Origin of the sequence: Streptomyces xanthophaeus (assembly GCF_000725805.1) — a bacterium.
Classification (GTDB): domain Bacteria; phylum Actinomycetota; class Actinomycetes; order Streptomycetales; family Streptomycetaceae; genus Streptomyces; species Streptomyces xanthophaeus.
Map to the genome: position 1 here is coordinate 57,672 of NZ_JOFT01000012.1, position 55,570 is coordinate 113,241.

Here is a 55,570-nt window from a genome sequence, read left to right on the forward strand (position 1 = left end):
GGCGCCCTGACCCCGCGCGAACGGGAGGTGCTCGGGCTGGTCGGCGCCGGGCTCTCCAACGCCGACATCGCCCGGCGGCTCTTCCTCAGCGCGGCCACCGTCAAGACCCACGTGCACCGCTGCATGAGCAAGCTGGAGGTCTCCAGCCGGGCGCAGGCCGTGGTCGTGGCCCACGAGTTCGGTCTCGCCGCCCGGATGCCCTGACCGCAGGGCCCTGCGGATGCGGGCGGCGGCGGGCGGCGCCAGAGTGGGTGCCATGGGTATCGAAGACTACGGCGGCGGCGCAGGGGCCCACGAGAGCGGCGTGCTCGTCGTGACGACCAACGACGTCCCCGGCTACCGGGTCGAGCAGGTCATCGGCGAGGTCTTCGGACTCACCGTGCGCTCCCGCCACCTGGGCAGCCAGATCGGCGCGGGACTGAAGTCGATGATCGGCGGCGAGCTGAAGGGCCTCACCAAGACCCTGGTGCAGACCCGCAACCAGGCCATGGACCGGCTCGTCGAGCAGGCGAAGGCACGGGGCGCGAACGCCGTGCTGATGATGCGCTTCGACGTGACCGACGCCGCCGACGTCGGCACCGAGGTGTGCGCGTACGGCACGGCCGTCGTCCTCGTCCCCGCCTAGGCCGAAAGAGACGACCTGGGCGGTCTCGCCGTCCCATCCGCACCACCCGTGTACGTAAGTCCAGGACAGCGCTCCGCTTTGTCCATGGGCCTTCCCGGTACCCGGTCCGCAAGCTGTCAGGTCAGTGAGCGGACCGCCGGGCCTTCCTGCCGCGCGGTCCCGCGCCCAGGAAGCGCCGATTCCCGGAGGCCCGATGCGAACCCCCCTCTGGCCGGCCGCAGCCGCGGTGGCCGGTCTGGTCGCCACGCTGGTCGTGGCCGCGCCCGCCGGCCCCGCCGTGGCGGCCGCCCCCGTGACGATCACCTCGCCCGAACTGTCCGTGAGCGTGGACAGCGGCTTCCCCCGCGTCATCTCCTACACCCGGCGCGCCACCGGGGACGTACTGCACGGGAACGAGGACACCCTCGGCTCGATCCTCGTCAACGGGACCGTCCACACCCCCACCGTGACCTCCACCCCTTCCGCCTCCGGCGTGGACTACGCGCTCGCCTTCTCCGGGGTGACCATCAGGTCCCGCCTCTCGGTGACCGGCGCGGTCGTGGAGTTCAAGGTCACCGCGATCGAGGACACCGCGGCCCTGCGCGTCCGCAGCCTGGCGATACCCGACCACAACCTCGTCAGCGTCCGCAGCGACCAGCCCGGCGCCGCGCTGTCCACCGCGACCATGCACACCGCCACCACCGGCACCGGGGACGCCTTCACCCCCGTCACGGCGAACACGCCCGCCGATCCCGCCGCCACCACCGTGATGTACGGCCTCGTCAACACCGGCAAGCTGGCCGCCGCCATCGACTCCAACTCCCTCTACGACACCCCCTCCGGCGGCACCGCGCGCGAGAACGGCCGGATCAGCAAGCGCGTCACCGACCAGGGCGGCTACCGCCGGGCCGGACTGTGGAGCGGCGCCTGGCTCCACCGGGCCGCGGGCGCCGCCGACGGCGACACCGAGCCCCTCCCGTACGCCCGCGTCGCGATCACCGGCGACCGCAACGCCGACTCCGTCGTCGACTGGCAGGACGCCGCCGTCGCCCACCGCGACATCTGGACGGCGCCCACCGGCTGGCAGGACACCGCGGACCGGGTCGTGCAGCGGATCCCCTTCAACTTCGCCTCCCAGGCCACGCACCCCTTCGCGCAGACCCTCGACGAGACGAAACGGGTCAGCCTGGCCACCGACGGCCTCGGACAGTTCGTCCTCCTCAAGGGCTACGCCTCCGAGGGCCACGACTCCGCGCACATGGACTACAAGAACGTGGGCTCCAAACTCGGCGGAGCCGTCGACCTCAACACCCTCATCACCGCCGGCCACGCCTACAACGCCGACTTCGGCGTGCACGTCAACGCCACCGAGGAGTACCCGGTCTCGGCCACCTTCGACCCGGCCCGCCACAGCGGAGGACTCGGCTGGGACTGGCTCGACCAGTCGTACTACGTGGACACCCGCAAGGACGGCCAGTCCGGGCAGCGCCTGCGACGCCTCCAGGACCTCAAGGCCGCGGCACCCGGACTCGACTTCCTCTACGTGGACGTCTGGTACGGCGACGGGTACGTCTCGCGGCGGCTCCAGCGCGAGATCGGGGGCCTCGGCCTCCAGCTGACCACCGAGTTCCCCAACACCCTGACCGAACAGTCCCTCTGGCACCACTGGGCCACCGACGTCAACTACGGCGGCAGCGACCTGAAGGGCATCAACTCCACCATCGCCCGGTTCATCGCCAACCACGCCAAGGACGACTGGATCGCCCGCAACCCGCTGCTCGGCGGCGCCGAGATCACCGCCTACGAGGGCTGGCAGGGCAAGAAGGACTACGCCGCCTTCCTGAACACCACCTTCGCCGTCAACCTGCCGACCAAGTACCTCCAGCAGTCCCCGATCGTGAAGTGGACCGCCGACACGGTCACCCTCGCCGACGGCACCACCGTCACCGCCACCGGCAACAAGCGGCAGATCACCACCGGCGGCCGCACGGTCCTCTCCGGCGACGCCTACCTGCTGCCCCGCGACGGGAAGCTCTACCACTGGAACGACAAGGGCGGCTCCACCACATGGACCCTGCCCGCGGGCTGGAGCGCCCCCAAGCTCTACGCCCTCACCGACACCGGCCGCCGCCTCGTCGGCGACCTCCCCGTCGGCGCCGGCCGCCAGATCACCCTGGACGCCACCGCCCGCACCGCCTACGTGGTCACCGACGCCGCCGCACCCGCCCAGGCCGACCCCCGCTGGGGCGAGGGCACCCCGGTCAAGGACCCCTCCTTCTACGCGGGCGACCTCACGGCCTGGGACGTGAGCGGGACCGGCGCGGCCGTCACCCGCAACGCCCAGGGCCAGAGCGAGCTCACCTTCGCCCCCGGGTCCGCCCCGGCCGTCTCCCAGCAGCTCACCGGCCTCACCCCCGGCACCTACGCCGCCTCCGTCTGGGTCTCCACCCCCACGGGCCGGGCAGCCACCCTCACCGTCACCCCGGCCGGCGGCTCCGCCGCATCCGTGTACGCCGACTCCTCGCCCCTGACCAACAGCCTCGGCGGCAGCGAGAAGAACGGCACCAGGATGCAGCGCATGAAGGTGTTCTTCGACGTCCCGGCGGGCCGCTCCACCGCCGCCCTCAGCCTCTCCGCCGCCGCCGGACCCGGCACCGTCCAACTGGACGACGTACGCGTGGTCCGCTCCGCCCGCACCCCGCTCGGCAGCCACTGGTTCGCCGAGGACTTCGAGAACGTCGACGCGGGCTGGGGCCCCTTCGCCTTCGGCGGCGCGGGCGGCTCGGCCACCGACCCGCGCACCCACATCGCCCAGCGCAACGCCCCGTACACCCAGGCCGGCTGGAGTGGGAAGCTGGTCGACGACGTGATCTCCGGGCAGAACTCCCTCAAATCGCACGAGGAGCGGACCGGGCTGGTCTACCGGACCCTGCCGCAGACCCTGCGCCTGGTCCAGGGCCGCTCGTACCGGGTGACCTTCCGCTACGAGAGCGGATTCGGCGACGACTACCGGTTCGTCACCGGCTCCGGAGCCACCGAGTCCGCCACCGCCCTCGGCCAGGCCCGTACGCCCACCACCTTCACCAGGACCTTCACGGCCGGGGCCGACGCCTGGATCGGCGTCCGCAAGGTCACCCCCGAGAACTCCCACAACGAGGCGGACCTCGTCCTCGACGACCTGACGGTGGACGACCTCGGACCGGGCGGCGGCGGTGAACTCCTCGTACCGCAGGGCCAGATGACGGTGAAGGCCGTCGACAGCCAGGAGACCGCCGCGGAGAACGGCAGCGCCGCGAACGTCCTGGACGGCGACCCCTCCACCATCTGGCACACCGCGTGGTACACGAGCACCGCGCCCCTGCCGCACGAGATCACCCTGGACCTCGGCGCCCCGTACAACGTCTCGGCCCTGCACTACCTGCCCCGCCAGACCCAGAGCAACGGACGCATCGCCGGCTACCAGGTGTTCACCTCCGCCGACGGGACGGCCTGGACCACGGCGGCGGCCTCCGGCACCTTCACCGACACCACGGCCCAGCAGACCGCCTCCTTCCCCGCCCGCACCGCCCGTTACGTCAGACTCCGCGCCACGAGCGAGGTGACCGGCAACCCCTGGACCTCGGTGGCCGAACTCAACGTCGCCCACCGGCCGTAGAAGTCCCGTCCGGCCCGTCCCGCACGGGGCGTCCGGACGGCAGACTGGACGGCGTGACGACACTGGACAAGGGTGCGCATCTGCTGGTCGTGGCGAAACGGATCAGGGCCGTCCTCGGCTGGTCGGCCGGGGACGGGGTACCCGAGGTGGACGCGTCCGCGCTCCTGCTCACGGGAAGCGGACGCGTCCGCTCGGACGACGACTTCGTGTTCTACAACCAGCCGCGGCACGCCTCCGGAGCCGTCCGCCACCAGGGCAGGCGACCCGGTGCCGACACCGTCGAGGTCGATCTCGGCGCGCTGGAACCGGAGATCCAGCGCGTGGTGCTGTGCGCGTCCGCGGACGGCGGCACCTTCGGCCAGGTTCCCGGCCTGAACCTGCGCCTGCTCGACGCGGTGACCGGGATCGAACTGGCGCACTTCGCGATGGAGGCGGCCACCGAGACCGCGTACGTGAGCGGTGAGCTCTACCGGAGGTCCGGGGCCTGGAGGTTCAGGGCCGTGGGGCAGGGCTACGCCAGCGGACTGGCCGGCCTGGCCACGGACTTCGGCATCACCGTGGACGAGGACCCGTCCCCGACGGCCGCACCGCCCCCGCCCGCCCCGACGAGCCCGCCACCGCGGTCCGTCGAGGTGGCGGCCGGGCCCGGTGTCCGGACGGCCCGGGGCGAGGAACGGCTGCCCGCCGACATGCTGGCCCGGCTGTCCCTGCGCAAACAGCAGGTCGCCGTCAGCCTGCGCAAACACGGCGTCACCGCGCTGACCGCCCGCGTCGTCCTCGTCCTGGACGCCTCCGGCTCGATGACCGGCCACTACGCCCGCGGCACCGTCCACGGCGTCGCCGAGCGGATGGCGGCCGTCGCCGCCCAGCTCGACGACGACGGGCAGATGCAGGCGTGGACCTTCGCCTCCCACCCGGCCCGCCTCCCCGACCTGGTCACCGCCGAACTCCCCGAGTGGCTGCGCCTGCACGTACGGGTCGGCCAGTACGGCCTGTTCGGCCGCAGGAAGTCGGCGAAGGGACTGGAGCCTGGCCAGATCGACATGCGGACGGTCGGCATCGGGAACGAGGAGCAGAAGGTCATCGCACAGGTCCGCGCCTACGTACGCGCCCACCCCGTGCCGGATCCGACGCTCGTCCTGTTCTTCTCCGACGGCGGCGTGTACCGCAACGCCGAGATCGAGCGGGAGCTGCGCGCGGCCGTGGAAGAGCCGCTGTTCTGGCAGTTCATCGGCCTCGGCCGGGCCCAGTACGGGGTGCTGGAGCGCTTCGACACGCTGCCGGGGCGGCGCGTGGACAACGTGGGCTTCTTCGCGGTGGACGACATCGACACGCTCTCCGACGCCGAACTGTACGACCGGCTCCTGTCGGAGTTCCCGTCCTGGATACGGGCCGCCCGGCAGGCCGGGATCCTACGGTGAAGGGGGTCGCGCGGGGCCCCCTCAGCGGACCGGCCCGCGCACCGACTGGAGCGCGCGGAACCGGACGGGCGCCATGCCCACCCGGCGGCTGAACAGGCGGCTGAAATAGGCCGGGTCCTCGTAGCCGACCCTCCGGGCGACCCCGGCGACCGGCAGGTCGGTACGGGCCAGCAGCTCCTTCGCCCGGCTCAGCCGGATGCCCAGCAGGTACTCCTTCACCCCCTCCCCGGTGCTGCGCCGCACCGCGCGGCGCAGCTGCGGCAGCGGCATCCCCAGCCGGGCGGCGTGCCCGGCCACCGATATCGGCAGCAGGGCGTCCCGCGCCAGGGTGTCCATCACGGTCTCGCCCTGCCGGGAGACCTCGGCCCGGGCGTAGCGCAGGGCGACGAGCAGGGCGTGCACGGCCGCCGCGGCCTCCACCTCCAGCAGCGGGCCGCCGCGCCGGGCGGCCCGGACGATCCCGTCGACGACGTGCTCCACCCCGGCCGTCCCGCTCAGCGGCACGAGCGGGCGCTCCGGGGTGACGTAGCCGAGGTCGGTGTACGCCGCCGCGCTGGCGCCGGTGAAGTCCACGAAGCACTCGTCCCAGCCGGTCCGCGGATCGGGCCCGTAGTGGTGCTCCACACCGGGCACGAGCCACAGCAGCGCGGGCGCGGTCACCGGCTGGGCGGGGCGTCCGCCGTGACTGAACCAGCCACGGCCCCGCGTCACGACCACGGCGACGTGGTGGTCGAGGGCGCGGGGTCCCACGACCGGGAGCGCCCCGCGCTGCACGCCCACTCCGAGGCAGACCAGACCGAGTCTGCGGTGGTTGGCGGTGGGGGAGAAGTAGCGCATCCAGCTGCTGTAAGGGGGCGTCGCCATCTGCGGATTGTGATCCACGGGGCCCGGCGCCTCAAGGGGCCGTCGGCGTCCGGTCGTCACCCGGCTCCGGCGCGCTCCCGCCGGCGGCCGCGGCGGTACGGGCGGCCTCCGCAGGGCCGGCCGCGACGGCGCCGCCTCCGGCACCGCCCGTACCGGCACGCCTGCCGGTACCCGCATCGCCTGCACCGGCAGGGCGCGTACCGGCACCGCCCGCACCCGCACTGCCCGCACCCGCACTGCCCGCACCCGCACCGCCCGCACCCGCACTGCCCGCACCGGCAGGGCCCGTACCGCCCGCGCGTTGCGGGCGCAGGCCCGCCGCCAGGCCGGCGACCACCACGGCGAGGCCCAGCCACACCGCCGGGCCCGGCACGCCGCCGCCCGTCAGGACCCCCGCACCCGCCGCGGCCAGCGGCGCGACCCCGGTCAGCAGACCGGCCCGGCCCGCGCCCACGGCGGCCACCGTCCGGTACCAGAGCAGGAAGGCCACGGCCGTCACCATCACCGCGAGGTACCCGACGGCCGCCCACTGCTGCGGCCCCACCGAACCCAGCCGGGAAGGGCTCTCGAAGAGGACCGTCAGGACGGCCAGCATCACCGCCCCCATCCACACCGCGTGAACCGAGACGCCCCAGGGGCCGTGCCGGCGCAGCACCGGCACGGCGAGCAGCGTGAACCCGGCCTCGCAGCCCAGCGCCAGCGCGGCCCAGGCCACCCCCGCGGCGTCGGTCCGGCCCGTCCCCTCCACGAGCACGGCCCCGGCCACGACGACGGGCGCCGCGAGCAGCACCTGACGGCTCGGGCGCCGCCCCTCCAGGAACGGCCCGAGCACCCCGAGCAGCACCGGTACGGAGGCCACCGCGACGGCGATCACGGCCGGTTCGGCATGCGAGACCCCGCGCACGACGGCCACGTTGAACAGCACCAGCCCGGTCGCCGCGATCCCGGCCAGCCACAGCCACTCCCGGCCCCGGGGCCGCAGCAGCGGCACCCGGGCGGCCCGCGCCAGGGCGAACAGGAGCAGCGCGGCGACGGCGTACCGGACGGCCTGGGTGGCGAAGAGCGGGGCGTCGACGAGGGAACGGGAGACGGTGACGCTGCTGCCGACCAGAGCCATCCCGGCGATACCGGGCGCCAGGGCCCGCAAAGGAGAGGGAGGTGTGTTCATGAAGTCCAGGCTGGGCCCACAATGGTCCGGTGAGCAGGTCCAATGAAGGCGTGGTCCAGGGGTCCAAAGCTGATGCCCCTCGGAGCGGGGCCGACGCCGGGCGCGGCGGAGCGGGTACGTCCGGGGAGGCCGGGTCGGACTTCCTCCAGCTCGACATCGGACGGGTCCCGGCGGGCGGCCGTACCGAGTGGCTGGCGGGCCGGCTGCGCGCGGCCATCGCCGACGGGACCCTGCCGGCCGGCAGCAGGCTCCCGGCCAGCCGGGTGCTCGCCGCCGAACTCCAGGTCTCCCGCGGCCTGGTCACCGAGGCCTACCAGCGGCTGGCGGAGACCGGCCAGGTGTCGGGCCGCGGCCGGGCGGGCACGGTGGTCGTCGCGGTCCCGTCCCGTGCCGAGCCCCCGGCCCAGCCCCCGGCCGGTTCCCCGGACGGTTCCCCGGCCGGGGGACCGCGCGCGACGGGCGCCGGGGCCGGACCGGTGGACGCCCTGCGCGCCCTGCCCTGCCGGATCGACCTCTCGCCCGGAGTCCCGGACCTCGCCGCCTTCCCCCGGACCGCCTGGCTCCGGGCCGAGCGCCAGGTGCTCGCGGACCTCACCCCGGCCGACTTCGGCTACGGCAACCCGCAGGGCGCGCCCGCCCTGCGCGAGGCGGTCGCCGGCTGGCTGGCCCGGAACCGGGGGATCCGCGCCGACCCCGGCGAGGTGGTGATCGTGGCCGGGGTGGCTCAGGCCCTGGCCCTGCTGTCCCAGGTACTGCGCGAGGCCGGAGTGACGCGGCTCGCCGTCGAGGACCCCGGTTCGCTCGGGGCCAGGCAGCAGCTGGAGTACGGGCAGCTGGAGCCGGTCCCCGTGCCGGTCGACGGGGCAGGGCTGGACGTGGCCGCGCTCCGGGCGAGCGGGGCCCGGGCCGTCCTGCTCACCCCGGCGCACCAGTTCCCGACCGGGGTGGTGCTCGACGGGGACCGGCGCCGCGACCTGCTCGGCTGGGCCGCCGACGGAGGGCTGGTCATCGAGGACGACTACGACGCCGAGCACCGCTACGACCGCGCCCCCGTCCCCGCGCTGCGCGCCCTGCTGCCGGAAGCCGTCTGCTACGCCGGGAGCGTGTCCAAACTGCTGGCCCCGGCCCTGCGGCTGGGCTGGCTGCTCGTCCCCGCGCGCCACCGTGACGCCGTGCTCGCCGCCAAGCGGTACGCCGACCTGGGCAACCCGGTCCTCGCCCAGCTCGTCCTCGCCCGGCTGATGGACTCGGGCGAACTGGAGCGGCACCTGCGCTTCCTGCGCCGCCGTCACCGCCGCCGCCGGGACGCCATGCTGCGGGCGCTCCGGGACCGGCTGCCCGGCGCCCGGGTGCACGGCGCGGCGGCCGGACTCCACCTGACGGTCACCTTTGACGGGGACGCCTTCGAGGACACCGCCCTGGCGTCGGCCGCCCTGGACCTCGGCGTCAAATGCCACCCGCTGTCCTGGCACCGGTTCCGCCCGGGCCCCCCGGGCCTGATCCTCGGCTACGCGTCGGGGCCCGTCGCCGAGATCGAGGAGGGCATCGCCGTCCTGGCCGCCGCGCTGCGCCGGATCAGGCCCTGACCTCGGTGCAAGGGGCCGCGGGCCGTGCTGCGAGGATGCCCGGGTGCGAGAGCTGAGCGAACTGACCGACGTAGCGGATCCCGCCTGGCCGGAGCTGCGCGAGGAACTCGCGGGCGGCGCCGCCCGGCCCGAGCTGCTGGCCGTCGACGCGGACCGCGGCAGGGCCTGCCTCCTCCAGCTCCAGATCACCGCGAGGTCGTACCTGGGCGCCTTCGTCCTGCACTGCGGCGGCCTGCTCCTGGACGACGGATGGCTGCGCGTCTACGGCAGCCCCGCCCCCGGCAACGCCCGGGGACTGCCGGGCTTCGCCCGGGTCAACGGCTTTCCCGAGGACTTCGACCCCGACTGGCGGGCCGGGGCGGGGCTGGTGCTCGCCCACGACCTGCTCGGCGGTGTCTTCCTCCTCAACGGCCCGGACCCCGCCGGGGCGGGCCTGCCCGGAGCGCCCGGCGAGGTGGTCTACTTCGCCCCGGACTCCCTGAGCTGGGAGCCGCTGGGGGCGGGGCACGGGGCCTGGCTGTCCTGGACGCTCTCCGGGGCGCTCGAACAGTTCTACGCGGAGCTGCGCTGGCCCGGCTGGCGGGACGAGGCCAGGGAACTGGCCGGGGGACAGGGCCTGTCGTTCTATCCGCCGCTGTGGTCCGGCGAGGCCCGACAGGACCTGTCGGCGGCCGGCCGCCGCGCCGTCCCCCTCGCGGAGCTGACCGGAGCGAGCCGGGCCACGGCCGTCCAGCTGGACGGATCGGACCCCGGATTCCTCGGTCTGCCGTGATCCGCAAGGTGCTGTCCGCGGCCCGGGAAAAGTTTTTCGCGATCAGTGGCAACCTCGGGGAGGGTCGTGCGTCGTGCGGGGGTGAGGGGCGCGGTTCCGCGTCCTCGACCCGACCGTGGAGAACCACCGTGAAGAACCTGAAGCGCGCCCCCCAGCCCGTCCGCCGTGCGGTCGTCACCGCGGCCGCCACCGGGGTGTTCGTCGCTCTGGCCGGGCCCGCCTTCGCCGCGGGCGGGGCCTCGGCCACTCCCGCCCCGGCCACCAGCTCCGCGCCGGGCGCCCCCGCGCCGGCCGTCAGCACCCCGGCCAAGCCCGCCCCCGCCACCAGCACCCCGGCCAAGCCGGCCCCGGCGGCGAGCGCCAAGCCCACCCCGTCCGTGTCGACGCCCGCCACCGGTGCCAAGCCGTCCGCGACGCCCGCTCCCTCCGCTCCGTCCTCGGCCGCCCCCTCCGCGGCCCCCGCCGGGACCGAGCTCGCGGAGACCGGCTCCTCCGCGACCACCATGGCCCTGGGAGCCGGCGCCGCCGGCCTGATCCTCGTCGGCGCCGGCGCCCTGTACACGGTGCGGCGCCGCGCCAACGGCTGAGGAATCCTGTGCTCCAACTCGTACTGCCCGCCGGCCCCGCCGCGCCCGTCCCCGTACGCCTACGCGCGCACCCCCGGCCCCGGCCCGGCGTCCGGCCCCGCCGAACCGCAGCCGCCCACGGTGTCCGAGCTCTACCACGCGCACCGGCTGCGGATGGTCCGTCTCGCCGTGCTGCTCGTGGACGACCTGGCCACCGCCGAGGACGTGGTCCAGGACGCCTTCACGGCGATGTACCGACGCCACGGGGAACACATAGGCGAGGTCGACAACGCCCTGGGCTACCTGCGCACGGCGGTGGTCAACACCTCGCGTTCCGTCCTGCGCCGCAGGCGCACCGTCCGGGCCTGGACCCCGCCCCCGCCAGCCGACGTACCCTCCGCCGAGCAGCACGTGGTCCTGGACGAGGCCCACCGCGAGGTACTGGCCGCGCTCGGGCGGCTCAGCCCGCGCCGCCGCCAGGTCCTGGTCCTGCGCTACTGGGCCGACCTCAGCGAGGCGGAGATCGCGACGACCCTCGGGATCAGCCGAGGAGCGGTCAAATCGAACGCGAGCCGCGGCCTGGACGCGCTGGAACGGATCCTGGAGGGACGGATATGACGCGCGACGGCGAACGCCCCGTCGAGCACCGGCTGCGGCAGGCCCTGGACGCCCGCGCGGACGGGATCGACATCCGCCTGCTGCGCCCCGCGGATCCGCCGGGAGCGCACCTGCGACGGCTGCCCGCCGCGCGGCTGCGGCTGCGGCGTTTCACGCTGCCGCTCGCGGGCCTGGCGACGGCCGCCGCCGTGGGCGTCGGCTACCTGCTGCTGGCGCCCGACCCGGCTCCGGGTCCGACGCTTCCGGCCACCCCGCCCCACCTCACGGATCCCGGCCCGTCCCCGGAAACCCCGAGTCCGCGCCCGCCGCAGACCTCTCCGAAGCCGTCCTCGGGTGCGGAGCCGACCGCGAGCCCGGCTGCTCCGGGGCGGTCCACGACGCCCGGAACGGGGCCCTCGCGGACGCCGGGCGCACCGCCCTCGCGGACGCCGGGCTCCCAGCCGTCGATCTCCGCGCCGCCCCCGACGCCCTCGTCGGCGGCCTCGGCACTTCCGACCCCTGCGCCTTCGGCGACCCGGCCGGCGGCGGCAGGCGGCGCCGCGCCCTGAGGGACTGGCGTCCGGCACCCGGCCGTTCGCTAGGCGGGCGTCCGGGTGTTCTGCACGACCGCGACGAGCGGGGCCAGTTCGGGGTTGCGCGCCGCCTCGTCGAGCGCCTCGCGCAGCGCCGTGTCGTTCGTCGGACGAGCCGCGGCCAGCAGGGCCAGGCCGTCCTCGCTCACGTCCGTGTAGATTCCCCGCCGGTCCGTGTCGCAGATGTAGCGGCTGAGCAGCCCGCGGTCCTCCAGCCTGCTGACCAGGCGGGTGGTCGCGCTCTGGCTGAGGACCACAGAGTCGGCGACCTGGTGCATCCGCAGGTGCCCGCCCGGTCCGCTGTGCTGGCGGCTCAGCACGTCGAGCAGCGAGTACTCGCGGACGCTGAGGCCGTGCCCCGACTGGAGGGCCCGCTCGATGTGCGACTCGATCCGCCCGTGCAGGAGGGAGAGGGCGCACCAGCCCTGGGCGAGGGCGGTGAGCGCACTGTCCGTGGCCGTCATGGGCTGCTCCTTCTCTGCGTGCGGTGCCTCCAGGATAGAACACGACCGCAATAGCCCGCGCTTGCAATTATCCCGCGTCTGCAATTAATGTGGACGCACGTAAGCAGCGGCAGCAAACGAGGCCGCGCACCGGGCGGCCGGGTGCTACGGCTCATCCGCACCCGACCCGCACCCGTCCCCTTCCGCACCGCACCCTCCCCTGAAGGGCACCTCCCCCATGCCTCTCGCACTGCTCGCCCTCGCCATCGGGGCCTTCGGGATCGGCACCACCGAATTCGTGATCATGGGCCTGCTCCCCGAGGTCGCCGCCGGTTACGGCGTCTCGATCCCCACCGCGGGCTTCCTGGTCACCGGCTACGCCCTCGGCGTCGTCCTCGGCGCCCCGCTGATGACCGTCCTCGGCACCCGGGTCCCCCGCAAGCGCATGCTCATGCTGCTCATGGGCCTGTTCGTCGTGGGCAACGTCCTGTCCGCCCTCGCCCCCGCCTTCGGCGTCATGCTCGCCGGGCGCGTCGTGGCCTCCCTGGCCCACGGAGCCTTCTTCGGCATCGGCTCCGTCGTCGCCGCCGGCCTCGTCGCCCCCGAGAAGAAGGCCGGAGCCATCGCCATGATGTTCACCGGCCTGACCGTCGCCAACGTGGTCGGCGTGCCGCTGGGCACCCTCGTCGGGCAGACCCTCGGCTGGCGCGTCACCTTCCTGATCGTCGCCGCGCTCGGTGTCCTCGGCCTGCTCGGGATCGCCCGGCTGGTGCCCGAACTGCCCCGGCCCGAGGGCGTCCGGATCCGCCACGAGCTGGCCGCCTTCCGCAACGTCCAGGTCCTGCTCGCGATGGCGATGACCGTGCTCGGCTTCGGCGGGGTGTTCGCCGCGATCACCTACATCACCCCGATGATGACCCACGTCGCGGGCTTCGCCGACACCTCGGTCACCTGGCTCCTGGTCCTCTTCGGCCTCGGCATGGTCGTGGGCAACCTCGTCGGCGGCCGCTTCGCCGACCGCGCGCTGATGCCCATGCTGTACGTGTCCCTGGGCGCGCTCGCCGTCACCCTGGCGCTCTTCACGCTCACCGCCCACAGCAAGGCGGGCGCCGCCGTCACCGTCGTACTCATCGGCGCCCTCGGCTTCGCCACCGTGCCGCCGCTCCAGAAGCGGGTGCTCGACCAGGCCGCCGGTGCGCCCACCCTGGCCTCCGCCGTCAACATCGGCGCCTTCAACCTCGGCAACGCGCTCGCCGCCTGGCTCGGCGGGATCGTGATCACCGCCGGGCTCGGCTGGACGGCCCCGAACTGGGTCGGCGCCGCGCTGGCCGCCTCCGCGCTCGTCCGCCCCGGCGGGCGGGACCCCCCGGTCCCCCCGCCGCGGCCCCCCCCCGCCACTGACCACCCCGACCTTCCCCCCCGCACCCCCCTCCCAAGGAGAAACCCACATGTCCAGCGCCACCCGCACCGCCGTCGCCCCCCTGACCACCGAGGATGCCGAGCTCCTCGTCGCCGCCGTCGCCACCGCCGCCGAGGCGGCCGGGGTCACCGTCAGCGTCACCGTCCTCGACGCGGGCGGCCACCTGCTGGCCTTCCGCCGCGACGACCGGGCCGTGCTGATCTCGGGCGAGACCAGCACCCGCAAGGCCTACACCGCCCTCCAGCTGAACGCGCCGACCGCCGACCTCGTGGACGCCGTCCAGCCCGGCGCCCCCTTCCACACCCTGCCGACCGCCCTGGACCGGCCGCTGCTGTTCATCGCGGGCGGACTGCCGGTCCACCGCGACGGCCGCCTCATCGGTGCCGTCGGCGTCGGCGGCGGCGCCCCCGAGCAGGACCACGCCTTCGCCGCCGCCGCGCTCCAGGCCCTCTACGCGCGGATCTGAGCCTCCGGGTCGCGCGCCCGCGTCCCCCGTGCCAGGTTGGGTACGGGGGACAGGGGGTGCACGATGCGGAATCCGAGGTTTCACGTGAAAGGCCACGTCATAGCGACAGCAGCGGTCGCCGCGCTGGTCACCCTCGCCGTCCCGGGCTGTACGGCCGCCTCCGACGAGGCCCGGACCCCCGCCCCGAGCTCCGGTTCCGCCACCGCCGCCCTGCCGGCCTCCCCGACGGCCGCCGAAGAACCCAGCCCCTCGCCGAGCCCCACCTACGCCCTGTCCACCGCACCGCGCACCATCCCCGCCGTACGGGAGCACGTACCGGCCCGCGGCCCCGGCTGGAAGCCCGCTCCCGGCGCCCGCGTGGTCGTGGCGCAGGCCGACAAGGCCGCCCTCACCGACGAGGCCAAGCTCCTGGCCGGCGAACTGAGCCTCGGCTTCTCGGACTCGGAGCCCGCCCGCCGCGGTGACGTCGAACTGGCCCTGGCCGCCAAGGGATCCGGCCCGGCCGAGTCCTACGGCCTGACCGTCAAGGACGGCCAGGTCAAGATCACCGGCCCGGACGAGGCCGGGGTCTTCTACGGCACCCGCACCCTCAAACAAGCCGTACGGTCCGCCGGTTCGGCCCCCGAGGGCACCGTGCGCGACGCCCCCGCCAAACCCCAGCGCGGCCTCAACCTCGACATAGCGCGCAAGCACTTCACCCCCGACTGGATCGAGGACCGGCTGCGCGAGATGGGCGACCTGAAGCTCAACCAGCTCGGCCTGCACTTCTCCGACGACCAGGCCTTCCGGATCCAGTCCGACAGCCACCCCGAGATCGTCTCCACCCCCCACCTCACCAAGGCGGACGTACGCCGCATCACGGCCCTCGCCGCCAGCCTGCACATCACGGTCGTCCCGGAGATCGACTCGCCCGGACACCTCGGCGCGGTCCTGCGCGCCCACCCCGACCTGCAACTGCGCGACGTACAGGGCAGAGCCGTGAAGGGTGCGGTGGACATATCCAACCCGGCGGCGGCCAAGCTCGTCGACGACCTCCTGCGCGAGTACCTGCCGCTGTTCCCCGGCGGGGCCTGGCACCTGGGCGCCGACGAGTACCAGGCGCTCGTCGTCCGCGATCCGCAGGCCTCCTTCCCTCAGCTGGCCCGCGCGGCCCAGCAGCGGTACGGCGCCGGAGCGCGCGTCCAGGACCTGGCTACGGGCTGGCTCAACGACCGGGCGGCCGTGGTGCGCCCGTCGGGCAAGGCGCTCAAGGCCTGGAACGACGGCTTCTTCAGCGGCGGGGTGACCACCGCGGCCAAGGACATCCAGGTCGAGTACTGGACCGGCAAGGAGATCGGCGCCCGCCCGCCGCTGGAGTACCTGCGCGAGGGCCGCAAGGTCGTGAACCTCAACGACGAGTACCTCTACTACGTGCTGGGCCAGCCCAACCAGTTCACCTACCCCACCGGCAAGCGGATCTACGAGCAGTGGACCCCCCTGGTACTGCGCGGCACGACCCCCGTGCCCGCCCAGTACGCGGACCAGATCCTCGGCGCCCGCCTCGCCGTCTGGGCCGACCTGGCCGGCGCCCAGACCCAGGCCCAGGTCGCGGAGGGCATCCGGCTGCCCCTGGCGGCGCTCTCCCAGAAGGTCTGGGACTCCCGCCCGCCCCAGCAGCCCTGGACCGGCTTCAAGGCCCTCGCCGACCGCCTCTGAGCGGTCACGGAGGTCCGCGGTCTGCAACAGGCCGACACCGGACCGGTGACGAACGACATCCGGCCATCGCCATGGCCGAATTCCTCAGGCTACGTTGACGCCACGCTTCGACCGGCTATGAGGGAGACGACCATGCGCGTGGTACGCAGCGGCAGACGGAACCGCGGACGCACGGCCCTGCTGACCCTCGCGGTGTGCGGGGCCCTCGCGCTCACGGGCTGCCGGGCAGGGGACGAGGCGGGCGGTCCCGGTACGCAGTCGCCCGCCAAGCCCGGAGCGGGCCCCACCGGTTCCCCGGCCCCGGCTCCGGCCCCGGGCACGCCCTCCGCCACGGCGGCGGCCCCGAAGCCCACCGCGACCGCGAAGCCGGTGAAGAAGCCCACGACGCCGGCCGGCCCGTCGGCCAAGCCCTGCGACCACAAGATGCCCATCGCGCCGGACCTGATCGCCGTCTACCGGTACACCCCCGAGGGCGGCGCGCACCACCTGATCGTCCGGCACGGGAACTGGGGCTGCGGCACCTCCGGCGCGGACGGCGCCGCCTTCGAGCCGGTCGGCAAGGAGACCTTCTACCCCGTCGCGGACAAGGCCGCGATCACCGCCGGGCCCCCGGTCGTCGCGGGACCGGGGCCCGAGAAGATCGGCGTCCAGGAACTCGTCGACTGGGTGATCGCGCACCCCGACTCCGGACTCCCGTTCCGCTACCACCTCGGCGCCGACGGGGCGATCGACACCCTTGAGCAGGTCTATCTCCCGTAGCTCCGCCCCCGGTGCTGCCACCGCCGCCGGACCCACTGGCCGAACAAGGGCAGGGCCGTGACCACGGTCAGGATCCAGGCGGCGGCGAAGCACCAGATCAGGGGCGTCGAGACGGTCACCGAGGCCGCGACGAGCAGCACGACGGACACCGCACCGAGCAGACAGGCCACGGCGGTGCGGTGCCGCAGGTGTGCCGACATCAGGGCCCCGCGGAGGGAACGGTCACGTTTGAGCTGTGCCTCCAGCGCGGAGAGCGCGCGCTGCTCGTGATCGGAGAGTCCGGCTCCGTCCATGACGACGCACCTCCGTCGGCTGTGGCCGACGGGCGCGGAACACAGCCTCTGGCGTGCGAATACCCGGCCTGGGACGGCCCAACCCCCGGACGCGGCCGCGGGTGCCCCGGGACGGTCACCAGATGGAGTTGACCCACTCCGGGTGGTCGATGAAGGGGTTCCGGTTGTGCTGGTAGGTGTCGAAGATGACCTGGTTGCGACGCTGCTCGAAGGCGTCCGGCGGGTCCTGCTGGTTCCACTGCTTCAGCAGGCTGATCCGGCCGTGGGCGGGGGCCGAACCGTTGTTGACCTTGTCGTTCATCTCCAGGTTCGCGAAGCCGTCGCCACCCTCGTAGCGCACGGCCATGTAGAGCAGCATCCGCGCCACGTCGCCCTTGACCGCGTCGCGCGGTTCGAAGGAGTCGGAGTCGGTGAGGCTGCCGGGGGCCTCGCCCACCGGGCTGCCGCCCCTGTCGAAGTCCTTGTTGCCGCGCGTGCTGTTGACCGTGACGTCCTCGGGGCGCAGGTGGTGCAGGTCGGTGCCCGGGCCGGTGGCGGTGCCGAAGTCGCCGTGGCTCTTGGCCCAGACGTGCTCGCGGTTCCAGTCGTTGGCCCCTCCGCCGTTGGTGGACTTGGACTGGGAGCGGCCGGAGTAGAGCAGGATGACGTTGTTCGGGTTGGCCGGGTCCTGGTCGGTGACCTTCAGCGCGTTCCAGACACCGTCGTAGTTCACCTTGGACTGGGTCTTGATGATGCCGTGCAGGGCGGTCTTCAGCGCGGCCCCGGTCTTGCCCTCGGCCGGGGCGTAGTACGAGTCGACGTACGGATCGGCGTACGGGCCTGCCGTCACGGCCGCGGTGGCGTGGGGAGCCTCCGCAGACTGCTGGCCCGCCGATGCGGTGGCGGGTATCGCGATCAGAGCGGCCGCTGCGAGGCCGGCCGCCCAGGGAGTGGCGCGGGAGATTCTCATGCTGTGGGGGACCTCTCCAGGACACACCGGGCCCGCCAGGGGAATTGGCGGGATATCAGGTGGCGAAGCGAGGCTCACATTGTCATGTGCCCAACAGGTAAAAACCATGTGTCGGGGCCTTGAACTGCGGTGTTGGCGTCTGCTACCCGCGAACTGCCCGCGCGCCAGGAGGAAGGAGAGGTCCGCATTTCCCCGGGAAATGGCCGAATCCGGGACCGAGGGGACACGGTCGGAGCGCCGGGGCCGGGGGCCCGAAGGGGCTGATCCGGCGCCGTGCGCGGGGCAGTTGAAAGGGCCCCCGCGCGGCCGGAGCGGTGCTCCACGGCCGCGCACGGCGAGGACCGGCCGCGCCGACAGAGGGCGGGGCCGGTCCTGTGAGGTCAATGCCCGTTGCGGCGCCGCTCGGCCGTCACGGCCGAGCGGCGCCGACGGTCGTCAGCTGCCCGTTGCGATCGCGGGGGCCGGGTCGAACTTGTAGTTCGGGCCGAAGTTCTTGCGCACCGCGGCCTCCCAGGAGCCGTCCGCGACCATCTTCTTCAGCGCGGCGTTGATCTTGCCCTGGAGTTCCTTGTCGCCCTTCTTGAGGCCGATGCCGTAGTTCTCGTTGCTCAGGCTCTGGCCGGTCAGCTTGAACTTGCCCTCGTTGCCCTTCTGGGCGACGTACCCGGCCAGGATGGAGTTGTCCGTGGTCATCGCGTCGACCAGGTTGTCCTGGAGGGCGACCACGCACTCCGAGTAGCCCGGCAGCTCCAGCACGCTCGCCTTGGGGGCCAGGTTCTTCTTGACGTTCTCCGCCGAGGTGGAGCCGGTCACCGAGCAGAGCCGCTTGGAGTTGAGGTCCTCGGCCTTGGTGATCGTGGTGTCGTCGGCGCGGACGAGCAGGTCCTGGTGCGCGGTGAAGTACGGACCCGCGAAGTCCACCTTCTCCTTGCGCTTGTCGCTGATCGAGTAGCTGGCGGCGACGAACCTGACCTCGTTGTACTGGAGCAGGAGCTCCCGGTCGGAGCTGTCGACGCGCTTGAACTCGATCTGCTCCGGCTTGTAGCCGAGCTGCTTGGCGATGTACGTGGCCACGTCCACGTCGAATCCGGAGTACGTGCCGCCGGCCTCGCGCAGGCCGACGCCCGGCTGGTCGAACTTGATGCCGATGGCGAGGGTCCCCTTGTCCTCCTCGCCGCCGCACCCGGAGGTGGTGAGGGCGAGGGCGATCACTGCGGCGACCGCCGCACCGGTCTGGGGAACCTTCATGCTGCACTCTTTCCTCGGGGCCGCGGGGCGCGCTGCGGGCACCTTCCAGCGGTGGCTGGGCGAGGGATCTCCGCACCGCGTGGAACCGCGAGAACGTGGGGGGACGTCAATACACGTGTACGAGGAAGCTAGGAAGCGGACAGGCGCAGCGTCACTACATCTGAGCGAAACTTGAGGATAACGATCCGGTTCGGCCGAAGATTTTACGGCACAATCGGGCCGAATCGGGAGAAGGGGGCGTTCGATGGGCTCTGCTTCGGTACGGGTCGAGGGGAACGCGTTGCTGCTGGGCGAGGTGCAGGTCCGCTTCATCAGGACCCTGCGCCTGCCGGAGTCGGGCACCCACGCGCTGCCGCCGGGACTGGGGGAGTTCCCGCTGCGCCGGGTGGAGGACCACGCGGACACCGTCCCCCCTGAGTGGCTGGCGAAGGGCGGCGTCATGCTGCCCGTGCACCTGCGCGAGGCCATGTGGCTCAGCTTCGCCGGGACCCGCGAACCCGCCGCGCTCCAGGTCGGCGTCGGCAAGGTGTGCGCCGTCTCGGGCGGGCGGTGGACGGGCCGCCTGGACCGCGGCCCGCAGAACTATCTGGTCCTGCCGCGCCAGCCGTGGCTGGACGGGATCAACTCCGGGAGCGGGACGGTGCGTCAGTTCGTCGCCGTTCCCCTGGGACTCGGCGCCACGGTCGAAGGACAGGTCACCGGTGAGGAGACCACCGGTGGCGTGCAGCTCCAGGCCTTCCCGCTCGGCGCCCGGGAGCTGGCCGCCTGGCGGGAGACGGAGCGGGAGCGCACCCTCGGATCCGCCCCGCCCGCGCCCCCGCCGTGGTACGGGGGCCCTGGTGCCCCCTCGGGCTCCGGCGGGTACGGCGGACCGGTGCCGCCGCCGATGGCCGCGGCCCCGGGCGGCCCGCCCGTACCGCCCGCCCCGTCCGCTGCGGGAGCCGCCCGCGCCCGCAGCGCGGCGCCGCCGCCCGCCGCCCCCGCGATGGGACTCGGGGTCGGCGGCTCCATGCGCCAGGAGGTGTACCGCGACGACCGGCCGCTGTCGGCCTGGTCCCGGGAAGCGGCCGCACGGGTCTTCGTCCACCTCGTCACCCCGCCCGCGTGGCGACGTATCACCGGGGAGGAGGCGCCGCCCTCGCCCGTGGACCGGGCCGCCTACACCAAGGCCGGACTGCCCTGGTTCGACCACTACGACGACACCGCCGCCGACCTCGCCCCGGCCGAAGCCCTGGGCCGGGTCGAACCGGTGGGCCAGTGGCTCGGGGACGACCACACCCCCTGGGCGGAGCCGGGACCGGGGCAGGTCAAGCCGCTCGGGAACGCGCCGAGGCCGGGCAGGCCCGTACAGGACGGGGACTGGTGACGGAGCCGGAAGCGGAGCCGGTGACGGGGCCCTCGGCGGAGGCCGAGTGCCCCGTCGGCGGCCCGAGGGCGATGCGTATGATCTTCGGCAGCAAGGCCGTAGCGCAGAGGTCGTCGCGCCCACGCAGCAAGCTGGAGGACGCCGGTTCGAATCCGGCCGGTCTTGTGTCTTCTTGATCACGGGCAGCACGGACAGCACGGGCACCACGGGGGAACCAGTGAACACGCAGCCGACGGGCACCCGCGGCGTGCCGCGATGACGCCGCGCGCCGAACTCCCGGGCGGGTACGAGCCCGTTGACCTCATCACGTGGAGGCGCATCCGCCGCTACGCCGTGCCCGGCTGGATGATCGAGCACGCCACCGCCCACCGGCTGGCCGGGGACTGGCGGGCCGCCTGCGCGACCGCCGCCTTCGACGTCACCTTCGACCCGGCCGACGTCGCCTCCCGCTACGGGGCCTCCGTCGCCGAGGCGTTGGAGGACGACCTCCGCCACCTCGCCCCGGACCTGCTGCGCTGGCACCTGCCGCGAGTGCTGGGCGGCCACACCACCATCGCCCCCGGCCTGCGGATCGTGCTCGCCCACTACGGGCAGCGCCCCGGCTCCCCGCGCGACCCGGAAGCCCCCGTACTGTCCGTCACCACCTCACCGATGATCGGCGGGCCGCAACGCCTGCGCCTGCACTGCGCGCCGCTCGCCCGGCGCGAGCTGTACGCCCTGTTCGGCTTCCCCTTCACCGTGGAGGACTGGACCGCGGCCCGTTTCCTCTGGGACGCCCGGCGCAGCGACGGCCTGCGCGCACGGTTCGGCGGCGGCGGCGACGGCGGCCGGCTGCCCTTCTTCCGCGCGGACGGCTCCACGCTCGACCCGGCCGAGCTGCCCGTCGACGAACCCGACCCCGCCGACCGGGCCGCACGCGCGGAATGGGCCACCCTGCTGCAGCTCGCGGGCGGAGCCGCCGAGGCCTGCGCGGCCGTCGGCATCGAGCGCGACCTGAGCCTGCCTCCCCAGCACTACTACGAGCGGCCGTTCGACACCGGAGCCCTCCTGGGAGGGGGCCCCTTCGACCTCACCCGGCTGACCGACGAGGTCGGGCACCTCGGGGCGGCGGGCGCGGGCCACCGGTTCCGTTTCCCGCGCGACGGACGCACCGTCGAGCTGACGCAGGACGGCCTCGGCCCGCACGGCACGTTCCGGGCCCGGTTCATCGCGCGGGAGCAGGCGAAGGAGGTGCCCCTGCTCCCTCAGTACGCCTGGCGGCGCCTGCCCGACCTCGAACTGGTGCGGACCGGCCTCATCACGCCGCAGGAACTGCACCCGCTGGTCACCGCCTCCCTCTTCCCCGGCAGCGGACCCTTCGTCCCACCGCCCGGCCCCGCCCTGCCGGCCCCCGTCAGGGTGCGCTGCCGCGGCGAGTGGCACGAGGTCCGCTCGCGCGGCGGGGTACTGGAGCTGCCGCACACCCCCGAGGAGCAGCAACGGGAGCGCGCCCTGCGGGCGTTCGGCGGCGAGGTCGCCGGATGCTTCGCCGTGGAGCAGACCTGGACCACCGGCCACGGCCGGCTGCCGCGCGCCCTGCGGGCCGAACAGCAGGAGCTGTTCCTGCGCGCCCAGCACGGGGACACCCCGGCCGTCGTGGCGCTGCTCGACGCGGGCGTCGACCCCCGGATCCGTGACGGAGGCCGTCGCGGACTGCTCCACGTCCTGCACCAGCTCGACCACGAGGAACTGCTGCCCCGGCTGCTGGACGCGGGACTCGACCTGGAGGCGCGGGACAACGAACAGCGCACCCCCCTGTACGCGACGGCGGTCAACGGCGGCTCCGCGGACCTGGTGCGGGCCTTCCTGGCGGCCGGATCCCGCATCGACGTCATCGACCACCGGGGGATGTCGCTGTCCCACGTCGTACGCCGCTACCGCAGCACCGACCTGGACTTCCTGAGGCAGCGGGTGGACGAGGAACACCCCGGCATCGGCGCCGCGTGGTGGGACCGGTGGATCGGCGAGCGGGAAATGAAGGTCTGGCAGACATGAGCAGCCACCCCGGCGGCCACGCCGGCCCGCGTCCGGGCACCCGGCCCGTACCGGCGCCCCTCGCCGCCGCCGACGACCTGGGCGCCCGGCTCGGCAGGACCCGTACCGAATCCGGCACCGACCACCAACTGGAGGCACTGGCCCTGGCCGTGACGGCCAATCAGCCCGTGCTGCTGTGGGGCGAACCCGGCATCGGCAAGTCCGCGGGCATGCACAGGCTCGCCGCCTCGCTGGGGGTGGAGCTGGAGACGGTCATCGCCAGCGTCCACGAGCCCTCCGACTTCGCGGGCCTGCCCGTCGTCGGCGAGGACCCCGCCACCACCGGCGTGCCGATGGCCCCGCCGGACTGGGCGGTCCGCCTCGCCCGCACCGGACACGGGCTGCTGTTCTTCGACGAACTGTCCTCGGCCCCGCCCGCCGTGCAGGCGGCCCTGCTGCGCGTGGTCCTGGAGCGCCGGGTCGGCAGCCTCGAACTGCCCGCCGCCGTACGGATCGTCGCCGCAGCCAACCCGCCCGCCAGCGCGGCGGACGGCTGGCACCTCAGCCCGCCCCTGGCCAACCGCTTCGTCCACCTCGACTGGACCCACGACCCGCGCACCGTGGCCCGCGGCATGGCCGGGACCTGGCCCGAGGCGGCCGTCCCGGCCGTCGACCCGGCCCGGGTCCCGGGCTCCGTGGCCCGGGCCCGCGGTGCGGTCTCCGGCTTCCTCACCGCCCGGCCGGGCCTCGTCCACCAGATGCCGGCCGGGGCCGCGGACCGGGGGCGGGCCTGGCCCTCCCCGCGCACCTGGGAGATGGCCCTGCGGATGCTGGCCACCGGGTACGCGGCCGCCGTGGGCCGCGAGGCGCTGGCCGCCGCGCTCACCGGCGCGGTCGGCGAAGCCCCCGGGATCGAACTGCTCTCGTACCTCGAACACCTCGACCTGCCCGATCCGGACCGGGTACTGGCCGACCCGGAGGCCTTCGCCCTGCCGGAACGAGGCGACCGGCAGCTGGCCTTCCTCATCGCCGTGGTCGCGGCCGTGCAGGGCGAGCTCACCCGGGAGCGCTGGGAGGCAGCCTGGACGGTGCTGGCCAAGGCGGTCGAAGCGGGCGTGCCCGACGTGGCCGCGCGGGCCGCCGCCGACCTCGCCGCGATGCGCGACCTGGACTGGCCCGTACCGGCCGGCATCGACGCCTTCGTGGAACTGCTCCAGCTGTCCGGCGCACTGCCGGGCCGCGGCTGAACCCGCCGTGGACCTGCCCGCGCGCGAGCCGGGGCAAGAGCCCGGGGGAGAGCCCGCGGGCCTCGACCGGGTGAAGCTGCTCGCGGCCCGCTACCAGGCCGCCGAGGCCCGCCCCTACCTCGCCTGCGCCCTGTACGCCCTGACCGTGGTGCCCTGCACCGCCGTGCGCACCATGGGCGTCGACCGGTACTGGCGCTGCTACGTCTCGCCCGCCTTCGTCGAGGCCACGCCCGTCCCCGAACTCGCCGGGGTCTGGATCCACGAGGTGGCGCACCTGTTGCGCGACCACCACGGCCGGGCCGGGCGGCTGCCCGCCGCCGACCAGCGCGACCGGGTCCGCGTCAACACCGCCCAGGACTGCGAGATCAACGACGACCTGCTGGCCGACGGGCTCGCCCTGCCCGCGGGCCGGATGGAGCCCCGGCTCTTCGGCCTGCCCACGGGCGGCATGTTCGAGAGCTACCTGGCCGGCGTCCCGGCCACGCCCCCCGCCCTGGACTGCGGCTCCGGCGCCCACGGCACCCCGATGCCCTGGGAGCTCGGCGAGCGGGCTCCCGTCACCCGGATCGGCCCGGTGGAGGCGGAAGCGCTGCGCCGCCAGACCGCCCAGGCGGTGCGGGCCCACCGGCGCACCCGGGGCACACTGCCCCGGGGCTGGCACCGCTGGGCCGAGGAACTCCTGGAGCCCGCCGTCGACTGGCGCCGCGCGCTGTCCGGGGCGGTGCGCGAGGCCGCCGCCTGGGCGTCCGGCGCGGTGGACTACACGTACCGCCGCCCTTCGCGCAGGACCCCGGCGCTCGGCGGCAAGGTGGTGCTGCCCAGTCTGCGCAGGCCGCTGCCGCGCGTCGCGGTGGTCATCGACACCTCGGGGTCGATGGGCCCGGCGGAGCTCGGGGCCGCGCTCGCCGAAGTCACCGGGGTGCTGCGGGAGGTGGGGATACGGGGCGACCGGGTCGCGGTCCTGGCCTGCGACGCCGACGTGCAGGCCGTGTCCCGGGTGAACAGCGCCGGCCAGGTGGCCCTGGCCGGGGGCGGCGGCACCGACATGCGGGCCGGGATCGGCGCCGCGCTGGCCCTGCCCGACCGGCCCGACGTGATCGTCGTCCTGACCGACGGTTTCACGCCGTGGCCGCCGCAGAGCCCGGCCTGCCGGGTGATCGCCGCACTGCTCGGGGACACCGCACCGATGCCCCCGGCCTGGGTGGAGACCGTACGCGTCCCGCTGTGAGCGGAGCCGGACCGGCCCGCCCGCGGTGGCCGGGAACGTACGGTCGCCCGGCCCGGCCCGGTGTGCACGTGGGAGCATGACCGGGCAACACCCGGTGTCTGGAGGGGGAATCCGTTGACTGGAGTACGCAAGGGCCTGGCCAAGGTGGAGGTCGCGCTGAGGTGGGACCCCAGCAGCGCGGGCACGCCCGCGAACGACCTGGACATCGTCGCCGCGGTCTACGGGGCCGACGATCCGTACGGGGAGCCGGTCCACCTGGTGCACTTCGGCAGCCGCTCGCCCGACGGCACCATCACGCTGAACCGGGACAGCCACACCGGCCAGGGCTTCGGCTTCGACGAGGTGATGACCCTCGAACTGGACCGGATGGCCGAGCGGCTGTGCCGGGTGGTGGTGGGCGTGGTGATCCAGGACGCCGACGCCGGCGAGGGTGCCACGAAGACCTTCGCGGACATCACCGGTACGGGGGTGCGGATCCGTGAGGGGCACACGGACCTCGCCGAGAGCGGCTTCGAGTCCGTCCGGGGCGCCACCGCGGCCACGATCGCCGAGTTCACCCGCGAGGCCTCCGGCAGCTGGTCCCTCGACGCGCGGCTGCGCGGATTCGCCGTCGGCCCGGAGGAGTTCGCCCGCACCATGGGCGCCGCCCGGCCGTGAGCACGGGCCGTGAGCACGGGCCGTGAGCACGGGAGCGGCCCGGCGCGTCCCTGATCGGGACGGGCCGGGCCGCTCCGGGCGTCCTACTCGCAGGTGCCGCCGTCGGCGGGGACCGTGCCGTCGATCAGGAACGCGTCGACCGTCTTGGTCGCGCAGGAGTTGACCCCGTAGGTGCCGTGGCCCTCGCCCTTGACGGTGAGGCCCACGCCCACGCCCTTGCCCAGGGAGTCGGCCATCCGGCGGGCGCCCTCGACCGGGGTCGCGGGGTCACCGGTGTTGCCGATGACGAGGATCGGAGCCGCGCCCGGCGCGCTCACGTCGGGCTTGGCCCGTTCGCCCGGTACCGGCCAGTCCTGGCAGGTGGCCATCAGTTCCTCGGCCTTGACGTCACCGAAGACGGGGGAGGCCTTCTTGAACTCGGGCACCATCGCCGCGGCCTGCTCGGCCGTGACCCGGGTGCTGTCGTCGGCGCAGCTGATGGCTCCCCGTGCACCGAGGGAGTTGTCGTAGCGGCCCTTGTCGTCGCGGCCGCCCAGCAGGTCGGCGTAGGCGAGGAGGATCTCACCCGTGCCGTCCGCCTGGACCTCGCGGATGCCCAGCGCCAGGTGTTCCCAGGTCTCCTCGCTGTAGAGCGTGGCGATCATGCCGCTCTCGGCCTGTGCGGCGGTCAGCTTGCGGCCTTCGCCCGCGGGCACGGGCTTCTTCTCCAGCTTCGCCAGCATGGCGTTGATCCGCTCGGTGCCGGTCGTGGCGTTCGGACCGGTCGGGCAGTTCGCCCCGAACTTCTTCGCGCAGTACTGCATGGCGTGCTCCAGGGCGGTCTGGAAGCCCTTGATCTGGCCGAGGCCCTGCTGGAGCGAGTCCTGGGTGGGGTCGACCACGGCGTCGAAGACCGTACGGCCGACGTTCGCCGGGAACAGGTGGGCGTAGACCCCGCCCAGCTCGGTGCCGTAGGAGATGCCGAAGTAGTTGAGCTTCTGGTCGCCGAGGACCTGGCGCATGACGTCCAGGTCGCGGGCGGCATTGGTGGTGCCGACGTGCGGGAGGATCTTGGCGGAGTTCTGCTTGCAGCCCTCGGCGAACTTCTTGGTGCTCGCGACGGAGTCCGTGGAGGCGTTCAGCTCGTCCATCGTCTTGTCGTCGACGCACTTGACGCCCGCGCTGTCGCCGACGCCCCGCGGGTCGAAGCTCACCAGGTCGTAGACCGAGCCCAGCTTCTTGTAGTCCTTCGAGGCGAGGGAGGGGAGGGTGCTGACACCGGAGCCGCCGGGGCCGCCGAAGTTGTAGACCAGGGAGCCGATGCGCTTGCCCTGGTCGGTGGCCTTCTTGCGGATGAGGGCCAGGTCGATGGTCTCGCCCGCGGGCTTGGCGTAGTCGAGCGGCACCTTCATCGCGGCGCACTCCCACCCGGCGCCGGGGGCCTCACCGCCGCCCTGGGCCACGGAGGGGGCGGCGCAGCCCTGCCAGGCGAGCTGCTGGCCGGTGATCGAGGCCGGCAGCGCGACGGGCGTGGGGCTGGGGGAGGCCGGGGCGGCGCTCTGGGCGCCGTCCTTGGCGTCGGCCTTCTTGCCGCCGTCGTCACAGGCCGTCAGAGCGGAAACCGCCAGCAGGGCGGCAGCGGCGAGCACGGCGGACCGGGCCGGCCGTATGAGGGGGGACATGCGTGGTGCTCCTGATGACCGTGCGGACGTGATCGAGAAGGGCCCGCCGCAGCGAACACCCGGCGTCGGCCCACCGGAACCGTACAGGGGAGCGGGTGCCGGCCGGCACCCGGTATCCGGAGTAACGGGCTCCGCACAGATCGGGCGGCGGTCGTCCCTCGGAAGGGGTGACCGCCGCCCGGTCCGGGTGGCGCGCTGCCACCGTCCCCACGAGGCAGCGCGGGCAGGTCGCCGTCCGGTCATCGGGACGGCGGCCCACCGGTTCAGGGGGCCGCTGCGGCCGGGGTCACCGCGCTGGCCGCAGGCGCCAGGCCCAGGGAGGGGAGCAGGGCCGCGTCGACGAAGCGCACCAGGTAGTCGGCGTCCGCGTAACGGCCCTCCAGGACGGGCCGGATCCGGAGCACACCCATCAGCTGGGCCGGCAGGAACTCCACCGCCGGATGGTCCGCGGTGATCTCGCCCCGCGCCACGCCCCGCGCCACCATCGCGTCGAAGGCGGCCAGCTCCGGGTCCACCAGCGCTTCCCGCAGGGCGGCCTGGAGCTCCTCGTCGCTGAGCACGGCGTGCCCGAGGGCCTGCATGAGCCGGGTGTCGCGCCCCGAGGTGCAGGCCGCGATCCGCGCGGCCTCGCGCAGGTCGCCCGCGAGGGAGCCGGTGTCCACCGCGACGAGCGTGCCCCGGCGGCCCGCGCGCAGGGCGGCGGCGACCAGCTGCGGCTTGGTCCTCCACTGCCGGTAGAGCGTGGACTTGCCGCAACTGGCCCGGGCGGCGACGCCCTCCATGGTCAGGGCCTCGTACCCGTGCTCGCGCAGCTGGTCGAGCACGGCGTCGTAGAACTCCTGCTCGCGCTCCGGGGTGATCTTGGAGCGCCGCGGGCCGGTCGGCGTCGACGTCATGGTGCGGCTCTCCTTCACGGCTCCTGTGCGCCCTTTCGCTAGGAAAAGTGTACGGGAACGCAAGCGTATCGGTACACAAGCGTATCGATACGCGAATGTATCGATACACTGGCGTGTCGCTGTGTGCGCGGTTCCGACCAGCCGCTGAACAGATCCGAGCACGAGGAAAGTGAGACCGGGGGATGTCCCAGACCACACCTGCCGGACCGGCAGCCGGACGGAGGGCCGCGCGCCGCCGTCTCATACGCGAGCTGCTGCTGGTCGCAGGACTGTTCACCGTCTACAAGGCCGGCCGGCTGCTCTCCACGGACCGCACCGAGGAGGCCTTCCGCAACGCCGCCTGGGTCTGGGACGCCGAACGCGCCCTCCACCTGCCCGGGGAGGGCGCGGTGCAGAGGCTGCTGCTGCACGGCGACACCCTCGTCCACACCGCGAACACCTACTACGCGGCCGTCCACTTCCCCGCGACCGCGCTCTTCCTGATCTGGCTCTACCTCCGCCGCCCGGACCACTACCTGTGGGCGCGCCGCGCACTCGCCGTGCTGACCGGAGCCGCCCTGGTCCTGCACCTCTCGTTCCCCCTCGCGCCCCCGCGGATGTTCGGCGGAGCAGACATGATCGACACCGGGCAGGTCTACGGACCCACCGTGTACGGGGCCGCGCCGGCCTCCGACACCCTGGCCAACCAGTTCGCGGCGATGCCCTCCCTGCACTTCGGCTGGGCGCTGATGCTGGCCCTCGGCATGATCGCCGCCACCGGCCCGCAGACCCCGGCCGGGAAGCCCCGGCGGTGGCGCGCACTGTGGCTGCTGCACCCGCTGCTGACCCTCCTCGTGATCGTCGGCACCGCCAACCACTACTGGCTCGACGCGATCGTGGCGGCCGTACTGCTCGGCGCGGCGCTGCTGCTGATCCCGCGGCCCCGCCCGGCCGACGGCAGCGGCACGGACCCGTTGCCGGACACGGACACGGACAGGGACAGGGACAGGGACACGGACAGGGACGCGTCCGTTGAGGCGGACGCCGCCGTACGGAGCCTGGCGCGGCCGCGGACCGCCCCCGACCAGGTAGGGGCCCGGCGGTGAACGCCACCGCCCTCGCCGTGGTGCTCTGCCTGGCCTCCGCCGTGACCTACGCGGCCGCTGCCGTCGCCCAGGAGCGCCTCGCCCGCGCGGCCGTCGCCCGCACCGCCCGGGCCCTGCTCGGCTCCCACGCCTGGTGGTGGTCGGCCGGCCTGAACGCGGCCGCCGCCCTGCTGCACGCGGCGGCCCTGCGGTACGGCCCGCTCACCCTGGTCCAGCCGCTCGGCGCCCTCACCCTCGTGGCTGCCGTACCGCTGGGCGCCCGCGGGGCCGGGCGCCGGGTCGCGGCCACCGAGTGGCGGGGCACCCTCGCCACCGTCGCGGGACTCGGCCTGCTGCTGCTCCCCGCCTCCGGGCCCGCCCCCGACGACACCCTCACGCTGGCCGAGGCGCTGGCCGTCTCCGGAGCCACGGCCGCCGTGATCCTCATGCTCACCGCCGTCAAGGACCCGCGCTCGGGGCTGCGGCACGCGACGGCCTCCGGACTGGCCTCCGCGGCGGCCTCGGCCCTGACCCAGACCGTGGCCGTCGCCGCCGGCCGCGGCGGAGCCCTGCTCAGCCTGCGGGTGGCCGCGGTGGCGCTGCTCGTGGTGGTGTTCGCGGTCGGCGGGATGCTGCTGTCGCAGCGGGCCTACCGCGGCGGGCTCGGCGCCCCGCTGGCCGTGGTCAACCTGGCCAATCCGCTGGCCGCGGCGGCCATCGGCATGGTCCTGCTCGGCGAACGCCTCCAGGGCGGCGCGGCGGGGGTGCTGCTGGCGGTGGCGGGCGCCTTGGCGGCGGCACGCGGGGTGCTCCTGCTCACGCGCACCCCTCCAGCCGCGGGGCAGGCCCCCGGTACGCCGGAACCGGCCGCCCCCGTCGTGCCGGTGAGCCGCGTGGCGGCCTGAGCTGCCCTTCCGTAACCGGGCGGAGAACCGTTTCGGGCCGTTTCGCGTCCTCCCGGGAGAACGCCCGGGACACCGGACCACCGGACCACCGGTTCACCGGATCACGGGAACACCGAAACGGAGTGACTGGTATGGGGATCGTCAGCTGGATCGTCCTGGGTCTGCTGGCCGGAGCGATAGCCAAGGTCCTGCTGCCCGGCCGCGACCCCGGTGGCCTGATCGGCACCACCCTCATCGGCGTCGCCGGAGCCTTCATCGGCGGCTGGCTCTCGGCGAAGTTCCTGGACCGGCCGATCCAGACGGAGTTCTTCGACCTCGCCACCTGGGGCGCCGCCATCGGAGGCTCGCTCGTCCTCCTCATCGGCTATCGCCTCCTCTTCGGCAACTCGCGCGACTGACGGGGCGGGACATGGGCCGGCGCACCTACGTGGCACGGGGCGTGCCGGGCGGCTAGGCCGTCTCTTTCGGATCTGGCAGACCCGGGGCGGCTGCTGGTGGGGCGAGCTCTACGAACTCTGCCCCGACGGCCTCCTCGCCGAACTCAACGGCAAGAAGGACCCGGAGAAGATCACCGCCCTGCTCCGGCGGTACCGGGCCCTCAAGCGCTGACCGGCCGCGCCGTCCGTCCCGGCCGCGCCGTCCGTCCCGGCCGCGCCGTCCGTCCCGGCCACGACGGCCGCGCCGGACGTTCCCGCTGCGGGGCGGAATCCGCCGATTAGGCTGACCGGCGGGCCCGACACGACCGCAACGAGAGTCAAGGAACCGCCGCAGCCATGAGCGTCACTCCCGTCCCCACCACCGACCTGTACGACGAGCACGGCGAGTCGCTCGGGATCTGCACCGTCCAGTTCCGCCAGTACGGCGGCCACCGCCGGTTCGCGGGCCCGGTGCGGACCCTCTCCTGCCACGAGGACAACGCCCTGCTGCGCGAGCTGGTCAACACCCCCGGCGAGGGCGCCGTACTCGTCGTCGACGGTGGCGGATCCCTGCGCACCGCCCTCATCGGCGACCTGATCGGCGGAGCCGCCGAGCGCAACGGCTGGGCGGGACTGATCATCAGCGGCGCGGTCCGCGACAGCGTGGCCCTCGGCGGGCTCGGCCTCGGCATCAAGGCGCTGGGCACGGTCCCCCGCAAGAGCGGCAAGACCGGCGCGGGCACCGTGGACGGGCCCGTCACGATCGGCGAGGTCACCTTCCGCGCCGGTGACACCGTCCACGCGGACGACGACGGCGTCGTGGTGCTCGCCACCGCGAACTGACCCGCCGGGGACCGGATCCCGCCACGTCCGGGTCCCGGCCCTGGCGGGAGCCGGGGGCCCGGGGTTTCACTGCGGGTCCATGAGACGACACAGGTTCATGGGCCTGCTCGGCGCGCTGACCCTCGCCGCGGCCACCCTGGCCGGCACCGCACACGCCGCCGCCCCCGCCCCGCCTCCTGCCCCGGCCACCGCTACGGCACCGGGCGCGACACCGCCCGCCGAGTTCGGCACCGACTGGCACGACCCCCTCACCGCCGCCCCGCCCGTGAGCCGGCCGGCGACCCGGTCCTGCCGCATCACCCTCGCCGAGGCCCAGTTCCGCGACTTCACCCCGTACCGCGGGACGTACGCGCCGCCCACGGGCTGCGGCTCCGACGGCTGGGCCAAGGTGGTGCTGCGCCTCGAAGGCAAGGTCAAGGGCCGCCAGTACGACCGCCTCGGCCACCTCTCCCTCGGCGGGGTGGAGATCCTGCGCACCTCCACCCCGCAGCCCTCGCCCGACGGCATCACCTGGTCCGTGGAGAAGGACGTCACCCGCTACCGCGACACCCTCGCCCGCCCGCAGCCCGTCGAGATGCTCATCGGCAACGTGGTCGACGACACCTACACCGGCGTCATCGACGTCCGGGTCACCCTCACCTTCTACGCCGCCGAGGGCCGCACCGGCGCCGCCGCGGCCGCCGCGACCCCCGACCGGGTCCTCGCCCTCACCACCCCGGACGTCACCACCCCGCGCAACACCGAGCGGCTCCTCGCCGAGGTGTACGCCACCGGCTCCGGCGGCGGCTGCGAGGAGTACTGGTACATGACCACCCCGGACGCGGCCCCGTACTCCTGCAAGGCCGCCGACGGCCCCTACCGCGAGGTCCGGATCTCCGTGGACGGACGCCTCGCGGGCATCGCCGCACCCTTCCCCACCGTCTGGACCGGAGGCTGGTCCAACCCCTTCCTCTGGTACGTCACCCCCGGCCCCCGCGCCTTCGACGTCCAGCCGGTCCTCTACGACCTGACCCCCTTCGCCGCCCTGCTCAACGACGGCCGCCCGCACCGCATCGAGGTCTCCGTGGCGGGGGTGCCGGCCGGGCAGAGCGGCTGGAGCACCCCCACCAACCTGCTGCTGTGGCTCGACGAGGGCCGGCCGGTCGTGACCGGCGCGCTGACCCGGCACGAGCAGAGCGAGCCCGAGGGCTCCTCCCGCTGGACGCCCGGAGCCGAGCACCGGCTGGACACGGTGGGCGGACACGACCTGACGACTGCCGGATACCTGGACACCTCCCACGGACGCGTCGCCACCACCGTCACGCGCGCCGTCCGCAACACCTCCGTGCACCGCTGGACCGAGGGCGAGAACCGCGACGCCCTCACCGCCACCTGGACCGACGAGGAGAGCGTGACCCGGGGGCGGACCACCACCCGCACCGCGCGGACCTACACGATGGACGGCGAGACCACGCTGGGCGCCGGAGACCGGCTGCGCACCGTCCTCTCGCTGGGCGACCGCGCGGACACCGTCACGCTGCACGGCGGCCGCACCGTCGGCCGGGTGCGCCTCGACGACCGCTACACGGGCGACGCCACCTACACGGCGAACGTCCCGCGCGACCAGCGGCACGCGGTCGGCACCACCACGGCCCGCCACCAGGTGTACGGCTCGGAGGCCGGGGGCGGCTGTTACGACCGCACCGTGTCCACCGCGCAGGGCACCGTCACGGTGGACCGCCGACGCTGCTGATCCCGCAGGCGCCTACGATGTCCGGCCATGGACACGAGTGAGGCCGGCAGACGGCTGATCGGCGGGCGCTTCGAGCTCGTCGACCCCCTGGGCAGCGGCGGCATGGGCACGGTGTGGCGCGCCCGCGACATCGCACTGGACCGCGACGTCGCCCTCAAGGAGGTGCGCCCGCCGGACCCGGCGACCGCCGCGGCCCAGCCCGGCCTCGCCGTCCAGCTGCGGGAACGGGCCGTCCGGGAGGCCCGCGCCCTCGCCCGCCTCGCGCACCCGCACGTGGTGACGATCCACCACATCGTCGACCCGGCCGCCGAGGGCGGCGCGGACGCCGCGGACACGCATCCGTGGATCGTGATGGAGCTCGTCCGGGGCGGCTCCCTCCACGACCGGCTGGAGTCCGGCCCCCTGCCGGTGGACCAGGTGCTGCGGCTCGGCCTGGAGGTGCTCTCCGCGCTGCGCGCCGCACACGCCGAAGGGGTGCTGCACCGCGATGTGAAACCGGCCAACGTACTCCTGCGGCCCGACGGCGGGGCCGTGCTGACGGACTTCGGCATCGCGGCCCTGCACGGCTCGGCCGGGCTGACCTCCACGGGGGTGCTCATCGGCTCCCCGGAGTACATCGCGCCCGAACGGGTCCGCGGGGAGGAGGGGCTGGCGGCCTCGGACCTGTGGTCCCTGGGCATGCTGCTGTACGTGGCCGCCGAGGGTGTCCATCCGCTGCGCCGCGCCACCAGCCTGGCCACCGTGGTCGCCGTACTGGACGAACCCATCCCGGCTCCGGTGCGCTCCGGTCCGCTGGGCCCCGTCCTGGAGCAGCTGCTGGTACGGGACCCGGCCGCGCGGCCCGACGGAGCCCGGCTGGAAGAGCTGCTCCGGAACGCGAGCACTGCTCTGGGCGGCGGGCCCGCCGCTGGTGCACCGCCGACGGTCCTCGGCCGGTACGGGCCCGCGTCCCCGCTGCCGCATCCGGCCCCGGCCCCGTCGCCGTACCCGCCCGCGGGGCCCTACTCCGGGCAGCAGCCCTCGTACGCGGGGCCGTCCCCGTCCCCGTACTCGGTCACGGCGCCGGTCCGGACCGGCGCCGGGCGGCGCAGGCGCCCGGTGGTGCTCGCCTCGGCCGTCGCGGCGGTCCTGGCGGCCGCGGTGATCGGCATCGTCCAGTGGCTGCCCGGCGGCCAAGAGTCCGGCGACAGCGCGAAGGGCGGTGCGGGAGCCACCCCCGCCGCCTCCTCACCCGTCCCGGGGACCGCTGCACCGTCCGCCGTCACCCCGAAGGCGGCCGATTCCAAGGCCGCCTCGCCCGAGGCGAGCGCGCCCCAGGGCGGTCTGCTCACCCCGGCGGGCGTCCGGGCGGCACTGGAGGCACTGAAGAAGCAGACCGGCACGACCACCTTCGTGGACATGCGGATCTACGAGGAGTACGTGATCGCCTCGGTGCCCACCGCCCCCGGGGCCAAGACGGTCGACTCCTGGCAGTACCGGGGCGGCGGCGTCACCCGGACCGGACCCGCGGGCACCGTCAAGGACCGGGCGCCGCTCATCGACATGGCCGGGATCGACTGGGACGTCCTGCCCGGCCTCCTCGAACAGGCCCAGCGGGACCTGGGAGTGGAGAAGCCCACCTCGCGCTACGTCATCGTCGACCCCTGGATGATGGACCAGACCCCGTCGATGCGCTCCTACCTCAGCGACGAGTACGGCCAGGGCGGTTACGTACTGGCCGGGACCAACGGCAAGGTGAGGAAGGTCTACCGCTCCTGAGCGGCCCACCGGTTCCGGCTTCTCAGACCCAGCCCTCGTCGAGGTGGACGGTCCAGGTGTCTCCCACCGCCCTCTTCAGCATCGACGGCCCACCAGTCCCATGTGAATCCGGGCCAGGGATGCCGCAGGATCTTCGCCATCGCGCCACCCTATCGAGGGTGGCGCGAGGTGTGGTGAGGCCGATCCGCAGGGAGTCGAGCTGCTCCCCAGCACACGTCGCGTTGGTCGGACTTGAGGACGGCGGTCCCTGGCAGCTCCTGGCCAGGACGGCTTCTCGCACCATGCCGCGCCAGCCGGGGATAAGCATGCTTTATGAGGCCATAGCCACATATCTGCTACCGGGAGCGTGTGGGGATGGCGAGGCTCGTAGGAGAGAACTGCAGAGCTGAAGGGCCGGAAATTCCTGTGAAAGTGAAACGTGTGACGTTGGTGGCCGTGGCTTCCATGGCTGGTCCGGTGGTTCTGGCCGCCGCGCCCGCTCTGGCGGACGAGGTCCGCCCGTCTCCACCCGTCTCCGCCCAGGACGCGCACGCCGAACCGGCCCCGGCACCCGCCGTGCCGGACCCGGCCCCGGCACCCGCCGTGCCGGACCCGGCCCCGGCACCCGCCCCGTCGGACCCGGTACCCGAGCCCGGCCCGTCGGATGGGCCCCCGCCGGGCGGATCCGCAGGTGGTGGGGCCTTGGCCCCGTCAGAGGGCGGCGCGCCCACGGGGGATCCCTCCGTCCGGGCCGTGGACGGCCTGTCCGTCCAGCTCGAAGGGGTCCCGGGATCCTTCGTGGCGGGAGGCGGCTGGGGCGAGTTCTCGGTCGCCGTCGAGAACACGTCGGGACAGCGTCAGCCGGGCCGTACGATCCTGTTCTCCCTCAACGTGCTGACGGAGACGGGCCGGTTCACGCACGAGATCGTCCGAGCCCAGTTCTTCGCCGACGGCGCGTGGCGGGACATCCCGCTCGTGAGCGACCCTGAACTGGGCGATATCGACGGGGCGTTGCCGGGTGACTTCCTCGACTTCCCGGCGGGCCGCTCCGTGATCCCCGTCCGTATGGCCTTCGCGTCGGACGCTCCGCTGATCACCTTCTACGCCACGAGCACGGTGGAGGGCGCTCAGGCGGTCCCGGGCTGGTCGGAGTCCGTCATCGTCGCCCCGGACGGCGGCGGAGACCCCGGTGGCGGAGACCCCGGTGGCGAGGAGCCGGGTGGCGAGGTGCCCGGCGGTGAAGGGCCGGGTGCTGAGGAGCCCGGTGGTGGCGAGCAGGGTGGCGGCACTCCCGGCCCCGGAATCGATCCCGATCCTGGTCCCACAGTCGCGCCCGGCGGTTCCGAGGCGTCGGACGACGGCTCGCGCGCGCCCGAGGACGGCGGACCGGCCGCCACCGGTCGGCCGGGCGGGCGGCTCGCCGAGACGGGTACGGACGCGGTGACGAGCTGGACCCTGGGTGTGGGCGGGTCGGCCGTGCTCCTGGGCGCGGCTCTGCTCGCCGGTACCGGACGGCACCGCCGCCGCATCCGTCCCTGAGCCGAACGGCCCGGCCGGAAATGCCCGCCTGCCGGTCACGCTCCCTGCGCTGCCGACCGCCGCCACGGTGTACCGGCACAACGCAGGGTCGCCCCGGCCGGTCGGCAGGCCCGGAGCCACGCCGGACGCGGTCCTGGCCGGTGAGGCGATCCTCCAGCGGCAGACCCCACGGCCGCCCCTGCCCCGGGGCCGACGCCCTCGCGGGGAAGCGCGGGCACCGACTCAGTAGGGCCCGTTGACGTTGTCGATGGAGCCGTAGCGGGCCGCCGCGTAGTTGCAGGCCGCGGTGATGTTGGCGACCGGGTCGTACGAGTCCTGCGAGGTGCCGGGCACGTGGTAGGCGCGGAACGTCGGGTCGATCACCTGGAGCAGGCCCTTGCTGGGAATGCCGTTCTGCGCATTGATGTCCCAGTTGTTGATCGCCATCGGATTGCCCGAGGACTCCCGCATCACGTTGCGGTGAATTCCGTTGTAGGTACCGGGAATGCCGTGCCGGGCCATGACGTCCAGGGACTCCCGGATCCACCCGTCGAGATTGTCCGGGTAGGCGGCGGCGGGCTTGGCGGCGGCCTGCTTGGCGGCGGCGGTCGTCTTCTTCGCCTGGGCGCCGATGGTCAGTTCGAGGCCGGGGCGGATCACCGACGGGTTGTCACCGACGGCGCCGCGGTTGGCCGCGTACAGCTGCTCCCAGCCGCCCTTGAGGGAATGCTTTGCCGCGATCTTGGAAAGGGTGTCACCGGCGACCACGGAATAGGTCGCGGGAGCTTTGGTGACCTCCGCCGCCCCGGCGGTGGCCGTGCCGACCAGGGGGAGTGCGAGGGCTGCGCCGCCCGTGCCGGCCAGGGCCAGCTTGCGGGTGATGGCGTGGTGCTTCGGCCGGCGGTGCTTTCCCTTTGCAGGCATGGCGCATTTCCTCACGTGGGGGACGGAGAGGCCCCGGAGGTGGCCGGATTCGGCTGCTGACCACCGGGAACGAGGGTGACCGTAAGCGAGCCCGCCGGGCCCGGACAAGGCCCGAATTCCACCGGTAGATCGACTTCCTGCATTCCGCCCCGGAAATGACCTTGACGAGTCCTTCCGGCAATAGCCAACTTTCTTTCGGGGGAAAGGGAATCGCGCCCTCCGGGGAAATGATGTTGAGGTTTTCCTAGTGACTCACATCACGGGTCTGCGGCCCGTCTCCGCCCCTGCGTCCAATAGGGGCAAGTCCGCTCTCCGTGGGCGGGATTCGGGCGACTCGCGCGTTGCTGGCGAATCGCCCATACCGCCCCCTTTCCGGCGGCATTTCCCGCCGGTGGCCCTCAGGTCTCCGCCAGCCGCCCCAGCGCGGCCCTCACCGCGGCCTGCGAGGCCGGCAGCAGGGGCAGCCGCACGTCGGGAGCCGGGATCCGGCCCTGCGCGTGCAGGACGCCCTTGACCACGGCCGGATTGGGCTCCGTGAACGCCGCCGCCGACAGCCGGGCCAGCGCGTGCCCCAGGGGCCGGGCCCGCGCCACGTCCCCGGCCCGCCAGGCCGCGGCAAGCTCCGCGAACCGGGCCGTGGCCAGGTGCGCCGAGGCCAGGATGCCGCCCGCCGCGCCCAGCGCGAGGAGCGGCGAGAGGTACGCGTCGTCGCCCGCGAGCACCTCGAAGCCGTCCGGCAGGTCGCCGAGCAGGTCCACCGCGTCCTGGCCGATGGACCCGGTCGCGTACTTCACCCCGGCCACCCCGTCGAGGGATCCCAGCGCCCGCAGCGCGGCCGCGTCCAGCGACTGCCCGGTCCGGTACGGGATGTGATAGACGATCAGCGGTACGGGGCTCGCGTCGGCCACCCGCGCGAAGTGCGCCAGTACCCCCGCGGCCGACGGCCGGACGAACGGGGGCACGGTCACCAGCGCCGCCCGCGCCTGCGGCCAGCGCTTCAGCCGGGCCAGCGAGGCCTCTGCCGCCCGGGTGCCGCTCGCCCCGGCGCCCACCGTCAGCAGGGCGTCCCGCTCCGCACAGACCCGGGCGCACACGTCGGTGACGAGGTCGCGCTCCCCCTCGTCGAGGGAGGCCACCTCGGCGGTGGTGCCGAGCGCGACGATCCCGGCGGCGCCCCCGTCGAGCACCTCGTGGGCCAGCGCCTCCAGGGCGTCGGCGGCGACGTCCTCGCCGCCGCGGGTGAAGGGGGTGACGAGCGGTACGTGGATGCCGGAGAGGGCGTCCCGGAGGGTCCGGGCGTCCCGGGCGTCCCGGGCGTCGTCGAGGTCCCGGACCGGCGCGGCTGCAGTGTCATGTGTCATGCCTTCGAGCCTGCTGTGTGCCGAGCATCGAATCCAGTTCGCATTCCTTACGCAACCCGTAAGCTGAGCCGATGCTCGACGTCCGACGCCTGCGCCTGCTGCGCGAACTCGCCCACCGCGGGACCATCGCCGCCGTGGCCCAGGCCCTCGCCTTCAGTCCTTCGGCGGTGTCCCAGCAACTCGGCGTCCTCGAACGCGAGGCCGGCCTGCCCCTGCTGGAGCGGACCGGCCGCCGGGTCCGCCTGACCCCCGCGGGCCAGAACCTCGTCCGGCACGCCGAGGCCGTCCTCGAACGGCTGGAACAGGCCGACGCCGATCTCGCGGAAGCCCGCAGCGGCCTGGCCGGGGTGCTGCGGATCGGCTCCTTCCCCACGGCCACCCGGGCCATCGTCCCCGCCGCCCTGACCACGCTCGCGCGGCGGCACCCCGCGCTGGAGCCCATGGTGTCGGAGACCGACCCGGCGGCGGTGGCGCACGCCCTGCGGGCCGGGGACCTGGACGTGGCCCTGGTCCACGCGTACGACTTCGTCCCGCCGCCCCGGGAGCCGGGGCTGTCCGTGGAGCCGCTGTACGTGGAGGCGATGTACCTGGCCGAGCCCCCGCCGCAGCCGGGCGCCCTGGCCGCACCCGGCTCCGTACCGCTGCCGCCCGTGCCCGTCCCCTCGGGCGACGCGGACCAGGCCGCGGTGCTGCGGGCCCGCGCGGACGCCCCGTGGATCACGGCCACGCCGGGCACCCTCTGCCACGCCATGACCGTACGGGCCTGCCAGGCCGCCGGGTTCACGCCCCGGGTCCGCCACCAGGTCGACGAGTTCGCCACCGTGCTCGCCCTGGTCGCGGCGGGCCAGGGCGTGGCCGTCGTGCCGCAGCTCGGCATCGCCGCCCAGGGCGGGCCGGAGGTCCTGCTGACCCGGCTGCCCATGTCCCGCCGGACCCGGATCGCCTTCCGCAGCGGAGCCGGCGCGCACCCGGCCGTGGCCGCCTTCGGCGCGGCCCTGCGGGAGGCCGTACCGCCGGAACTGGCCGGATCGCGCGCCTCGCAGTGACGCAACTCCCGCACGCCCCGTAGCCCGTGTACGTTCGGACGACAGTCGACGAGAGTGGGGTAGGACGTGACGCATCGCGTACGAGGGGTCATTGCCCGGAGCAAGGGCGCACCGGTGGAGACGACGACGATCCTCGTGCCCGACCCGGGTCCCGGCGAGGCGCTCGTCCGGGTCCAGGCCTGCGGGGTCTGCCACACCGACCTGCACTACCGCGAGGGCGGCATCAACGACGAGTTCCCCTTCCTGCTCGGCCACGAGGCCGCCGGGATCGTGGAATCGGTCGGCCCGGACGTCACCTCGGTGGCGCCCGGCGACTTCGTCGTCCTCAACTGGCGCGCGGTGTGCGGCACCTGCCGGGCCTGCCGGCGCGGACGCCCCTGGTACTGCTTCGCCACGCACAACGCCACGCAGTCGATGACGCTGGAGGACGGCACCAAGCTGTCCCCGGCGCTGGGCATCGGCGCCTTCGCCGAGAAGACCCTCGTCGCGGCCGGTCAGTGCACCAAGGTGGACCCGGCCGCCGCGCCGGCCGCCGCCGGACTGCTCGGCTGCGGGGTGATGGCGGGCCTGGGTGCGGCGCTGAACACGGGCAACGTCGGGCGGGGCGACTCCGTGGCCGTCATCGGCTGCGGGGGAGTGGGCAACGCGGCCGTGGCGGGCGCCCGGCTGGCCGGGGCCTCGAAGATCATCGCCGTGGACCTGGACGACCGGAAGCTGGAGTGGGCGCGCGGCCTGGGCGCCACGCACACCGTCAACGGCCGTGCGGAGGACGTGGTCAAGGCCGTGCAGGCGCTGACCGACGGCAACGGCGCCGACGTGGTCATCGATGCCGTGGGCCGCCCCGAGACCTACCGGCAGGCCTTCTACGCGCGCGACCTGGCCGGCACCGTGGTCCTGGTCGGGGTGCCCACGCCGGAGATGAAGCTCGAACTCCCGCTCCTCGACGTCTTCGGCCGCGGCGGCGCGCTCAAGTCCTCGTGGTACGGGGACTGCCTGCCCGAGCGGGACTTCCCGCTGCTCATCGACCTCTACCTCCAGGGCCGCCTCGACCTGGACGCCTTCGTCTCCGAGACGATCCCCCTGGACGGGGTCGAGGACGCGTTCGCCCGGATGGAACGGGGCGAGGTGCTCCGCTCGGTCGTCGAGTTCTGACGGGACCGCCCGGGCCGCGGGGCAGTCCGGCCGCGGGCCGACCCTGCCGAGCGGCCCGGGCGGGTCAGCCGGGCTCCACGAAGGGCCGGGTGAGGTGCGCGGTGGCCAGCAGGGCGCCGCGCTCCACGGCCCGGGCCAGCAGGTCCTCCCGTGAGGCCCGGGCGGCGGCCCGGTCGCGCTCGTGCGAGTACGGGACGGCCGGATTGCCCAACTGCACGGCGTGCACGAGCACATCCCCGGTGACCAGTACGTCCCTGGCCCCGTCCGGGCCCCCGCCGTCCTGCTCCACCAGCACCGACTGGTGTCCGGGCGTGTGCCCGGGGGTCGGCAGCAGGGTGATCCCCCGGCCCAGCCGGTGGTGTCCGTCCACCTCGTGGAGCTGCCCGCTCGCCCGCAGCGGAGCCACCGTCCAGCCGTACACCGGGTCCGCCCGGTCCAGCGCGGCGACCTCCGCGCGCTGGACCACGTACCGCGCGGCCGGGAAGAAGGGCTGCCCGTCAGCCCCTGCCGACCAGCCCGCGTGGTCCTCGTGCAGATGGGTCAGGACCACCGTCTCCACGTCCGCCGCGGAGATTCCGGCGGCCGCGAGGACGGCGGGCAGCCGTCCGGGCACCGGCGCCCAGCCCGCGGCGGGCCCCTGAGCCGGGCCGACCCCGGCGTCCACCAGGACCCAGCGGCCACCCGGCCGGGCGATAGCGAAGCAGCGGAAGTCGAGCAGCCAGGCGCCGTCCGGCCCGGCAGCGTCCGGATCGAGGAGCGCGGCCCGGGCCCAATCGGCCTCGTCCGCGCCGGGGAAGGCCGTACGGGACGGCTCGAAGAAGGTGCCGGTGGCGTCCAGCAGGGCCACTACGCGTCCGTGACGGTCCATTCGCATATTGTGCGGTGCATGACCGAACAGCACGATCAGCGGGCTCCCTTGGAGCCCATGCCCACCGACTGGACCCGCGCCCTCGCCGTGGTCGCGCACCCCGATGACCTCGAATACGGCTCCGCTGCCGCCATCGCGGACTGGACGGACGGGGGCCGCGAGGTCGTCTACCTCCTGGCAACGCGGGGGGAGGCGGGCATCGACACCATCGCCCCGGCGGAGTGCGCCCCGCTGCGCGAGGCGGAGCAGCGCGCGAGCGCGGCCGTGGTCGGCGTGACCCAGGTGGAGTTCCTGGACTACCGGGACGGAGTCGTCGAGTACGGCCTGGACCTGCGTCGCGACATCGCCGCGGCCATCCGCCGCCACCGTCCCGAGCTGATCATCACCATGAACCACCGCGACACGTGGGGCGGCGAGGCCGGCGGCGGCTTCTGGAACACCCCCGACCACAAGGCCGTCGGCCGGGCCACCCTGGACGCGGCCGCCGACGCGGGCAACCGGTGGATCTTCCCCGAGCTGATCTCGGAGCAGGGCCTGGAGCCCTGGAACGGGGTGCGCTGGGTCGCGGTGTCCGGCACGACCACCCCGACGCACGGGGTCGATGCGGCCCCGGGCATGGAGCGTGCGGTGAAGTCCCTGATGGAGCACAAGGCGTACATCGAGGTGCTGACGGACCAGGACCCCGAGGAGTACGTGCGCGGCTTCCTCGGCGGGTTCGCGGAGCAGGCCGGCGCCCGGTTCGGCGGCCGTCCCGCGGTGCTGTTCGAGGTCTTCCCCCGCTGACGCGATCCCCCTAAGCTGACGATCCGTCAGATGGGGTCAGGGGTCCGGGAGGTGCGGGACAGGGTGATCGACACCATTTCCACGGACATCGCGGAGGGTGAGGAACGCATCCGGCTGGAGGTCGCGGACGGCGTCGCCACCCTCACCCTGTGCCGCCCCGACCGGCTCAACGGCTGGAGCTGGGAGTCCACCCGCCAGCTGGGCCTGCTGGCGGACCGCATCCGCTTCGACCCCGCCGTACGGGTGGTCCTGCTGAGGGCCGAGGGCCGCGCCTTCTGCGCGGGCATAGACGTGAGCGCCCCCGGCGGGGCCGTCACCGGGGGCTCCGCGGCCGAGCGCACCCGCAACTACTACGAGGGCATCCGCTGGGTCCACGAGCGCTTCGCCGTCCTCGCCCGGCTCCCGCAGCCGGTGGTGGCCGCCGTCCAGGGCTACTGCCTCGGCTTCGGCTTCGAACTGGCCCTGATGGCCGACGTCCGGGTGGCGGCCGAGGACGCCGTCTTCGCCCTGCCCGAGGCGCAGCTGGGCGTGGCGGTGGACGCGGGCGGCGACCTGCGCATCGCCCGGGAGGCGGGTGCGGGCTGGGCCAAGTACCTCGCCCTGACGGGCCGCAGGATCGACGCGGCGACGGCCGAACGCCTGCACCTGGTCCAGCAGGTGGTCCCGGTGGCGGAGCTGGAGCCCACCGCGCGGGCGCTGGCGGCGGAGATCGCCGCCAACGCGCCCCTCGCCGTCCAGGGCATCAAGCGGGCCGTCGACGCCTATGCCGACGCCGCCCTTCCTGCTGCCCTCGACCGCGTCGCCATGACCGCCGCCCTCACCCTCACCTCGGACGACTGCCGGGAGGGCTACGGCGCGAAGGCGGCCCGCCGCCCTCCCCACTTCAACGGGACCTGACCGCGGCTCACCCGCCGAACGGGCCGCGCCCCAGCTGCTCGCGCACCGGGACGACCTCAGGGGCGACCACCGAGCGCCGCTGCCAGTTCGCCCCGTCGACCACCAGGGTGTGACCGGTCACGAACCGGGCGTACGGCGAGGCCAGGAAGGTGGCGGCCCAGCCCAGCTCGTGCGGCGCACCGACCCGCAGCGCGGGCTGGCGCGCGTCCCGGGCCCCGGGCGCGGCGCGCTCCAGGCCGCCCCGGATGTCCTCGGTCATGTCGGCGTGCGGGAACAGTCCGGGGACGAGCCCGTTGATCTGGATGCCGTACGGGCCCCACTCCACGGCCAGGGTCTCCACCAGGCTCTTCACCCCGGCCTTGGCCGCCGCGCTGTGGGAGAAGCCGGGCCCGCCCGTCCAGGCGTACGAGGCGCCGATGTTCACGATCGAGCCGGGGGTGCCCGCGGCGAGGTGGCGGCGGCCGAACTCGCGGGTCATGAACCAGGTGCCGGTCAGGGTGATGTCCACCACCGCCCGCCAGGCGTTGGGCGAGAGGTCCTCCGCGGGGGAGGGGAAGTTGGCCGCCGCGTTGTTGACCAGGACGTCCGGCAGGCCCAGGGCCGCCTCGGCCGCGTCGAAGACCTCCGCGACCCGTTCGGGGTCCCGGATGTCGCAGGCGGCGGCCGCCACCCGGCCCGCGCCGGGGACGGCCGCCAGTTCCCTGCGCGCGGCCTCGAGCTGCTCGGCCCGGCGGCTCGCGATCACCAGATCGGCGCCGAGCCGGGCGAACTCGGTGGCGATGGCCTTGCCCAGCCCGGTGCCGCCGCCGGTCACGAGGACCACCTGCCCGGCGTACGTACCGGGAGGCAGGGCGGCGGCGCCGGGCGGTGGCGGCGCGGGCAGACCGCGCGGGAGGTTCTCCATGCGCCCATCGATAGCCTGTGGGCGCTCAGATCACCATGCCGAGGACAGGATCGGCCCCCGGGCTCAACTGGGCTGTGCGTAGGCCTGCTTGCTCGCGCAGGTCCAGATCACCGCGCTGCTCGCCCGGGTCTCCCGGTCGACGACGGTGCCGGCGACCCGGTCGTCGTCCGTGGCGGCGAAGGCGCGGCTGAGGGTGTCGCGGGTCGAGCCCTCGGGGTGCGGCAGGGCCAGCAGGGGCCCCTTGCCGGGCCAGTAGACGGCCTGGAAGTAGCTGGCCCAGCTCTCCTCGAACTCGGTGGCGGTGCCCACGGCCGCATTGGTCGTCGGACTGCTGCCCGAGAGTTCGACGTTGCGGTAGCGGCCAAGCTCGCCCGGGTCGGCGGGCAGGGCGTCGTAGGGCTTCTTCCAGACGGCCGGGGTCAGCGCCGGGTCGTTGCGGTAGTAGTAGTCCTCCACGCCGACCACGCGGCCCCGCTCGTCGATGTCCCGGCCGATGGTGGAGTACGAGTAGTGGGAGCCGTTCCACACCTGGAGGCTGTACGGCGGGTAGCCGCCCCCGGCGGGCCAGACCACGGGGAAGGTCTTGGTGACGTTGGTGTCGTTGTCGGCGTCGTAGTAGGAGCCGCTGGCGGTGCCGACGACGTCACCGCGCTTGTTGATCCCGCTCAGCAGGATGACCTTGGTGCCGGGGATCGCGTCGGCGGGGACCGGCAGTTCGCGTACGACCTTGCCGCCCACCCACTCCTTGGCGACGCCCTGGTCCACGGCGACGACCCGGCCCGACTCGTTGACGTCCACGTCCACCTCGTACCCGTCGGCGACGGGTGCCGTGAGCGCCTCGGAGGTCGCGGCGCCCAGCTGGTGGGTGAAGGCGATCTTGGCGTGGTCCGAGGCACGGCTGGCCGTGCCCACCATGAGGCCCTTGGCGCTGACGGCCTTGACGCTGCCCCAGTCGAAGCCCGCGGGCAGCGGTACGGCGTGCGCCGTGTGCTCGGCGCCGGTCCAGTAGGCGGGGCGGCCGCCGCTCTCGCCGACCACGAGCCCGCCGGTACCGAAGCCCCGCGCGATCCCCCCGCCCAGCCCCTGCACGGCGGGCAGGAGCTCGATGCCCGGGCTGCACGCCGCCGCGCCGGCCGCCGCCGAGGCCGGTCCGGCGGCGGTGATCAGCCCCGCGAGGACGGCCGCGGCCCCCGCCACGGCCGTCGCGTTCCTCATCCCGATTCTTCTCACGACTGAAGTCCCCCTGCTGGTCTGTGCCATGTGCCCTGCGGCACCGGCCCGTTGATCTACGGCACATGCTGCCAAACGACCGCCCCGCGCGCACACGTGTTCGCGCGGGGGCGCGGGCGAGGCGGCCCCCGGGGTTTCGCGGCGCCGCGCGGACCGGTCCGTTCCCCCCGCTTCCCCCGATGGGTTCACAGGAGGGCAAGCGACCGCTTAGTATGCCCGCGGAGTGTGGTTCCTCGACGGCGGCTGGAGGCCCCGGATGCAGGCATGGCGCGTACATACCCCCGGCGAACCCCGTGAGGCCATGCGCCTCGAGGAAGTTCCCGAACCGGTGCCCGGCGAGGGCGAGGTGAAGCTCCGGGTGCTCGCGGCCAACGTCAACTTCCCCGACGCCCTCCTGGTCCGCGGGCAGTACCAGATCCGGCCCCCGCTGCCCTTCACCCCCGGCGTGGAGGTCTGCGCCGAGACCGAGGACGGCCGCCGCGTCATCGCCAACCCGAGCCTGCCGCACGGCGGCTTCGCCGAGTACGTCACCGCGCCCGCCCGCGCCCTGCTCCCCGCCCCGGACTCCCTCGACGACGCCGAGGCCGCCGCCCTGCACATCGGCTACCAGACCGGCTGGTTCGGCCTGCACCGCCGGGCCCGCCTGCAGCCGGGCGAGACCCTCCTCGTGCACGCCGCCGCCGGCGGGGTCGGCAGCGCCGCCGTCCAGCTCGGCAAGGCCGCCGGGGCCACCGTCATCGGGGTCGTCGGCGGCAAGGCCAAGGCCCGCACCGCCGAGGAGCTCGGCTGCGACCTCGTGATCGACCGCACGGCGGAGGACCTCGTCGCGCGCGTCAAGGAGTTCACGGCCGGACGGGGCGCCGACGTCGTCTACGACCCGGTGGGCGGCGACGCCTACACCGCCTCCGCCAAGTGCGTGGCCTTCGAGGGCCGGATCGTCGTCGTGGGCTTCGCCAGCGGCACGATTCCCGCCCCCGCCCTCAACCACGCCCTCGTCAAGAACTACGCCGTCCTCGGCCTGCACTGGGGGCTGTACGCCACCAAGGAGCCCGCCGCGATCCTCGCCTGCCACACCGAACTCACCCGGCTCGCAGCCGACGGCGCCATCAAGCCGCTCGTCAGCGAACGCCTCCCCCTCGACGCAGCCGCCGACGCCGTCCAGCGCCTCGCCGACGGGACCACCACCGGCCGGCTGGTCGTCGTACCGGCCCTGGACGGAGGCTCCCGATGAGCGGACCGACCGCCGCGGCCGTGACCGCCGCGGACCTGCGCACGCGGGTACGGGACCTGCTGGCCGCCCGCCCGCCCGCGGACACCCCCCGCGACACCTTCCTGCGCGCCCGCTTCGACGCAGGCCTCGCCTGGGTCCACTACCCCGAAGGCCTCGGCGGACTCGGTGCACCCCGCTCCCTCCAGGCCGTCGTCGACACCGAACTGGAAGCCGCCGGAGCCCCCGGCAACGACCCGCGCCGGATCGGCATCGGCCTCGGCATGGCCGCGCCCACGATCCTCGCGTACGGCACCGAGGAGCAGAAGAGCCGTTTCCTGCGCCCCCTGTGGACGGGGGAGGAGGTCTGGTGCCAGCTCTTCAGCGAACCCGGCGCCGGATCCGACCTCGCCGCGCTCGGCACCCGGGCCGTCCTCGACGAGGCCGCCCGGGAATGGGTGGTGGACGGCCAGAAGGTGTGGACCTCGAGCGCCCACACCGCCCGCTGGGCCATCCTCATCGCCCGCACCGACCCGGGCCTGCCCAAGCACCAGGGCATCACCTACTTCCTCTGCGACATGCACGCCCCCGGCGTGGAGGTCCGCCCGCTGCGCCAGATCACCGGCGAAGCCGAGTTCAACGAGGTCTTCCTCACCGGCGTCCGCATCCCCGACAGTCACCGGCTCGGCGCCGTCGGCCAGGGCTGGGCGGTCGCCCGCACCACCCTGATGAACGAGCGCGTCTCCATCGGCGGCATGCGCATCCCGCGCGAGGGCGGCATGATCGCCCCGGTCGCCGCCACCTGGCGCGAGCGGCCCGCCCTGCGCACCCACGCCCTCCACGACCGGCTGCTGGAACTGTGGGTCGAGGCCGAGGTCGCCCGCCTGACCGGCGAACGCCTGCGCCAGCAGCTCGCCGCCGGGGAACCGGGACCCGAGGGATCGGGCATGAAGCTCACCTTCGCCCGCCTCAACCAGGAGATCAGCGGTCTGGAGGTGGAACTCCTCGGCGAAGAAGGCCTGCTGTACGAGGACTGGACCCTGCGCCGCCCCGAACTGGTCGACTTCACCGGCCGCGACGCCGGCTACCGCTACCTGCGCGCCAAGGGCAACAGCATCGAGGGCGGCACCAGCGAAATCCTCCTCAACATCGTCGCCGAACGCGTCCTCGGCCTGCCCCCCGAGCCGCGCGACGACAAGGACCTCGCCTGGAAGGACCTGTCCCGATGACCAGCCCGAGCGCCACCCCCTACGACCTCCTCTACTCGGACACCGAGGAGGAACTGCGCTCCGCCGTACGGTCCCTGCTGGCCGACCGCTGCGACGGCGCGGCGGTCCTGGCCCGCGCCGAGAGCGACCGGCCCAACGACCCGGCCCTGTGGCAGACCCTCGCCGCCGGGATCGGCGCCGCCGGACTCCTCGTCCCCGAGAAGCTCGGCGGCCAGGGCGCCGGCCACCGCGAGGCCGCCGTGGTCCTGGAGGAGCTGGGCCGGGCCGTGGCGCCCGTCCCGTACCTGACCAGCGCGGTCCTCGCGACGGAGATCCTGCTCGGGTGCGACACCCCCGAAGCCGCCCCGCTGCTGCGCGAGCTGGCGACCGGGCGGCAGGTCTGCGTCCCCGCCCTGCCGCTCACCCTGGCCCCCGGCGCACCCCTGCCCGTCACGGTGCGCGATGCCGGCGGCGGGACCCTGTCCGGCACGGTCACCTCCGTCGCCGACGCGGCGGCCGCCGACGTCCTGCTGGTGCTCGCCGACACCGGGCTGTACGCCGTCCCGGCCGCCTCCGCCCGGCTGACCGCGCCCGTCCCGCTGGACCTGACCCGCCCGCTCGCCACCGTCACCCTCGTCGGGGCCACCGGCACCCTGCTGGCCGATCCGTCCGCGGCCCGGGCCGCCGTCGCGGGCGCCCTGCTCGCCGGAGCCGGACTCCTGGCTTCGGAACAGCTCGGGCTCGCCGAATGGTGCCTGACCGAGACGGTCGCCCACGTACGGACCCGCCACCAGTTCAACCGGCCCGTCGGCTCCTTCCAGGCCCTCAAGCACCGCCTCGCCCGGCTCTGGCTCGACGTGGCCTCCGCCCGCGCGGCGGCCCGCGCCGCCGCCGACGCCCTCGCGACGGGAGCCCCCGACGCGCCCCTCACCATCGCGGTCGCCCAGGCGTACTGCTCCGGGGTCGCGGTACGGGCCGCCGAGGAATGCGTACAGCTCCACGGCGGCATCGGCATGACCTGGGAACACCCCGCCCACCTCTACCTCAAGCGGGCCAAGGCCGATTCCCTCACCCTCGGCACGGCGGGCCACCACCGCACCCTGGTGGCGGCCTTCGCGGAACTCCCGGCGCCGTGAACCGCCCGGCCACCGCGCGCGGGGGGCCCCCGCCGGGCGGCGGGTGACGGGACGCGTCCCCGCCCTTCGGGGGGCGGGGACGGCGCGCGCTCTGGCCGAACGGCCGATGCGCGGCCGGGGCGGTCCGGGGCAGCCTCTACGGGTCGCCCCGAACCGTCCCCGCCCCGTGAAGGAGGCGCCGTGCTGCACGCCCTCTACCTCCTCGGCATAGCCGCCTTCGCCGCCTCCGGCGTGCTCGCCGCGCACCGCGCCGCCATGGACCCCTTCGGCGGGCTCGTCCTCGCCTTCGCCGCCAGCATCTCCGGCGGGACCCTGCGCGATCTCATCCTCGACCGGCACCCGCTCTACTGGACGCACGACTGGCTGCTGCTCGTCCTGATCGCCTCCGTCGCCTTCGCCACCATGTTCTACCTGCGCCGCCGGGAGCTCCCGCACCGGACCCTGATGGTCGTCGACGCCGTCGGCCTCGCCGTCGTCACCGTCATCGGGGCGCGCGCCGCCATCGACGCCCACGTCACCCCCGTCGCCGTGCTGATCCTCGCCGTCCTGACGGGCGTCACCGGCGAAGTGGTCCGCGACGTGCTCTGCGGGGAGTTCCCGCCGCTCCTGCTGCGCGAGGAGGTCTACGCCACCGCCGCGCTCGCCGGGGCCGCCGCCTACCTCGGCCTGCACTGGGCCGGGGCACCGGACACGCTCAACATCACCGTCTCCGCGTCGCTGGTCTTCGCCCTCCGGATGGCCGCCGTCTTCCGCGACCTGCACCTGCCCCGCCTGCAACGCGTCCCCCGCTGATCCCTATGCTCGCCGCATGACGGCCACCATCACCGCGCTCGACGCCACCGCACTGCGCGCCCACCGCGACGAGCTCGCCGCGCTCCTGCTCGCCGTCGTCGACGCGGGTTCCTCCCTCGGCTTCCTCGCCGGGACCGACCACGAGGCGGCGGCCGCCTGGTGGGACTCGCTGCTGCCCGCCGTCGAGGAGGGCTCCCTCGCCCTGTGGGTCTCGCGCAGCGGCGACGACGGCCGCATCGACGGCACCGTCAGCTGGTACAGGGAGTCCAAGCCCAACGGCCGCCACCGCGCCGAGCTGCGCAAGCTCATGGTCCACCCGGCCGCCCGCGGCCGGGGCACCGCCCGCGCGCTGCTCGCCGAGGCCGAGGCGGCCGCCGCGCGCGCCGGGGTGGTGCTGCTGTTCCTGGACACCGAGACGGGCAGCGGCGCCGAGAACGTCTACCTGCGCGCGGGCTGGACCGAGGCCGGCACCATCCCCGACTACGCCACCGACCCGGCCGGCCGCCTGCGGCCCACGACCCTCTTCTACAAGCACCCCAAAGGGTGACCTCGCCCGCCGCGCGGCGTTAGACCCGTAGCCGCCGGCCACCGAGCGAGGGAGACCGTATGTACGCAGCACCAGCCGCCCCCCCGACCCGCCGCACGGTCCTGCGGTCGGCCTTCACCGCGGCCGTGCTGGCCGGTACGGCCGCCGTCCTGGCCCCCGTACTGCGGGCCCGGCGCCCCCGCCAGACGCTCACCCCGGCGCCGCTCTCCGAGGAGACCTACCGGGGCCGGCACATCGCCGTCGACCAGGCCGGCGTCCGCATCGACGGCCGCCCCCTGCACGTCATGCGCCGGGCCGACGGCAGCTACCTCAGCGGGATCAACCACTTCCAGTCCTATCCGACGCGGCTGGACCTGGCCCGCGCCGCCGTCGACGAACTGGGCACCGCGCAGCTGACGCTGGCCGCCGCGCACCACGGCTGAGGGAGGAGCCCCGCGTTGTACACCCGGCAGAACCAGAAGGACCTGACCAGCGCCCAGAAGAAGCGGTTCACGGCGGCGCTGCTCGAACTCAAGCGCAACGGCACCTACGACCGGTTCGTCCGCACGCACGACAAGTACTTCGTGCCGGACCGGGACAAGGGGCTCCGCGTCGGCCACATGTCCCCGTCGTTCTTCCCCTGGCACCGGCGCTACCTGCTGGAGTTCGAACGGCAGCTGCAGGCCGTCGATCCCGGCGTCGCGATCCCGTACTGGGACTGGACCGCCGACACCAGCCCGGTCTCCTCGCTCTGGGCGGACGACTTCCTCGGCGGTACCGGACGTGCCTCCGACCGGCAGGTCATGACCGGGCCCTTCGCCTACGACAAGGGCAACTGGACCGTCACGGTGGGCGTCACGGAGTCCCGTTTCCTCACCCGCAACCTGGGCCGCCCGCAGAACCCGATCAAGCTGCCCACCCCGGCGGAACTCCAATGGGCGATCGACGACCCGGTCTACGACACCTCGCCCTGGGACTCCACCGCGAGCGCGGGCGGCTTCCGCAACAAGCTGGAGGGCTGGGCCGCCCCCAAGAGCGAGCGCTGGCGCAACCACAACAAGGTCCACCAGTGGATCGGCGGCCACATGACCGGCGGCACGGCGCCCAACGACCCGGCGTTCTGGCTGCACCACGCCTTCGTGGACCTGGTCTGGGACCGCTGGCAGCAGCGCCACCCCCGCTCCGGCTACCTGCCGGCCGGCCCGCTGCCGTACGGGGACCTCCAGCGCGGCCGGGTGATCGCCCTGGACGAGCCGATGCCCCCGTGGGACGTCACCCCGCGCGAGATGCTCGGCCACCAGGGCCTCTACCGCTACGCATGACAAAGGGAGCATGACAAGGGGAAGGGCCCCCGCCCGGTGGCGGGGGCCCTTCGACGGGCCGGCCGGCAGCCGGCCCGTCGGAAGATCGGGGACGGTCAGTGACCGTAGCCCTCGGTGTGGTGCTCGCCGCCGCCCGAGGCGTTGATGCAGGTGTTGCCGAACGCCGGGTTCAGCAGGCCGATCACGTTGACGGTGTTGCCGCAGACGTTGACCGGGACGTGCACCGGAACCTGGAGCAGGTTGCCCGACAGGACACCGGGGGAGCCGACCGCCGCACCCTGCGCTCCGGCATCGGCGACGGCCAGACCCGCACCGGCGGCCACGGCGCTACCGGCGACAGCGGTGATGGCGAATGCCTTCGCGATACGCGACATCAAGAATCTCCTCGAGAGGTAAGGGGCGCCGCAAAGACTGCGGCGTTTGACATGGCGTACAACGCAGCGGTGGCCCAGGGGTCACGGCCCGTTTTCCTACCTGGTGCCGTCGAACCGCACCGAGGCGAACGCCGGACGCACCTGGGTGACCGTTCCGGAGGGCAGGACCTGGACCGCCCTGCCCTTGCAGCCCGGCTCCCGGTACAGGGTGGCGGTGCCACCGGTCCGGTTCGTGACGGCCCGGGCTCCGCCGCCCGCAGCCCGCACACAGCCCTTGGGCGCGGTGAGGCCGTGGGCCTGGTCGTCCTGTCCGAGGTACTGGAAGTCCGGGCCGCCGGCCGCCTGCGCCGGGCCGCCGCCACCACCGAGGACGGCGGCGGCCACCAGCAGGGCGACGGGTACCGGGCGGGCCCGCAGGACCTTCCGTACGGTGGGGTGAAGGAAAGGGGATCGCATGTCCGTCCAACCCGGCGGGGCCCGGACCCGGTCACGCCTTGTCACCCGTGGTACGGCTGTGCGACCGTGCGCGCGCGGCGCAGGCGCCGCAGAGGGATCCAGGAGGCACGGATGAGCACAGCGGTCGGCGGCCGTCCCCGCGTCAGGACCACCTCCGGAGTGGTCGAGGGGCGCACATCCCCCGACGGCACAGCCGTCTTCCGGGGCGTCCCCTACGCCGCCCCGCCCGTCGGCCCGCTCCGCTTCGCCGCCCCGGCACCCCCGGCGCACTGGGACGGCGTACGGGACGCGGGCAGCTACGGGCCCACCGCGCCGAAGGTGCCCTACCCGGAACCTTTCGCCTCCCTGCTGTGCGACCCGGAGATCCCCGGGGAGGACTGCCTGAACGTGAACGTCTGGACCCCCGACCCGGCGCCCGGGGCCCGGCTGCCCGTCATGGTCTGGATCCACGGCGGGGCGCTCACCCGCGGCTCCGCCGCCGTACCCGTCTACGACGGCTCGGCCTTCGCCCGCGACGGGGTCGTGCTCGTCTCCTTCAACTACCGCCTCGGGGTCCTCGGCTACGGGCTCTTCCCCGACGCGCCGGCCAACCGCGGCCTGCTGGACCAGATCGCCGCCCTGGAATGGGTCCGGGACAACATCGGGGCCTTCGGCGGCGACCCCGCGCGCGTGACGGTCTTCGGCGAGTCCGCCGGGGCCATCAGCATCGGCTCCCTCCTCGCCGCCCCGCGCGCGGCCGGTCTCTTCGCCCGGGCCGTCCTGCAGAGCGGCGCCCCCGGGGTGCTGACCCGCGACCGGGTCCGCGCCATGGTCCGGCGGATGGCTTCGCTGCTGAAGGTGAAGGCCACGGCCGGGGCCTTCACCGAGGTCCCGCTGCCCACCCTGCTCGCCGCCCAGGCGGCCGTGCTCCGCCGCTCGAACCCCCTCCTCGGCGGCGCCGCGTTCGGCCTGGTCGCCGAGCCGGCGACGGTGCCCCTCGACCCGCTCGAAGCGCTCACGGCCCCGGGAGCCCCCGGGGCCTCGGCGGACGTGCCCCTGCTGCTCGGCTGGACCGCGCACGAACACCGGCTCTGGCTCGCCCCGACGGGCGCCATGCGGCACCTGGACCGGCTGGGACCTCTCACCGTGGCCCTGGCGCGCAGGCGCGGCGGCAAGGACCGGGCCGCCGTCCGGGCCCTGCGCACCCTGCTGCCCGAGGCGGGCCCGGCCGAAATCGCCGGGAACCTGCTCGCCGACCGGTTGCTGCGCGACCCGCTGCGGCTGGTGGCCGGTGCGCGGCGGGCCGCGCCGAGCTTCGTCTACGAGTTCGCCTGGCCCTCCGGCATCCCGGGGCTCGGTGCCTGTCACGCGCTGGAGCTCGGCTTCGTCTTCGACACGCTCCACGTCCCGGAGGCCGCCTGGCTGGCCGGGCCGGACGCCCCGCAGGCCCTGGCGGCGCAGATGCACGCGGCCTGGGTGGCCTTCGCGGTGGACGGCGACCCGGGCTGGGCCCCCTGGAACGGCAACGGCCCGCCGAAGGTGTTCGGCGGGCCGGAGCCGGAGGAGGCGCGGGGGAGGGCAGGAGCGGACGCGCCTTCCGCTACTCGACGGGCCCTTCCATGACCTTGCTGATGAACTGGATCGGACCCTCGCCCATGTTCGGGACGTAGGTTTTGGCGTTGTGCTGGCCGCCCTTGATGACCCTCAGGTCGGTGTGGACGGGCCCCTTGTTGCCGAAGGTGGCGATGAACTTCTGCACGTCCGGCAAGGTCTTCTTGTTGTTCTCGCTGTCACCGACCTGGAAGGCGAGGTAGACGTCGGGACCCTTGCTGTCGATGAGCTGCTTCGCCAGGATCTCCGGGTTGTTCTCGGCCTTCTCCTTGTCGTGGCCCTTCCACAGGGAGGAGTCCGGGACGATGTCCGGGCCGGAGGCGATCACGGCCTTGAACTTGTCCGGGTGCTTGAGCACGGCCTTCAGACCGGCGAACCCGCCGGTGGAGGACCCCATGAAGGCCCAGCCGTCACGGGACTTCACCGTGCGGAAGTTCGCCTTCATCAGGTCCGGGACGTCCTCGGTGAGCCACGTGCCCATCTTGGGCTGGCCGGGGATGTCGGAGGCGTCCCAGTAGATGCCCTTGTCGTCCGGCGCCGGGTTGAGCACCGGCATGGCCAGGATGAAGGGCTTGCTCTTGCCCTCGGCGTACCACTTGCTGATGCTGGTCTGGAGACCGAGGTCGGTGCCCATCCAGTAGTTGTTCGGGAAGCCGGCCCCGCCCGGCAGCGCGATCATGACCGGGAAGCCGCTCTTGGCGAACTTGGGGTCGTTGTACTCCTTGGGCGCCCAGACCCACACCTTGCCCTTGAAGCCGGACTTCTTGCCGTCCAGGGTGGTGACGGCCACGTGCGTGCCGTCGGGCAGGGTCGTCGAGTTCTTGAACTCCGCCGCCGGGCCCGTGGGCATCAGCATCTTGGAGTTCGCAGGCTGCTTCGGGGTGTCGCCCGCCTTGCCCTCGCCGCCGCCGACCGGCTTCCCGAAGGAGACCGCGGCGCCCTTGTCGGTGAACGGGGGTATCTCGAAGTGGCTCATCACGAGCGCCGCGACGCCCGCCAGGGCGACGACCGAGGCACCCGCTATGACCCAGCGGCGGACCCGGGACCTGCGCGGGCGCTCGGGCTGCTGCTCCTCGTACCAGGGCTCCTGCCCGTACGGCGCTCGGGGGTCCTCGTAGGACTGCTGCCGGCCGTACGGCTGTCCGCCGTAAGGCGGCTGCGGCGGCTGCCCTTCCGGCCGGTACGGCTGGTGCTGCTGCCCGTCGGGTGCGTACGACATGTGCGGTGGACTCTCCGGCTGGTGCTGCCCCGGGAGGGGCGGGGTGGTCTGAGTGCTTGATCCTTCCGTTCGGAAGATGAACGTAAGGTCGCAGAGGTTCCCCATTTTTCCTTTTCTTGACCACCGCATGACAGCGGCCCCCGCCTCGGCCGTCCTCGGCGGAGGACGACGGGAGCGGGGGCCGCGGGAGAAG

General features: G+C 74.1%; 52 protein-coding genes, 1 tRNA gene and 2 pseudogenes (1 of these 55 running past the window's edge). 39 read left to right on the forward strand and 16 right to left on the reverse strand.

The features are described from left to right. The 4 genes from IO30_RS0106155 to IO30_RS0106170 form a co-directional block, all read left to right on the forward strand. Nucleotides 1-204, forward strand: the final stretch of a protein-coding gene (locus tag IO30_RS0106155) for a response regulator (RefSeq protein ID WP_031140078.1). The gene continues 459 nt to the left of window position 1, outside the view; 204 of the gene's 663 nt are visible here — the last part of the coding sequence; the start codon falls outside the window, past its left edge; the stop codon is at nt 202-204. A 52-nt stretch (nt 205-256) separates the two neighbouring features. Then, nucleotides 257-625 (forward strand): YbjQ family protein, encoded by a 369-nt coding sequence (locus tag IO30_RS0106160; protein ID WP_031140080.1) that lies wholly within the window; start codon nt 257-259, stop codon nt 623-625. Nucleotides 626-818: 193 nt separating this feature from the next. Next, entirely contained in the window at nt 819-4,259 is a 3,441-nt protein-coding gene (locus IO30_RS0106165; protein ID WP_051901962.1) for an endo-alpha-N-acetylgalactosaminidase family protein, read from the forward strand. A gap of 53 nt (nt 4,260-4,312) precedes the next feature. Beyond that, nucleotides 4,313-5,680, forward strand: a complete 1,368-nt coding sequence (locus tag IO30_RS0106170) for a VWA domain-containing protein (RefSeq protein WP_031140083.1) — start codon at nt 4,313-4,315, stop codon at nt 5,678-5,680. A gap of 21 nt (nt 5,681-5,701) precedes the next feature. Here the strand turns inward: IO30_RS0106170 and IO30_RS0106175 are convergent, their stop codons facing one another. Further along, a complete protein-coding gene (locus IO30_RS0106175) occupies nt 5,702-6,544 on the reverse strand; it encodes a helix-turn-helix domain-containing protein (RefSeq protein WP_051859016.1) in 843 nt (280 codons plus the stop codon). A gap of 31 nt (nt 6,545-6,575) precedes the next feature. After that, nucleotides 6,576-7,712, reverse strand: coding sequence for a DMT family transporter (locus IO30_RS0106180; protein WP_237403364.1), 1,137 nt, complete (start codon nt 7,710-7,712; stop codon nt 6,576-6,578). Nucleotides 7,713-7,741: 29 nt separating this feature from the next. Between IO30_RS0106180 and pdxR the strand changes: the two genes are divergently transcribed. The 5 genes from pdxR to IO30_RS45265 all read left to right on the forward strand — a co-directional run bounded on the left by pdxR (nt 7,742) and on the right by IO30_RS45265 (nt 11,802). Then, nucleotides 7,742-9,298 carry a MocR-like pyridoxine biosynthesis transcription factor PdxR gene (pdxR, locus tag IO30_RS0106185; protein WP_237403363.1) on the forward strand — a complete coding sequence of 519 codons (1,557 nt, stop codon included), beginning with the start codon at nt 7,742-7,744 and terminating at the stop codon, nt 9,296-9,298. A gap of 43 nt (nt 9,299-9,341) precedes the next feature. Beyond that, nucleotides 9,342-10,070 carry a DUF2625 family protein gene (locus tag IO30_RS0106190; protein ID WP_031140092.1) on the forward strand — a complete coding sequence of 243 codons (729 nt, stop codon included), beginning with the start codon at nt 9,342-9,344 and terminating at the stop codon, nt 10,068-10,070. A 128-nt stretch (nt 10,071-10,198) separates the two neighbouring features. After that, a complete protein-coding gene (locus tag IO30_RS47560) occupies nt 10,199-10,657 on the forward strand; it encodes an LAETG motif-containing sortase-dependent surface protein (protein WP_051859015.1) in 459 nt (152 codons plus the stop codon). Between the two features lie 3 nt (nt 10,658-10,660). Beyond that, complete coding sequence (locus IO30_RS0106200; RefSeq protein WP_078904574.1) at nt 10,661-11,254, forward strand: RNA polymerase sigma factor; 594 nt, start codon at nt 10,661-10,663, stop codon at nt 11,252-11,254. Continuing rightward, complete coding sequence (locus IO30_RS45265) at nt 11,251-11,802, forward strand: hypothetical protein (RefSeq protein WP_031140097.1); 552 nt, start codon at nt 11,251-11,253, stop codon at nt 11,800-11,802. Before IO30_RS0106200 ends, IO30_RS45265 begins: the two co-directional genes overlap by 4 nt. Nucleotides 11,803-11,831: 29 nt before the next feature. Here IO30_RS45265 and IO30_RS0106210 read toward each other — a convergent pair whose 3' ends face one another. Beyond that, nucleotides 11,832-12,290, reverse strand: coding sequence for a MarR family winged helix-turn-helix transcriptional regulator (locus IO30_RS0106210; RefSeq protein ID WP_031140100.1), 459 nt, complete (start codon nt 12,288-12,290; stop codon nt 11,832-11,834). 217 nt (nt 12,291-12,507) lie between these two features. Here IO30_RS0106210 and IO30_RS43050 point away from each other — a divergent pair. The 4 genes and pseudogenes from IO30_RS43050 to IO30_RS0106235 all read left to right on the forward strand — a co-directional run. Then, nucleotides 12,508-13,614, forward strand: a pseudogene (locus IO30_RS43050) (MFS transporter); the annotation flags it as partial. Nucleotides 13,615-13,717: 103 nt separating this feature from the next. After that, nucleotides 13,718-14,155, forward strand: a complete 438-nt coding sequence (locus tag IO30_RS0106225) for a GlcG/HbpS family heme-binding protein (protein ID WP_031140105.1) — start codon at nt 13,718-13,720, stop codon at nt 14,153-14,155. 63 nt (nt 14,156-14,218) lie between these two features. Beyond that, nucleotides 14,219-15,850, forward strand: a complete 1,632-nt coding sequence (locus IO30_RS0106230; protein WP_051901963.1) for a beta-N-acetylhexosaminidase — start codon at nt 14,219-14,221, stop codon at nt 15,848-15,850. A 132-nt stretch (nt 15,851-15,982) separates the two neighbouring features. Further along, on the forward strand, nt 15,983-16,609 hold the full coding sequence (locus IO30_RS0106235) for a hypothetical protein (RefSeq protein ID WP_031140109.1): 627 nt from the start codon (nt 15,983-15,985) through the stop codon (nt 16,607-16,609). Here IO30_RS0106235 and IO30_RS0106240 read toward each other — a convergent pair. The 3 genes from IO30_RS0106240 to IO30_RS0106250 all read right to left on the reverse strand — a co-directional run bounded on the left by IO30_RS0106240 (nt 16,597) and on the right by IO30_RS0106250 (nt 19,099). After that, nucleotides 16,597-16,902 (reverse strand): DUF3040 domain-containing protein, encoded by a 306-nt coding sequence (locus tag IO30_RS0106240; protein WP_031140111.1) that lies wholly within the window; start codon nt 16,900-16,902, stop codon nt 16,597-16,599. The genes IO30_RS0106235 and IO30_RS0106240 overlap by 13 nt on opposite strands. A gap of 115 nt (nt 16,903-17,017) precedes the next feature. Beyond that, on the reverse strand, nt 17,018-17,851 hold the full coding sequence (locus tag IO30_RS0106245; protein ID WP_031140113.1) for an endonuclease I family protein: 834 nt from the start codon (nt 17,849-17,851) through the stop codon (nt 17,018-17,020). A gap of 435 nt (nt 17,852-18,286) precedes the next feature. Beyond that, a complete protein-coding gene (locus IO30_RS0106250; RefSeq protein WP_031140115.1) occupies nt 18,287-19,099 on the reverse strand; it encodes a glutamate ABC transporter substrate-binding protein in 813 nt (270 codons plus the stop codon). Nucleotides 19,100-19,343: 244 nt separating this feature from the next. Between IO30_RS0106250 and IO30_RS0106255 the strand changes: the two genes are divergently transcribed. The 6 genes from IO30_RS0106255 to IO30_RS0106280 all read left to right on the forward strand — a co-directional run bounded on the left by IO30_RS0106255 (nt 19,344) and on the right by IO30_RS0106280 (nt 25,610). Beyond that, nucleotides 19,344-20,465, forward strand: coding sequence for a hypothetical protein (locus tag IO30_RS0106255; protein WP_031140117.1), 1,122 nt, complete (start codon nt 19,344-19,346; stop codon nt 20,463-20,465). Nucleotides 20,466-20,557: 92 nt separating this feature from the next. Next, a tRNA-Cys gene (locus IO30_RS0106260) sits at nt 20,558-20,630 on the forward strand. A gap of 90 nt (nt 20,631-20,720) precedes the next feature. Further along, nucleotides 20,721-22,499: an ankyrin repeat domain-containing protein gene (locus IO30_RS0106265; RefSeq protein WP_051901965.1), complete on the forward strand. Its 1,779-nt coding sequence runs from the start codon at nt 20,721-20,723 to the stop codon at nt 22,497-22,499. After that, the gene (locus IO30_RS0106270; RefSeq protein WP_051901967.1) at nt 22,496-23,725 is read left to right on the forward strand and encodes an AAA family ATPase; all 1,230 of its coding nucleotides are present in this window, start codon (nt 22,496-22,498) and stop codon (nt 23,723-23,725) included. The genes IO30_RS0106265 and IO30_RS0106270 overlap by 4 nt, the downstream gene beginning before the upstream one ends. Nucleotides 23,726-23,732: 7 nt before the next feature. Then, nucleotides 23,733-24,953 carry a vWA domain-containing protein gene (locus IO30_RS0106275; RefSeq protein ID WP_234321584.1) on the forward strand — a complete coding sequence of 407 codons (1,221 nt, stop codon included), beginning with the start codon at nt 23,733-23,735 and terminating at the stop codon, nt 24,951-24,953. A 114-nt stretch (nt 24,954-25,067) separates the two neighbouring features. After that, entirely contained in the window at nt 25,068-25,610 is a 543-nt protein-coding gene (locus IO30_RS0106280) for a TerD family protein (protein ID WP_031140125.1), read from the forward strand. An 83-nt stretch (nt 25,611-25,693) separates the two neighbouring features. Here the strand turns inward: IO30_RS0106280 and IO30_RS0106285 are convergent, their stop codons facing one another. Both IO30_RS0106285 and IO30_RS0106290 read right to left on the reverse strand, forming a co-directional pair. Next, nucleotides 25,694-27,271 carry an alpha/beta hydrolase gene (locus IO30_RS0106285; RefSeq protein WP_031140127.1) on the reverse strand — a complete coding sequence of 526 codons (1,578 nt, stop codon included), beginning with the start codon at nt 27,269-27,271 and terminating at the stop codon, nt 25,694-25,696. 263 nt (nt 27,272-27,534) lie between these two features. After that, nucleotides 27,535-28,167 (reverse strand): TetR/AcrR family transcriptional regulator, encoded by a 633-nt coding sequence (locus tag IO30_RS0106290; RefSeq protein ID WP_051859056.1) that lies wholly within the window; start codon nt 28,165-28,167, stop codon nt 27,535-27,537. A 182-nt stretch (nt 28,168-28,349) separates the two neighbouring features. Here IO30_RS0106290 and IO30_RS0106295 point away from each other — a divergent pair, with 182 nt between their 5' ends. From IO30_RS0106295 to IO30_RS44385, 8 genes and pseudogenes are all read left to right on the forward strand, one after another. Beyond that, nucleotides 28,350-29,252, forward strand: coding sequence for a phosphatase PAP2 family protein (locus IO30_RS0106295; protein ID WP_078904575.1), 903 nt, complete (start codon nt 28,350-28,352; stop codon nt 29,250-29,252). Next, complete coding sequence (locus tag IO30_RS0106300) at nt 29,249-30,136, forward strand: hypothetical protein (protein WP_199920986.1); 888 nt, start codon at nt 29,249-29,251, stop codon at nt 30,134-30,136. Before IO30_RS0106295 ends, IO30_RS0106300 begins: the two co-directional genes overlap by 4 nt. Nucleotides 30,137-30,267: 131 nt before the next feature. Continuing rightward, nucleotides 30,268-30,534 (forward strand): GlsB/YeaQ/YmgE family stress response membrane protein, encoded by a 267-nt coding sequence (locus tag IO30_RS0106305; RefSeq protein ID WP_031140135.1) that lies wholly within the window; start codon nt 30,268-30,270, stop codon nt 30,532-30,534. An 11-nt stretch (nt 30,535-30,545) separates the two neighbouring features. Then, a pseudogene (locus IO30_RS48010) lies at nt 30,546-30,745 on the forward strand (hypothetical protein). 164 nt (nt 30,746-30,909) lie between these two features. Beyond that, nucleotides 30,910-31,395, forward strand: coding sequence for a ribonuclease E activity regulator RraA (gene rraA, locus IO30_RS0106315; protein WP_031140137.1), 486 nt, complete (start codon nt 30,910-30,912; stop codon nt 31,393-31,395). A 79-nt stretch (nt 31,396-31,474) separates the two neighbouring features. Next, nucleotides 31,475-33,127 carry a peptide-N4-asparagine amidase gene (locus IO30_RS0106320; protein WP_031140139.1) on the forward strand — a complete coding sequence of 551 codons (1,653 nt, stop codon included), beginning with the start codon at nt 31,475-31,477 and terminating at the stop codon, nt 33,125-33,127. 27 nt (nt 33,128-33,154) lie between these two features. Then, nucleotides 33,155-34,885 carry a serine/threonine-protein kinase gene (locus IO30_RS0106325; RefSeq protein ID WP_031140141.1) on the forward strand — a complete coding sequence of 577 codons (1,731 nt, stop codon included), beginning with the start codon at nt 33,155-33,157 and terminating at the stop codon, nt 34,883-34,885. A 681-nt stretch (nt 34,886-35,566) separates the two neighbouring features. After that, nucleotides 35,567-36,403, forward strand: a complete 837-nt coding sequence (locus IO30_RS44385) for a hypothetical protein (RefSeq protein WP_157853121.1) — start codon at nt 35,567-35,569, stop codon at nt 36,401-36,403. A gap of 222 nt (nt 36,404-36,625) precedes the next feature. Here the strand turns inward: IO30_RS44385 and IO30_RS0106335 are convergent, their stop codons facing one another. Further along, nucleotides 36,626-37,306 carry a LysM peptidoglycan-binding domain-containing protein gene (locus IO30_RS0106335; protein WP_031140144.1) on the reverse strand — a complete coding sequence of 227 codons (681 nt, stop codon included), beginning with the start codon at nt 37,304-37,306 and terminating at the stop codon, nt 36,626-36,628. Between the two features lie 398 nt (nt 37,307-37,704). Further along, nucleotides 37,705-38,667, reverse strand: coding sequence for a dihydrodipicolinate synthase family protein (locus IO30_RS0106340; RefSeq protein WP_078904576.1), 963 nt, complete (start codon nt 38,665-38,667; stop codon nt 37,705-37,707). A 71-nt stretch (nt 38,668-38,738) separates the two neighbouring features. Between IO30_RS0106340 and IO30_RS0106345 the strand changes: the two genes are divergently transcribed. Both IO30_RS0106345 and IO30_RS0106350 read left to right on the forward strand, forming a co-directional pair. Then, nucleotides 38,739-39,713 carry a LysR family transcriptional regulator gene (locus IO30_RS0106345; protein WP_031140148.1) on the forward strand — a complete coding sequence of 325 codons (975 nt, stop codon included), beginning with the start codon at nt 38,739-38,741 and terminating at the stop codon, nt 39,711-39,713. Between the two features lie 66 nt (nt 39,714-39,779). Further along, the gene (locus tag IO30_RS0106350; RefSeq protein ID WP_031140150.1) at nt 39,780-40,865 is read left to right on the forward strand and encodes an S-(hydroxymethyl)mycothiol dehydrogenase; all 1,086 of its coding nucleotides are present in this window, start codon (nt 39,780-39,782) and stop codon (nt 40,863-40,865) included. 64 nt (nt 40,866-40,929) lie between these two features. Here the strand turns inward: IO30_RS0106350 and IO30_RS0106355 are convergent, their stop codons facing one another. Beyond that, nucleotides 40,930-41,733 carry an MBL fold metallo-hydrolase gene (locus IO30_RS0106355; RefSeq protein WP_078903809.1) on the reverse strand — a complete coding sequence of 268 codons (804 nt, stop codon included), beginning with the start codon at nt 41,731-41,733 and terminating at the stop codon, nt 40,930-40,932. Between the two features lie 18 nt (nt 41,734-41,751). Here IO30_RS0106355 and IO30_RS0106360 point away from each other — a divergent pair, with 18 nt between their 5' ends. Then, nucleotides 41,752-42,516, forward strand: a complete 765-nt coding sequence (locus IO30_RS0106360; RefSeq protein ID WP_031140154.1) for a PIG-L deacetylase family protein — start codon at nt 41,752-41,754, stop codon at nt 42,514-42,516. Nucleotides 42,517-42,579: 63 nt separating this feature from the next. Then, complete coding sequence (locus tag IO30_RS0106365; protein WP_031140156.1) at nt 42,580-43,413, forward strand: enoyl-CoA hydratase/isomerase family protein; 834 nt, start codon at nt 42,580-42,582, stop codon at nt 43,411-43,413. A 7-nt stretch (nt 43,414-43,420) separates the two neighbouring features. Here the strand turns inward: IO30_RS0106365 and IO30_RS0106370 are convergent, their stop codons facing one another. Together IO30_RS0106370 and IO30_RS0106375 are read right to left on the reverse strand one after the other, a co-directional pair. Next, on the reverse strand, nt 43,421-44,317 hold the full coding sequence (locus IO30_RS0106370; protein ID WP_031140158.1) for an SDR family oxidoreductase: 897 nt from the start codon (nt 44,315-44,317) through the stop codon (nt 43,421-43,423). Between the two features lie 63 nt (nt 44,318-44,380). Next, nucleotides 44,381-45,532 carry a hypothetical protein gene (locus IO30_RS0106375; RefSeq protein WP_157853123.1) on the reverse strand — a complete coding sequence of 384 codons (1,152 nt, stop codon included), beginning with the start codon at nt 45,530-45,532 and terminating at the stop codon, nt 44,381-44,383. A 271-nt stretch (nt 45,533-45,803) separates the two neighbouring features. Between IO30_RS0106375 and IO30_RS0106380 the strand changes: the two genes are divergently transcribed. The 7 genes from IO30_RS0106380 to IO30_RS0106410 all read left to right on the forward strand — a co-directional run bounded on the left by IO30_RS0106380 (nt 45,804) and on the right by IO30_RS0106410 (nt 51,738). Then, nucleotides 45,804-46,778, forward strand: coding sequence for an NADPH:quinone oxidoreductase family protein (locus IO30_RS0106380; RefSeq protein ID WP_031140162.1), 975 nt, complete (start codon nt 45,804-45,806; stop codon nt 46,776-46,778). Further along, complete coding sequence (locus IO30_RS0106385; protein ID WP_031140164.1) at nt 46,775-47,983, forward strand: acyl-CoA dehydrogenase family protein; 1,209 nt, start codon at nt 46,775-46,777, stop codon at nt 47,981-47,983. Before IO30_RS0106380 ends, IO30_RS0106385 begins: the two co-directional genes overlap by 4 nt. Next, nucleotides 47,980-49,098: an acyl-CoA dehydrogenase family protein gene (locus tag IO30_RS0106390; protein ID WP_031140166.1), complete on the forward strand. Its 1,119-nt coding sequence runs from the start codon at nt 47,980-47,982 to the stop codon at nt 49,096-49,098. The genes IO30_RS0106385 and IO30_RS0106390 overlap by 4 nt, the downstream gene beginning before the upstream one ends. Before the next feature lie 180 nt (nt 49,099-49,278). Further along, nucleotides 49,279-49,890 (forward strand): trimeric intracellular cation channel family protein, encoded by a 612-nt coding sequence (locus tag IO30_RS0106395; protein ID WP_031140168.1) that lies wholly within the window; start codon nt 49,279-49,281, stop codon nt 49,888-49,890. Between the two features lie 16 nt (nt 49,891-49,906). Then, nucleotides 49,907-50,437: a GNAT family N-acetyltransferase gene (locus tag IO30_RS0106400; protein WP_051859011.1), complete on the forward strand. Its 531-nt coding sequence runs from the start codon at nt 49,907-49,909 to the stop codon at nt 50,435-50,437. 59 nt (nt 50,438-50,496) lie between these two features. Beyond that, nucleotides 50,497-50,859 (forward strand): tyrosinase family oxidase copper chaperone, encoded by a 363-nt coding sequence (locus IO30_RS0106405; protein WP_031140172.1) that lies wholly within the window; start codon nt 50,497-50,499, stop codon nt 50,857-50,859. Between the two features lie 15 nt (nt 50,860-50,874). After that, nucleotides 50,875-51,738, forward strand: coding sequence for a tyrosinase family protein (locus IO30_RS0106410; RefSeq protein ID WP_031140173.1), 864 nt, complete (start codon nt 50,875-50,877; stop codon nt 51,736-51,738). Between the two features lie 95 nt (nt 51,739-51,833). On the opposite strand, the gene IO30_RS0106415 is transcribed toward IO30_RS0106410, so the two are convergent. Together IO30_RS0106415 and IO30_RS0106420 are read right to left on the reverse strand one after the other, a co-directional pair. Beyond that, entirely contained in the window at nt 51,834-52,112 is a 279-nt protein-coding gene (locus tag IO30_RS0106415; protein WP_031140174.1) for a chaplin, read from the reverse strand. A gap of 96 nt (nt 52,113-52,208) precedes the next feature. Continuing rightward, entirely contained in the window at nt 52,209-52,568 is a 360-nt protein-coding gene (locus tag IO30_RS0106420) for a hypothetical protein (RefSeq protein ID WP_031140175.1), read from the reverse strand. Between the two features lie 111 nt (nt 52,569-52,679). Between IO30_RS0106420 and IO30_RS0106425 the strand changes: the two genes are divergently transcribed. Then, nucleotides 52,680-54,170: a carboxylesterase/lipase family protein gene (locus IO30_RS0106425; RefSeq protein WP_051901968.1), complete on the forward strand. Its 1,491-nt coding sequence runs from the start codon at nt 52,680-52,682 to the stop codon at nt 54,168-54,170. On the opposite strand, the gene IO30_RS0106430 is transcribed toward IO30_RS0106425, so the two are convergent. Then, complete coding sequence (locus IO30_RS0106430) at nt 54,148-55,377, reverse strand: alpha/beta hydrolase (RefSeq protein WP_078904577.1); 1,230 nt, start codon at nt 55,375-55,377, stop codon at nt 54,148-54,150. The genes IO30_RS0106425 and IO30_RS0106430 overlap by 23 nt on opposite strands. Nucleotides 55,378-55,570 lie beyond the last annotated feature (193 nt).

Bases quoted from the DNA above. Each gene is read 5' to 3' on its own strand.
- IO30_RS0106340 (WP_078904576.1), bottom strand. From the start codon at position 38,667: ATGACACATGACACTGCAGCCGCGCCGGTCCGGGACCTCGACGACGCC.
- IO30_RS0106175 (WP_051859016.1), bottom strand. From the start codon at position 6,544: ATGGCGACGCCCCCTTACAGCAGCTGGATGCGCTACTTCTCCCCCACC.
- IO30_RS0106285 (WP_031140127.1), bottom strand. From the start codon at position 27,271: ATGTCCCCCCTCATACGGCCGGCCCGGTCCGCCGTGCTCGCCGCTGCC.
- IO30_RS0106380 (WP_031140162.1), top strand. From the start codon at position 45,804: ATGCAGGCATGGCGCGTACATACCCCCGGCGAACCCCGTGAGGCCATG.
- IO30_RS0106355 (WP_078903809.1), bottom strand. From the start codon at position 41,733: ATGGACCGTCACGGACGCGTAGTGGCCCTGCTGGACGCCACCGGCACC.
- IO30_RS0106385 (WP_031140164.1), top strand. From the start codon at position 46,775: ATGAGCGGACCGACCGCCGCGGCCGTGACCGCCGCGGACCTGCGCACG.
- IO30_RS0106360 (WP_031140154.1), top strand. From the start codon at position 41,752: ATGACCGAACAGCACGATCAGCGGGCTCCCTTGGAGCCCATGCCCACC.
- IO30_RS0106335 (WP_031140144.1), bottom strand. From the start codon at position 37,306: ATGCCTGCAAAGGGAAAGCACCGCCGGCCGAAGCACCACGCCATCACC.
- IO30_RS0106230 (WP_051901963.1), top strand. From the start codon at position 14,219: ATGCGGAATCCGAGGTTTCACGTGAAAGGCCACGTCATAGCGACAGCA.
- IO30_RS0106390 (WP_031140166.1), top strand. From the start codon at position 47,980: ATGACCAGCCCGAGCGCCACCCCCTACGACCTCCTCTACTCGGACACC.
- IO30_RS0106425 (WP_051901968.1), top strand. From the start codon at position 52,680: ATGAGCACAGCGGTCGGCGGCCGTCCCCGCGTCAGGACCACCTCCGGA.
- IO30_RS0106290 (WP_051859056.1), bottom strand. From the start codon at position 28,167: ATGACGTCGACGCCGACCGGCCCGCGGCGCTCCAAGATCACCCCGGAG.
- IO30_RS0106375 (WP_157853123.1), bottom strand. From the start codon at position 45,532: ATGAGGAACGCGACGGCCGTGGCGGGGGCCGCGGCCGTCCTCGCGGGG.
- IO30_RS0106250 (WP_031140115.1), bottom strand. From the start codon at position 19,099: ATGAAGGTTCCCCAGACCGGTGCGGCGGTCGCCGCAGTGATCGCCCTC.
- IO30_RS0106325 (WP_031140141.1), top strand. From the start codon at position 33,155: ATGGACACGAGTGAGGCCGGCAGACGGCTGATCGGCGGGCGCTTCGAG.
- IO30_RS0106420 (WP_031140175.1), bottom strand. From the start codon at position 52,568: ATGCGATCCCCTTTCCTTCACCCCACCGTACGGAAGGTCCTGCGGGCC.
- IO30_RS0106180 (WP_237403364.1), bottom strand. From the start codon at position 7,712: ATGAACACACCTCCCTCTCCTTTGCGGGCCCTGGCGCCCGGTATCGCC.
- IO30_RS0106415 (WP_031140174.1), bottom strand. From the start codon at position 52,112: ATGTCGCGTATCGCGAAGGCATTCGCCATCACCGCTGTCGCCGGTAGC.
- IO30_RS0106270 (WP_051901967.1), top strand. From the start codon at position 22,496: ATGAGCAGCCACCCCGGCGGCCACGCCGGCCCGCGTCCGGGCACCCGG.
- IO30_RS0106265 (WP_051901965.1), top strand. From the start codon at position 20,721: ATGACGCCGCGCGCCGAACTCCCGGGCGGGTACGAGCCCGTTGACCTC.
- IO30_RS0106165 (WP_051901962.1), top strand. From the start codon at position 819: ATGCGAACCCCCCTCTGGCCGGCCGCAGCCGCGGTGGCCGGTCTGGTC.
- IO30_RS0106240 (WP_031140111.1), bottom strand. From the start codon at position 16,902: ATGGACGGAGCCGGACTCTCCGATCACGAGCAGCGCGCGCTCTCCGCG.
- IO30_RS0106370 (WP_031140158.1), bottom strand. From the start codon at position 44,317: ATGGAGAACCTCCCGCGCGGTCTGCCCGCGCCGCCACCGCCCGGCGCC.
- IO30_RS0106210 (WP_031140100.1), bottom strand. From the start codon at position 12,290: ATGACGGCCACGGACAGTGCGCTCACCGCCCTCGCCCAGGGCTGGTGC.
- IO30_RS0106235 (WP_031140109.1), top strand. From the start codon at position 15,983: ATGCGCGTGGTACGCAGCGGCAGACGGAACCGCGGACGCACGGCCCTG.
- IO30_RS0106295 (WP_078904575.1), top strand. From the start codon at position 28,350: ATGTCCCAGACCACACCTGCCGGACCGGCAGCCGGACGGAGGGCCGCG.
- IO30_RS0106320 (WP_031140139.1), top strand. From the start codon at position 31,475: ATGAGACGACACAGGTTCATGGGCCTGCTCGGCGCGCTGACCCTCGCC.
- IO30_RS0106225 (WP_031140105.1), top strand. From the start codon at position 13,718: ATGTCCAGCGCCACCCGCACCGCCGTCGCCCCCCTGACCACCGAGGAT.
- rraA (WP_031140137.1), top strand. From the start codon at position 30,910: ATGAGCGTCACTCCCGTCCCCACCACCGACCTGTACGACGAGCACGGC.
- IO30_RS0106400 (WP_051859011.1), top strand. From the start codon at position 49,907: ATGACGGCCACCATCACCGCGCTCGACGCCACCGCACTGCGCGCCCAC.
- IO30_RS0106160 (WP_031140080.1), top strand. From the start codon at position 257: ATGGGTATCGAAGACTACGGCGGCGGCGCAGGGGCCCACGAGAGCGGC.
- IO30_RS0106405 (WP_031140172.1), top strand. From the start codon at position 50,497: ATGTACGCAGCACCAGCCGCCCCCCCGACCCGCCGCACGGTCCTGCGG.
- IO30_RS45265 (WP_031140097.1), top strand. From the start codon at position 11,251: ATGACGCGCGACGGCGAACGCCCCGTCGAGCACCGGCTGCGGCAGGCC.
- IO30_RS0106245 (WP_031140113.1), bottom strand. From the start codon at position 17,851: ATGAGAATCTCCCGCGCCACTCCCTGGGCGGCCGGCCTCGCAGCGGCC.
- IO30_RS0106255 (WP_031140117.1), top strand. From the start codon at position 19,344: ATGGGCTCTGCTTCGGTACGGGTCGAGGGGAACGCGTTGCTGCTGGGC.
- IO30_RS0106305 (WP_031140135.1), top strand. From the start codon at position 30,268: ATGGGGATCGTCAGCTGGATCGTCCTGGGTCTGCTGGCCGGAGCGATA.
- IO30_RS0106345 (WP_031140148.1), top strand. From the start codon at position 38,739: ATGCTCGACGTCCGACGCCTGCGCCTGCTGCGCGAACTCGCCCACCGC.
- IO30_RS0106430 (WP_078904577.1), bottom strand. From the start codon at position 55,377: ATGTCGTACGCACCCGACGGGCAGCAGCACCAGCCGTACCGGCCGGAA.